Genomic DNA, 57,671 nt, shown 5'->3' on the forward strand with positions numbered 1-57,671 from the left:
ACCGTCTATGCCCTCCCCGCGTGACCTGTACAGACTCTCGCAAGCGGTAATTCCCCCTCGTTGAAGCGAGAACAATCGTTCAAATTCATCGGCTTCCTCATAACAAACGCGCCGCAGGTTGTCCTCGGGGATGCTTTCCAGGTAGCTCTTCAATTTCTTTCCGCTGCGGCACACCGGGATCGTATTCCGATGCTCGATCCTGCCGCGCCACTCCGCAATCAGCGACATCCGCGGCGGCCGGCTCAGAAAATCCGCTATCAGTTGGTATACCCAGCCTCTTAGCTCAAGCCAGCGCGCTTCATCCTCCGGAATTTGAACAGGCTCCTTGAACAGCATGGTCATATCGGTCATCTCCCTAACGTTAAGTAACACACGGCTGATTCCGCACAACAATTGTATTCCACGGTTAAAAAAAGATGACTTCCTTAATACCATCGGAAATCATCCTGTAGCATATTGGATACATGATTAAGGGGGATCATGCATCTTACAACTCTATTATAATGCATGGTGTAAGCGCTTTATGTTATATATTTTGACAAATTATTAACAAGTTATGGTTATTGTTCCAACCATTCTTGCGCCCGCCGATAATCCTCCGGTCGGTTCATATTGAACGGAAGATCCTCCTCGCGAACTCCCGCCGCCCCGGCCAGAACTGCTCCGTCAACGATCTCGGCCCGGAGTCCCTCCGCCCAGCGGGTCAGCTTAAAATTCCCTTCCCGCAGCTCATTTTCCAGACCCGGCAGGACACTTCGCCGGTAGGCCGCAAGCAGCGGTTGTCTCCGCCCCTCCACCGTCGGGATGACGGCTTCGAATCTCTTCCCGGGGCCCGCTTCCGTCCCGTTCCATCCGTCTTGTTCCGCCTTCAGCGCCCGCTCCGCCAGCTGTGCGAAGACAGCCTGGCCCGCAAACGGCATGTCGCAGGCCACGGCCAGACTCCATGCGGTTTTGGCTTCCGTTAATCCGGCATGAAGTCCGGCCATCGGACCCGTTTCAGGAAACAAATCGCCTATAACATTTTTTTCCAAGTATCGGTACGCTTCAGGCTGACCGCCTCCGGCAATGATCACCTCGCCGGCGACACTCTCCATCTCCCGAATCAGTCTTTCGATAACCGGCACGCCGTTCAGCGGCAGCAGCGCTTTATTGCGCCCCATCCGGCTGGAGCGGCCCCCGGCAAGAACGATTGCGGTAATGTCGAACATAATTCTCATCCTTTCAGATACAAATCCTGGAAAATTCAAAAGAAGATGGTTTGTATCCCCTTTCAGCAATGTGTTACATTGAGAACATGATCACCGAAAAGAAAGGAATGGCTCGCTTGCGGGATAATGCTAAGCCCTCTTTCTCATCGCAGCTGCCTCTTGGGCCGCTTAACTTTTTTATTTACGGGACCATGGTTATTTTTGCCGCCTTCTTCCAGCTCTATTTGCAGGAGATCGGCATGGACAAGCTGGAGATCGGCAGCCTGATGGCCCTTAGCCCGCTCATCTCCCTGCTGGCGCATCCCTTCTGGAGACATTTAAGCGATCGCGGCCAAAATCTTCGCGTCGTATTGTTAATCATGATGGTAGGCTTATTGGTCATGGGCCATCTCGTTTTTAAGGTAAACACCTACCACATGCTGTATCTTTCGATGATTATGCTCTTTTTCTTCCAGAGCCCTTTGCTGGCGCAGACCAACAGTCTGACGCTGGGCTACATGGACAATAACGGAAAAAGATTCGGCACGTACCGGATTTGGGGTTCGATGGGCTGGACGTTCATCGCCCTTACGGCAGGCCCTATTATCGATCATGTCGGCCAGAACGGAATTTCCCTGCTCTTCAGCATCACGCTGATGCTGGCGATCGGATCCGCCCTGCTGCTGCCGTCGATTTCCTTGACGGCGAACACGCCGCGGATCGCTCCTGTCGAAATCCGGCGGACGCTGCAAAACAAATATTTCGTCGCCTTTATCCTGCTCGGGTCGCTGGTTGCGATACCCAACGCGATCAACAACATTTTTATGCCCCTGTTTATCAACGATTTAGGGGGATCGCGCTTTCAAGTCGGCAGCGCGGTATTTTTGTCGACCCTGTTTGAGATGTTGGCCTTTATACTGCTGCATCGTTTCCTGAAAAAGAAAATCACGTATTTAATGGGCTGCCTGACCTTCGTCAGCCTGCTCTTTGCGCTGCGTTGGGATCTGATGGCCGCGGCGACGGAACCCATCCAGATTATTGTGATTCAGGTGCTTCATGCGGTCACGTTCGGCGGATTCTTCTATGTCGGCACCCGGCTGACCGCCCTGTTTCTGCCGCGACCGTTTCGTTCCGCCGGACAAGCCGTTTATACTTTCGCGCTGAGCGGCGTAGCCGGCGTCATCGCCGGGCTGTTCGGCGGCTGGGTATTTCAGAATTTCGGTCCCGTCGTATTGTACAAAATGGGCGTTGCCCTGACGTTTATCGGAGCCTTAGGCTTCGGCCTGATGTGGCGACAGTTCCACAAACACGGATACTCCCCGGTCATCAAGGTGAAAGAGGAGCCTTGACCTAAATAAAATAACAAGACCCGGGCCTGTTGTCACGCCCGCCCGCATTTGCCCGGCGGTAACGCCGCTATCGCCCGCGGTCTTGTTGCCTTGCACAATCAGTGTATACTATGAAATGCATTTCAGAGCAAGCTTTTAAATCACCCCCAAAAAAAAGAACCTCAACCCCCGCGTTCATGCGCAGGTTTTGAGGTTCTTATCGTTTTATTTCGGCAATTGGAACGAGCTTTTCAGCGATACGATCAGGTTAAACACCGGGTTCCCCGGCTTCGAATACTTGGGATCGACATTGAAATAGCCGTGGCGGAAAAACTGGAACTTATCCTGCGGCTCGGCATCCTTCATTCCCGGCTCGACGAAGCCGTGCTTGATCGTCAGGGAATTCGGGTTGATCTTGTCGAGGAACGTCTTTTCCACCGCGCCTTCCTCTTCCTCCGGCTCATTCTCTTCATCCAGAATCAGCGGCTCGTACAGCCGGAATTCGGCCGGTACCGCCTGGCTCGCTTCGACCCAGTGAATCGTCCCTTTGACTTTGCGGCCGGTAAAGCCGCTGCCGCTCTTCGTCTCGGGGTCGTAGGTGCAGTGGATCTCAACCACATTGCCGTTCTCGTCTTTAATTACTTCATTGCACTTGATAAAGTACGCATGCTTGAGCCGGACTTCGTTGCCGGGGAACAACCGGAAATATTTGCTCGGCGGATTCTCCATAAAGTCGTCGCGCTCGATATAAATTTCCCGGGAGAACGGAATTTGGCGGCTGCCCATTTCCTCGTTCTCGCTGTTGTTTTCGGCTTCCAGCAGCTCGGTTTGGCCTTCCGGATAATTCGTGATAACCACCTTCAGCGGATCGACGACCGCCATCGTCCGCGGCGCCTTCAGCTTCAGGTCTTCCCGGATGAAATGCTCCAGCATCTTCAGGTCGATCGAACCGAAGGCCTTCGAGATCCCGGTCTCGAACACGAACGCCTTGATCGCCTCCGGCGTATATCCCCGGCGGCGAAGCCCGGAAACCGTCGGCATGCGCGGATCGTCCCAGCCGTCCACGATTCCTTCGTCCACGAGCATTTTCAGCTTCCGTTTGCTCGTTACGGTTTGCTCCAGGTTCAGCCGGCCGAACTCATATTGATGCGGCACGCTCGGCATCTCGGTCTCGGCGACAACCCAATCATAGAACGGGCGTTGATCCTCGAACTCGGTGGAGCAAAGGGAGTGCGTCACGCCCTCAATCGCGTCCTCCAGCGGGTGCGCGAACGTATACATCGGATAAATGCACCATTTGTCGCCGGTATTATGATGCGAAGCGTGTACGATCCGGTAAATGACCGGATCCCGCAGATTGATATTCGGCGAAGCCATATCGATCTTGGCGCGGAGCACCTTCTCCCCGTCCTTGAACTCGCCGGCCCGCATCCGCGCGAACAGGTCAAGGTTCTCTTCGACCGAGCGGTCCCGGTACGGGCTGTTTTGCCCCGGCTCGGTCAGCGTTCCGCGCGTTTCGCGGATTTGATCGGCGCTGAGATCGTCGACATACGCCAGTCCCTTCTTAATCAGGATGACGGCGCGGTTGTACATTTCCTCGAAATAATCCGAAGCGAAATGCAGCTCCTCCCAGTCGAATCCGAGCCATTTCACGTCTTCCTTGATGGAGTTGACGTATTCGGTATCCTCTTTGACCGGGTTGGTATCGTCGAAGCGCAAATTCGTCCGGCCTCCGAATTCGTCGGCCAGAGTGAAGTTAATCCAGATCGCCTTGGCGTGACCGATATGCAGATAACCGTTCGGCTCCGGCGGAAAGCGGGTGATGACCTTGTCCACTTTGCCGTTTTTCAAATCTTCGGTAATGATATTTTTGATGAAATTAGGAGGGGTACAGTTGTTGTTCTCCACGGTGATCAACCTTTCCGTTCATGGAATTCTCTGACTTCTCTTTAATTTGCTCCGAATTTTCTTCTTCTAAATATACCGATAACTTCAGGATTGTTCAACCGGACACCACATCAAAATATCATCGATATATTGACCGTCCAGATAAAACTCTCCAACGAGCCGCCCCTGCTCCACAAATCCGCAGCTGCGGTAAAACGCGACCGCCCCCGGATTGCTGGCCAAGACGCGCAGGGACAGTTTGCGGATCCCCCGCTCGGCGGCAAGCCGCTTCATCGCCTCCATCAGCACGCGCCCGACGCCCCGACGCTGGTAGCCCGGATGAATCGCGATATTGATATCGTAGACGTGGCGGTTGCTTTCCAGCGGCGTCGGGAAATCGAACCCCAGATATCCGCAGATGTCCTCCCCGATTCCGGCGACGATCTGGCTCCCCGGCGGGCATTTCTGCAAGTACTGCTCCTTGGTGTTCCAGACTATTTGCGCCGGCGTGGAATGGTTGTCCCACACGAGCGAATCAAGTTCCATCAGCGCCCCCGCGTCCCGCATTTGCGACAGCCGGGTCCAGATTGCATCGGACATGTATTCGACTCCCTTTCTCCTTTGGTTCTATAACAAAATCTTCCGGTTTGATAAAATAGTTTAACTTTGATTATACACCAAACAAGTTCCCGTATTACAGGCTGTCCGCGAGCTTGTTCCTGGCCTCCCGGTTCATATAGGCATGAACGAGGAAGGCCCCTACCGCCAGTACGGATATGGCAACCGCCAGCCAGGCGACCGGGACGAGCCCGTTCCAGTCGAATAGCACGCCCATGGTATAAGGCCCGACCACTTTGCCTGCGGCGCCCATCCCGCCGACCACGCCCAAATAGAACGGCGCGGCTTTGCCGGTCCGGTCCGAAATAAAGGAGGGGATCGCCGGAGAGATCAGCATCTCCCCGAATGTGGTCAGGATCATGGCCAGCACCATGCTCGGGTACGTATGGAAGCTCAGAATGGCGATGTAGCCCAGCATATAGAACAAGGCGCTGGCCGTTAACTGCGCTTCCGCCGATCCGGCAAACGTCCGTTTGATCCACAGAATGAACGGCTGCCCGACAAAAATCAGCACCCCGTTCAGCGTCCATAAAATGCTATAGTTCCATTCCGGCATGCCTTTGGAAATCGTAAAAGGGGATACCCCGTTGTTCCAGATGCAATTGCCGAGCCACAGGAAGAACGAACCGATACCCATAAACAAATACACGCGGTATTGCCAAAGCAGCTTCCAGTTGTTCTGATCCTGCTGCGTTTTTTGTTGTTTCTCCAGATGCACTTCGCCGGAGCTTTTTTGAACTCTGTTCAAATAAAACCAGAAGAAAAGCGCAAACGCCGCCGAGGTGATTCCGTTGGCGATAAAGCTCATATGATAGGAGATTTGGGCCAGGAAGCCGCTGAGCGCCGTCCCCAGCGCCACCCCAATATTGTTGGCCACATAGATGACGTTGAACAATTCCCCGCGGCGCTCCGCGAAGCGGAAGCCGATGAACGCTTGAATGGCCGGCATCGCCATGGCGTTGAAGAAGCCGATCAAGCCCATCAGGAGTATGAACAAGCTCCAATTCCCGCTCCCGTAGGGGAGCAGAAGAAGGAACAGCGCGTTCAGCCCGATGCCGCCGACGATCAGCTTCTTCACGCCCAATTTGTGATATAAAGAGCCGCCGAGCACTTGTCCCGCGATCCCCCCGAGCGACATGACCAGGATGGCGAACCCGGCGTCGGTAACGGTACGGCCGAGCACTTTGAACACGAACATGGTGATCAAAGGCCACATCAAAGACCCTCCGGCCGAGTTGATTAAGCTGGCGACGAGAAAAATTTTGACCTCCCGCGGATAGGACTGCAACCATTTCATCTTCTATCTCTCCCCCTCTGCTAACTGCCCATGATCTATGTAAATTCCGTGATTCCCCGCAAAACGGCAAAGGGAGCCCTGGGGCTCCCTTGTCACAGTTTATTTATAACAGTAAATGTAACAATCCGCTGCCCGGATTATCATAGTATCGCTCAAAAGGGCAGCCTAGGCAAGCACATTTATTGCCGCTTTACTTCGACAACGGTGGAGAAAAAGACGGCTCCGCCGCCCATGTCGGCCAGCCTGTCCGGGGTCAGCGCATTGGCGCGCCGGCGCTCGCCGCCTTGCTCCCACCATAACCCCTGGCTTACCACCGTGCCCGGCAGCATTTTCTCGGTCACGGCCGCCTTGACCCGGTAGCTGCCCCGGTCGTTTTGGACGACGACCATGTCGCCGTCCTCGATGCCGCGCGGAGCCGCATCCTGCGGATGGATTTGCAATAGCGGGTTCTTTTCGAGCGCCGTCAGCTTTTCCACGTTGCCGAAGGTCGAATTCAGGAAGCTGTGGTTCGGCGGCGAAACGAACATCAGCGGATAAGCCTCATCCGCCCCCGGCCGGCGCTCCCCGTCATATCCCTCGGCGAGCGGCACATAGGTCGGCAGCGGCGGAAGGCCGGCTTCGGCCATGGCGGACGAATACAGCTCGATCTTCCCGGAGGGTGTCTGGAGCTGATCCAGGTACTGTTCCTTGGGCGCCATATTCAGCTTCACCATCCGCTGCTCCCGAAGGCCCTCCAAAGTAACGCCTTCCATATACGGGTTGCCCGTATTTTGAAGCGCCTGGCGGATCATATCCTCTTCCGTATCAAGGAAGGCCTCATCCTCAAAGCCCATCGCGGCCGCCAGCAGCTTGAATACCTCCACATTGCTCTTGCTCTCGCCGCGGGCGGGGATCACCGGCTCCTGAATCTGGATGTAATGATGCCAATACGAGGCATAGAGATCGGTATTTTCAAAAGAGGAAGTAGCCGGGAGCACGATGTCCGCAAATTTGGCCGTATCGGTCAGGAACAGATCATGCACAACGGTAAACAGATCCTCCCGGCTAAACCCGCGCTCCACCTTGTTCGTATCCGGCGCGACCACCACCGGGTTCGAGCAGTAAACGAACATCGCCCGGATCGGCGGATCCAGGGTCAGCAAGGCTTCTCCGATTCGATTCATGTTGATCGTCCGGGCATCGTGATCATGTCTCAATTCCGGACGTTCCAGCGCGTCCGTATTCATATCGGCATAGGCGCTGTTCATCTTGTACGCGCCGCCGCCCGGAACGAGCCACTGGCCGGTTAAGGCCGGGAGGCAGCTGATCGCGCGGACGTTCATCCCGCCGTTGTCGTGGTGCTGGAGCCCGTTGCCCATATGAATATAGGCCGGCGAGGTTTCCCCGTACATCACGGCCAGCGCCTCGATGTCCCCGGCGGGAATACCGGTAATCGCCGATACCCGTTCCGGGGTATAAGCCTTCACATGCTCGCGAAGCTGTTCGTGTCCGACCGTATAACGCGCAAGAAACGGCTCATTCACAAGCCCGCGCGCAAACAGCACATGCATCATCCCGAGGGCGAGCGCCGTGTCCGTTCCCGGATGGAGCGGAATGAACCAATCGGCCCGCTGGCCCGTACGGTTCTTGTGGACATCGATCACGACCAGCTTCGCCCCCTGCTTCCTCGCCTTCTCGATCAGCGCGATCTGATGCATGTTCGTGCTGACCAGATTGCCGCCCCACACGATAATCAGCTTGGCCTTGACCGTATCCTCGGGGCTTACCCCGCCGCCGAAGCCCATCGTATATTTCCAGCCGGCGTTGCCCGCGGCGGTGCAGATGCTCCGCTGCAGCTTGGACGCCCCCAGCCGGTTGAAAAAGCGCCGGTCCATGCCTTCGACGCTGAGAATCCCCATATTGCCGTAAAAATTATAAGGCAGTATACTTTCCGGCCCATGTTCTTCAATCAGCGCCTTAAAGCGTCCGGCGATCTCCGCGATCGCTTCGTCCCAGCCAATCCGTTCAAACTTTCCTTCTCCCTTGGCCCCGACGCGTCTCATCGGATACAGCACCCGCTCCGGATGATAGACCCGCTCGGCCATATTCCGCACCTTGTTGCAGATGGCGCCCTGCGTGATCGGATGCGCGGGGTTCCCCGTCACTTTGACGATCTTACCGTTCTCTTTATGCAGCAGCAAACCGCAGGTGTCCGGGCAGTCCAGCGGGCACACTGCGGGAAAGATTCCGTTCTCCTCATGGATCATATGGTCATCCCCTCTCTCCTGTCTAAATTATTGTAGAAAAAAAGTCCGCTCCGTGTCTACTGGCGATGTTTGCTTTTAGCTTGGCACTAATTCTGCCGGACGGACAGCAAGTCTTCTCCGGTACATAAAAAAAGCCGCCTCCCAAAGCGGGAAGCGGCCGGTACTTGATTCAAGCGAATCCGTCGGTTATGCGGATTTGTTCACGGTTGCCGGGTTAGCGGCGGAAGCGGCCTGATGCTTCACTGCACCCGGCTTCAAATAAGCCGTCCAGTAGGCCCCGGCGACGAACAGCGCGCCGCCCGTCAGATTGCCGAGCCAAACGGGTATAAAATTCATGAAGTATTCTCCCCAGGAAAAATAGCCTTCAAAAATGGCCGCCGGGATCAGGAACATGTTGGCAACAACGTGCTGGAATCCGATCGCGACGAACGCCATGGTCGGGAACCAGATGCCGAGGATTTTCCCGCTCATATTATCCGCGCCGTAGGACAGCCAGACGGCAAGCGCGACGAGCCAGTTACAGCCGATCCCCGAGACAAAAGCCTGCAAGAATCCGTCTTCCAATTTATGCCCCGCCATATCCACGAGCTTGTCGAGATACACCCCGCTGGAGGTCAGTCCGACAATATGCCCAAAAAAATAAGCGACAAACAGCGCGCCCACGAAGTTGCTGACGGTAATCAGGATAATATTTTTAAATACTTCGCCGGTCGAAATCCGCCCCGCCATCCGCGCCAGCGGCACGGCCATCATATTGCCTGTCAGCAATTCGCCGCCTGCAAGCAGCACCAGAATCAGACCGATCGGAAACACCGCCGCGCCGATAAAGTTGGCGATCGAGCCCCATTCTTTCGGAGCGCCCGCAATGACGCGTATATCCAGCAAAAAGCCGAGGGCGATAAAAGCGCCGCCCAAAAATCCGAGAATCAAAACCGTCAGCAAGGGATTGTGCGCTTTCTTGACGCCCATTTCGACCGTTACGCTCGCGATTTGATCCGGTTTATTGTAAGCCATGGTTCATTCTCCTCCGGGACTTTGATGATATGAGTCAATTGTATCTTGGACCGGTTCCGGGATAAGTAACATTCGTCACGAAATGACCCTTTATAGTGAAAAACTTCACAAAAAAATAAGAAAAAACGGCTGCCTGCAAGGGTAAACCCTGCGGCAGCCGTTTGGTGTCCCGCTCAAGCGTTATCCGTTCAAGCGCGCACCGTTTCGCGCGCCGGCACTTCCGGCAAAGCTCCAAGGCCTGCGCTGTTCAGGAAGTTCCACGGTTTGTTGTAATGCGGCTGGAAGAAGAAATCGACGAAGGCCAACTCTTCCATCTTCATCCCGTTCTGAATGCAGACCGAGATCGTGTTGATCGATTGCGTCAAATCGGCTTTGGACATGATTTGCGCCCCGAGAATGCGCCGGGTCGCTTTTTCATAGACCACCTTCAGCATGACTTGCTCGTGCGTCGGCATGAATTCCGGGCGGTAGCTGTCGTTGATCAACACCGCTTCCGCTTCGATTCCGGCTTCCTTTGCAGCCGCTTCCGTCATCCCGGTCCCGGCGATGTTGTCCTCGTAGATTTTGATGCCCGATGTTCCTTGCGTCCCCATATATTTCACTGTAGGCGCCACCAGATTGCGGGCGACCAGCGTTCCCATCCGTACGGCGTTCGTCGCGAGCGGAATATAGGCGTGTTTTCCCGTCGGGTTGTAGAAGATCGCGCAGCTGTCGCCTGCCGCATATACGTCCGCCGCGCTGGTCCGCATATATTCGTCCACGATGATCGCGCCGTTCCCCAGCATATCGACCTGCCCTTTCAAGAGTTCCGTGTTCGGGCGGAAGCCGATGCACATGATGACGAGGTCGGCATCATATTGGCCTTTGTCGGTGACTACTTGGCTCACCTTGCCGTTGTCTCCTGTGAATTTGGTCACTTTCTCGCCTAAAGCAAGCTTGATTCCGTGTTCGCGGAGCGAAGCCTCGATCTTATCCGTATATTCGGCATCCAGGTACTTGCTCAAAATGCGGTCCTCCGCATCGATCAGCGTCACTTGCTTGCCGTTCAATTGAAACGCCTCGACCAGCTCGACTCCGATATAACCCGCGCCGACCACGACGATGTTATTCGCTTGCTGCGATTTTTCGATGATGGTATTCGAATGATTGAAGTTTTTCGAGAGCAAAATGTTGTCCAGCTCAATGCCTTCAAATTTCGGTACGATCGGCCACGAGCCGGTTGTCACGATCAGCTTGTCGAACGTATCGTCGAACTCCGCTCCGGTTTCCAGGTTGCGTGCGCGCAGTGTTTTCCCGGCCGTGTCCACCGAGATCACTTCATGCCGCATCTTCGTGTTGACCCCAAGCTCGGCCAGTTGCTGCGGCGACGAATAGAACAAGCCTTGCGGATCTTTAACCATGCCCCCCACATAAAGGGCGATCCCGCACGACAGGAATGAAATATTGTCATTGCGCTCGTACACCGTAATTTCCGCATCCGGGTACAGGTTCGCCGTATTTACAATCGCCGCCGTCCCTGCGTGAGTACATCCGATAACCGCTACTTTCATGATTTCTTCCTCCTCATATCCCCATTTTCTAATATCTGTAACATATCGGGGCATTATTTGTGAAATATGTCACTTATAAATCTGCTCATTTGTGAATTTGTTCACCTGATAACTCTATTATAGTGTGACATTTTTCACATTGCAAGGGGAAAGATGACGATTCGCAAAATATTCACAATTTTAAATATCTCGGTAGCGGACAGAAACGCCCGTTATACCCGGAAATTCGGGGTTTTGAATTTCTAACGGTCGTGGACGACCGTTAGAGGCAAATATTTCTACGGGAAACGGATTGTTTTACGCTCTAACGGGCGAAGACGTCCGTTACAAGTCAAATGGCTCGCTCAGACCGGCTCTAACGGTCATGGATGACCGCCAAATGACGAACCGGGCGCAACAGATCCGTCATGCGCCGGGCCAGCCGGGAATGAGGCTAAGCCGGACGATTCGACGCAAAAAGGGCCGGGCCAACAGGTTGGCCCAGCCCGGTTATTATGAATTGGCTTGCTCTTTAGCCACAGCGGCAGCCGCGGCGGTAATCTCGCGGTACATGGCTTCCCTATCCGCCTTGGTCAGCTTCGGGCAGCCGTAGCAATACCCGGAGCTCTCGGTCCGGTAAGCCAGACAGCAGGTCGGCTTCATCCGCGTCGCTTCGCCGGGGTGGTAAGGATCGTCAAGCCAGGTCTCCTTCAGATCATAAGGATTCCGCTTCAACCCAAACCACTCCGCCTCGAGTCCTTTGGTCAAAAAAGCATAACTCTCCATGAGTTGTGCTTGGCCTGCCGGGTCTCCGATCTGCTTGCCGATATAGTCTAGATAGTATTCCACGCCCAGCGGCATTTGTCCCCACAGCTGCATCACCGGCAGCTTGGATACCGCGGCGGCCGTCTCCATGACGGGCCGGAGCGTCTCCCGAACATAATGCCCCAAGGTCTCCCGACGCCAGGAGTCTTCCCGATCAACCGGCCAGGATCGCACCGAAGCGTTCTTCAGGACAAAAAAGACATACGGATAGTTGTTTACCATCTCAATTTGAAGCGTGAGATTGGCGAGCGACAAATCCGGGCTTCCGTCACAAACCGTCATCAAATAGAGCGCGGCGGTAAGCATGACGCGCCAGCTTGCCGCGTAATAGGTCGCCGCGACCTGGAGGTCTTGGCCTTTGATCAGCTCCTGATACCGCTTCAGCAGCCGCTCCGCCTCCTGCCGGTCGGTCAATAAATCCGCCGGAATCGTGACGAGGGCGTTCTCTCTTTCCCGGGTTACAACATAGAGCGCTTGCTCCAGCAGTCCAAAATCGATGTTCATCTTCTTGCCTCCGAACTTTGCACGCGGCTATTTCCTACAGGATCGAGGCGATTTTGGCGGCCGGTTCCGAATTTTTGCCGGCCCCGGTCCGCAGCGTTTTCCCTCCCGCAGCTGCGCGATACAGCTCATACGGTAGACAAAGCGGCACGCCGCTGCGGGGATCGGTCACGATATCCGCTTCAATTCCGAACACTTCGCGCAGTACTTCGGAAGTAACCACCTCTTCCGGAGCGCCTACGGCGACCGCCTCGCCTTTTTTAATCGCGATCATATGATGGGCATATCTGGCGGCATGGTTCAAATCATGAACGACCATGACGATGGTCCGCGAAGACTCCGCGTTCAATTCCTCAAGCAGCTGCAGCACCTCGAGCTGGTGCGCCATATCCAGGAAGGTCGTCGGTTCGTCCAGGAACAGGATATCCGTCTCCTGGGCCAGAGCCATGGCGATCCAGGCCCGCTGCCGCTGGCCCCCGGACAAATGCTCGAGCGCGCGGTCGCTGAATTCCTGCATACGGGTCGCTTCGATCGCCCATTCGATAATTTTGCGGTCTTCCGTTTTCAGTCCGCCGAATCCTTTCTGATGCGGAAACCGTCCGTATGAAACCAGCTCATACACCGTCAGTCCCTCGGGAGCGGTCGGATTCTGCGGTAAAATCGCCAGTTGTTTGGCCACATCCCGGGTCGATTGCTTATGAATCGATTTGCCGTCGAGCAGTACGCTCCCGTTCTTGGGCTGCAAAATCCGGGCCATCGTCTTCAAAATCGTCGATTTCCCCGAGCCGTTGGCGCCGACAAGCGCCGTAATTTTCCCTTGCGGAATCGATATGTTCAGGTCCTGAACAATCATCCGATCCTCATATGCGATATCCAAATGCGCGGTCTTCAATGAGGCCATGACCATCTTCCTTTCCCTTTTTGACCATAAAGCTGCAAAAATTTACGGCCAATGCGCTTCTTTCGCGAAATTTGAACCCACCATATTCCAACAAGCGAACAACGAAGCTGAATCTTCGCTCATTCTTCGCCTAATCTTCACTTGATCTTCATTTTATGATCTTCTACTCTTAAAGATACTGATAATCATTATCAAATGTCAACTAGAACTTCCGTCCTATCGGAAGCAAAAAAGAAACTTTCGAAAATTCCTGCGAAAATGCAGATTTTCCGGAGTTAAGTCCATATACAAAAAAAAATTCCTGCAATAATGCAGGAATTTTCCTTATACCCGCCGATTGGCGGGATAAACTAGACAATACAAGCACTTTTGCAGGAATTTCCGTTGAAAACGGCGCTATATCCGAAAAAAGGTGTATTTTTGCAGGAATCCTCTACGGGTTTGCCGAAACCGGCACAGCGTCATAATACTCTTCCAGCGTGATACCGCGGCTTGCGATTTCCCCCGCGATTTCCTTGCCTACATAACGAAGATGCCATGGTTCGTATTTATAACCGGTGATATCCTCTTGACCTTCCGGATAACGGATAATGAAGCCGTAGTCCGTGGCATGCTCGGCCAGCCAGGCCGCTTCCTTCGTCTCTCCGAAGCAATCCTCCGCGGCGCATTTCCCATCGCTGGCCGACACGTCGATCGCCAGCCCCGTTTCATGCTCACTGTGTCCCGGCACGGCGCTGTAGGTTTTGGCTTTCTCCAGGCCGTCTTTCTCGACATAGCGGTTAAACAGCGAGGTCTGCGTGCTATGGGAACGGTAGGCGGATACGCCCGCCAAATAGATGCCGTCCTCTTCCGCGCCGGCGAACAGCTCCTCCAAAGCGGAAGCCGCTTCGCTGCGCATCATGCGTTTTTCGATCTTATCTTTGAATGTGAAGCGGACGTCCGGATAAACGAGATCGTCCGGCTCATAATCGTCGGGTAAGGCGAACTCCTTGTTTACAAGCACAGCCACGCTTTCCGGGTCGGCCATGGCGGCCTTGCTGTCCGAACCCGAGCCCGTCGTATTCCCGCCGTCGCCGTCTTCGGACCCGCCTTGGGCCGTGCCGTCGCCGGCTGCCCCGTTCCCGGGCGACGCCGCGTTTCCGTCGGTTCCGGAACCCCCGTTATTCACAGCGGCATTCGATCCGCCATTCGTACCGTTATCGGTTCCGCCTTCGTTTCCGGCATTCGCCCCGTTGCCTGCCCCTTCATTGTCCGTGTCGGAAATTTCCGTACCGGCCGACTGGTCGGCCGGCGTATCGTTGCAAGCCGTAAACAAGACGGCGGTTAAGCCAAGAACGATAGCGGCGGCGATGGTTCTCCATCCCTTGCCCTTGCTATGCTTCATGATGAGTTCCTCCCGTGTATTTCTGCAGTTGCTTTTTCTATTTACAAGACGTGCCGACAATGAAAATAGTTTCTGACAATAATTGTGTAATAACTAGCCTCGAAGCGTGAAGAACCCCGTGGCGAGCACGAGGCAGGCCGCGGTTCTATCAACGGCCGCGCCGTCCCCGCCCGCTGTCGCTGCGGCCGCGCTTGCCTCCGGCCCGCTGGTCGCGGCCGCTGCCGTTGCGCCCGCTTCCGCTAGGGCCGCGTCCATGGCCGGAGCCGCGCCCCGCGCCGCCTTGCCCGCGCGAGCCGCCGCCCGCCTTGGCGCCTGCCGCTTGCCCCCGGCGCTGCCCGCCGCCAGGCCGGGCCTCGCCTTGCTGCGGCCGGCCGCTCCGGCCCGGCGCACCGTCCGCGGCGGGACGGCCTTTCCCGCCAGCGGCCTTGGCCTTGCCGGCCGTGCCTCCGACGGCGGCGACGCCGTCCTTCTCGTAGCGCTGCCGCTCCAGGCGGCGCCCGATGCCGCGCTCGATAGTCCGCAGCGCTTCCGCATCCTTCGGCGCTGCAAACGTCACGGCGACGCCCTTCTCCCCGGCCCGGCCCGTACGGCCGATCCGGTGGATATAACTATCGACATCATGCGGAATATCGTAGTTGAACACATGCGTCACGCCCTCGACGTCGATGCCGCGGGCGGCCACATCGGTCGCCACCAGCAGCTCCAGCTTGGCGTCGCGGAAGGCCCGCATCACCTGCTCGCGCTTCGCCTGCGACAAATCGCCGTGCAGTTCGTCCGAAGCGAAGCCCGCCTCCCGCAGCGCTTCGTTCAGCGTGCTGGCCCGGCGCTTGGTCCGGCAGAAGATGACCGCCAAATACGGGCGGTGCTGGCGGATCATCGTTTTCAGCGCATCCTGTTTGGTCCGGTCGGTGCATTCCACTGCGATCTGGCGGATGCTGTCCAGCGTCACCCGCGACGTTTCCGCGATCCGGATATCGCGGGGCTGCTGCATGTAAGCCTTGGCCAGACGTTTGACATTATCCGGCATCGTCGCCGAGAACAGCATCGTCTGACGACTACGCGGCACAAGGCGGATAATCTCCTCCACCTCCGCCAAAAAGCCCATATGCAGCATCTGGTCCGCTTCGTCCAGCACCAGCAGGCGGACAGCGCCGAGCGTAAGCGAGCCGCGGCGCAAATGATCGAGCAGCCGGCCCGGCGTGCCGATCACGAGCTGGGCCCCGTTCTTCAGTTTGCGGAGCTGACGCTCCACGTCCTGTCCGCCGTAAGCGGCGAGGACGGACAGCCCCTCGCGTGCAGCTGCCAGCTTGCGGGCCTCCGCCGTAATCTGGATCGCCAGCTCGCGCGTCGGAGTAATAATCAGCGCCTGCGCGTCGGGGCGGTCCGGGCGAATCTTCTCCATGATCGGCAGCAGGAACGCCAGCGTCTTACCGGTGCCGGTTTGCGCCTGGACGATCACATCCTCGCCCGCAAGCAGTTCGGGAATCGCCTTTTCCTGTACCGGGGTAGGATTCGTAATCCCTTGGCCCCGCAATATTTGTAAAACGGCCTTCGACAGGCCCATTTGCTCAAAAGTCGTCAAAAGGTTCACCTCATTAATTATTAACCCACTTTTTATAGACGCATTCTATCCGGATTCCCGGCCATTCCGGTTTTAACCCGGGTCTAACCACATGCATCCGGTCCATAAAGCGGGCTCTCTTATTGTACCAGAGATTGCCCCGAAAAACCGTCCGGCATAAAAATTGCTCCATGTTCCTGTATTCCTGTCACGGTCAATATTCTACCGGACATATAGGACCTTATGCACCTTAAAATCGGATCTGCGGATTTCTCACGGACACATCGGCCCTTATTCGCGATAAAGCAAAGAAAAAAGTCAATATTCACTAGTTTAACGGCCCCCGTGTCCACAATTCCCTGAAAACGATAAACTTATCGCATATAGCGTCCCTCATGTCCGTTCAAAACACTCCAAACGCCGCAAAATATCATATCGTCAAAACGCAGCTATTATTGTAATTTACCGATCGACCCGGCCGAACGAAAAAACCGGCAAGCCCTCGAGGCTCACCGGCGAACTCATACTCAGGAACTAAACCGCAGAACAATCTCCACCCCGTTCCAAATCCTAAAACCGACCGGACTTGAAAATAGAATAAAGCAGCCAGATGACCATCAACCCGGCGACAATAAAGCCGATTTCGATCGCGGGGACGTCCCAGAGCAAGGTCGGCCTGCTGGTCAAGGACGAACCGATAATCAGCCCGACCATAATAATGCTGAATGCAAGAAGTACGAGGCTGAAAGACAGCCGGTTCCCGATCTGATCGAGCTTCCTCAGGATATGCTCCGTTTCCGGGACGCTCATCTCCAGCCTGACCTTGCCCTTTCCGACCAGGGTGGCCAAACGGCTCACCTGCCGGGGCAGGCTCGTAAAAGCGTCCGCCAGATCGATGGCCCCGTCGACCAGGTGTTTGCCGAGGTTGCGGGTGCCGAACTTCTCCCGCAGCAGCTTCTTGCCGAAAGGCTCCGCCAAATCTAGGATTGAAAGCTGCGGATCGAGCGTGAGCGCCACCCCCTCCAGGGTGAGCAGCGCCTTGCCGAGCAGCAGCAGGTCCGGCGGGAGGATAATATGATGGCGCTGGGCGGTGGCAAACAGATCCCGCAGCGCTTCTCCGATGCTGATCTCCGTAAACGGGATATCATAATACCGGGTATGAAGACGTTCGAGATCGGCCCGCAATTTATCAAGGTCGGCGTCGTCCTCCAGCAGCCCCATCCGCAATACCGCCCGCAGCATGCCCTCGTTGCTCCGGCGCATCAGCGCGATCACGAGCGAAGACAGATGGTCCCGCATTTCGGGGCTTAGTCTGCCGATCATCCCGAAATCGATAAACGCCAGTTTGCCGTCCGGGGTGGCAAGCAGGTTGCCGGGATGCGGGTCGGCATGGAAGAACCCGCCCGTAAAAATCTGCTCGAGCATCGCATTCACCAACCGTTCGGCAAGCTCGCCGGTGCCGAAGCCGCTTCGCTTCAGCTCGGCGGTCCGGTTCAGATGAATGCCTTCCACGAAATCCATCGTCAACACCTTGGGCGTCGAGCAGAGCCAATGAACGGACGGAATATAAATCTCTCCGCTGTCCGCAAACTGCCGGCGGATTTTCTCCATATTCCGGGCCTCGATGCCGTAATCGAGTTCGGCCAGGATCGAGCGCGCAAACTCCTCCACCAGTTGCGGGAGCTGATACCGGGTGACCCACGGAAACCGCTTCTTCATAACGGCCGTCAGGTTTTTGAGGATGTCCAGATCGCGCTCCACCTGAGGAACCACGCCGGGCCGTTGAATTTTGATCGCCACGGCCTCTCCGGTGACCAGTCGTCCTTTATGGACTTGTCCGATCGATGCAGCGGCGATCGGCACCTCGTCGAACGAGGCCAGCACCTCGGATACGGGCATCGCAAGCTCGCGCTCCATGATCCCAAGAGCTTCCTCGCCCGGAAACGGCGGAACCTGATCCTGGAGCTTGACGAGCTCGGCGATAATCGCCTCCGGAAGCAGGTCCGAGCGGGTGCTGGCAAGCTGGCCGAGCTTGACGAAGGTCGGGCCAAGCTCCTCCAGCACCAGACGGATTCGTTCGCCGAGCGTCAGGCTGCCGGGCTCGGGCTTGTGAAGCCAGCGAAGCGGTACGGCGAACAGCTTGGTGAGGCCGATCTCCTCGGCCAAATAACCGAAGCCCTGGCGGCCGAGCGCCAGGGCGATTTCACGGTAACGGCTGGAATGCCGGACGCGAATGGCCATGGCTTACGGCTGCTCGATCTCGGCCAGCTTGATTTCCAGTTCCGCCACCCGCCGCGTCAATTCCTCCACTTCCTTGGCGGAAGCGAGCCCCATGGATTGAAGCGCGGATTTCACTTGTTCGTTCACCAGCTCCTTGAAGCGGGCTTGCTCTTCCGCTCCCTTATCGATCAGACGTTCCACAAGCTGCTTTGATTCCGAAGGGGCGAGCTCGCCGCGTTTTACCAATTCGTCGACAAGGCTTTCCACCTTCTCTTTGCTGACGATCGTCAGCCCCCATCCCAGGGAGATGGCCTTCTTTAACAAATCGCTCATGTGTATCATCCTTTCTATATTCATCCAGGGATCGAATAGCTTAATCCTTTACTTTAGTAATACCCATGGTTCCGCTTATTCCTACCTATTACCGCCGATTGTCCGTTGAAGCCGCGCTCGACGGGCCCGTCAGCGGCTCCGCCTCTCCGGCGTAATAACGGGCCAGCTCGATCATCATACTGCCCATTCGTTCCTCCCGGGGCGCGACGACCCGCGGCACGCCCGCTTCAAACAAGCCTTGCGCCGTAACCTTGCCGACGGCCACCGCGATCACCGGTCCGCTCAGCGCTTCCATCAGGTCTTCGTACTTCCCTTGCGAGGCCGCATGCTCCATCAGGAACCGGACCTGCGGGCCGCTCGTAAAGGTAACCGCATCGACACTGCCGCCGACGATATCCCTGAGCAGCCGGTCCAGATCTTCCCGGGGCGGAGCAATATGCCGGTAAGGGAGAATTTGCCGGCATGTCGCGCCCTGCCCCTCCAGCCATGCCGCCAGCCGGGGAGCCGGATCGCCGTGGAGCTGCAGGATGACGTCCTTCCCTCGAAGATCGTGCTCGGCCAAGCCGCGAATCAGCCCTTCCGTGCTGCCGTCGTCATCGCGAACGACGGGGACGAGCTGGCGCTTTTTCAGCGTATTCGCCGTCTTATATCCCCTTGCCGCAATGCGGCCTTCGCGGAGGATATCCCAAAATTGCCCGGCCACCCCCATATCCTCGGCAAGGTCGAACAGCGCGTCGAGGCCCATCCCCGTCGTGAAAATCGCCCAGTCCGGCGGCTGCTTAACCCAGGAGACAAGACCGCTTTGCAAATCGGCGTCATTCAGCAGCACGGTTCCTTGCGCCGGTCTGTTTAACGGGATACCCCCCAAATTGCCGACCAGCTTGCCGAGTTCCTCGGCCCGGCGCGGTCCGGTGATGGCGATTCTTTTTCCTTCCAGTCTGCGTGCCATATGGTTCCTCCCTGTTCCCAGCCATGACGGCTTCTATGCTCTTTCTTATATTTCCAGATTAAACGACGAAAGGGAGGAAGTAAATCATTTCAAAAAAAACAAAAAAAAGGCCGCCCCTATGCATTATCCGCATATAGGACAGCCTCTGTGATCAATCGGCCAGCCGGTAACCGACGCCTCTTACGGTTGCGATGTACGTCGAGTTTACCGCCCGATCGCCCAGCTTCTTGCGCAGGCTCTTGATGTGAACATCCACGATGTTGCTGCCGCCGAGGAACGAGGTTCCCCACACTTCGGCCAGCAAATCCTCCCGGGACAGCACCGTGCCTTCCCGTTCAAGGATTTTGACGAGCAGCTCGTATTCCGTCTTGGTCAGCTCGATCTTCGTTCCGTTGCGATAAACCGACATCTTCTTGCGGTCGATCCACAAATCCTTGAAGATCGCCGGGGAAGTTCCGGTCAACAGCCGGGATGCCGGAGCTCGCTTCGGTCCCGTGCGGATGATCCGCTGAGCGTGATAGACGATTTCTCCGGGACGGGACGGCCATACCAGCAGCTCTTGATCCCTCATCCCCTGATCCAGGCGGGGAAGGATCTCCTCATTGACCAGCAGCAGGGACGGGATATCCCCGACCTCTTGCACCAGCGATTTGATCGGGGCGACCTCCTCCATACTGCGGAACGGTGTCAGATCGAACACCAGCAAATCCGCCGCCTGGGCGTTGCGGATGCCTTGGTCCCAGTGATGGAATACAAGAACGTCGAAACAGCCTTCCGACAAATCGCGGACCAGTTCATGGATTCCGCTCGGGTAAGGGCTGACCAGAATGACGCGCTGCGTTACCGGACACATCTCTATGCCGTCATAAGGATGAGACGGCGCCGGTTGGCTCGCCTCCTCCGGACGCCGGATCGGCGTTACCGTTGCTCCCTGCATGCGTCCATGGCTCTTTACTTCTTCTGCCGACACGATGGACACACCCCCCCGAATACGACGTGGGCATGATGCACATCATACCCCGTCTCTTTCGCTACAGCCAAGCTCCATTCCTCGGGCACCTGCGTCATGACTTCATCCACCCGGCCGCATACCTCGCACAGAATATGCTGATGATCGTCGAGTTTGGCGTCGTACCGGCTGGCGGTCTCGCCCAGCTTCAGTTCCCGGATCAGCTCCTTGTCGGCCAAATACCGCAGCGAGTTGTATACCGTACCATAGGCGAAATTATAGCCTTGTTCAACAAGCCGGTTCATGACCTCCGCCGCCGTGGGGTGATCATGGGAATTGCGGACGACATCGTACACCGCTTTCCGTTGAGTCGTCAAATTTAGTGATTTCATATATATGCGCATCCTTTAAATACTATTTTAGACTTAGTATAAGTCTTAATTCACGATACGTCAATTTTTCTATCCAAATCATTCCCGGCTCCCTCGTTTCTTATCTCCTTGCGGTGGTAATAATGAAAAAATAAACCATCAAGGAGGAAACCTCTATGAACAGCAGCTCGTTCACTTCTCCCGGATTGCCCAAATTTCCGCAATCGCTATGGAGAGAAACGGCGACTTCCCCTTCTTTCCCCGCGCTGGAACGCGATATTCAAACCGACGTTCTCATCGCGGGGGCCGGAATTACCGGAATCACCACCGCCTATCTGCTGGTCAAGGCAGGGCTTAAGGTAGCCGTCGTGGACGCCGGCAGCATTCTCGACGGAACCACCGGCTATACGACCGCGAAAATCACATCCCAGCACGGGTTGATCTACGATCAACTGATCGCCCATTTCGGCGAGGAAGCGGCCAGGCTGTATTTTGAAGCGAACGAGGAAGGACATCGCTTCATCGAAGAAACGGTCCGCGAGCATTCAATCGACTGCGATCTCAAACCGGAAGACGCCTATATTTATGCCGATTCCGACGAACAGCTCGGGAAATTGGAAAAAGAATGGGACGCTTACCAGAGGCTGGACCTGCCCGCGGAGTGGTGCGACACGATCCCCCTGCCCATTGAGGTCAAGGGAGCGATCAAACTGCGGGATCAAGCCAGATTCCACCCGCTGAAATATTTGCATGTGCTGGTCGATTACGTGGCTAAGCACGGGGGCGATTTTTACGAATATACGACGATGGGCGATTCCGCCGAGGAAACCGGGGATGGCAAGCTTATGCTGAAAACGGAAAACGGGATTACTATTACGTGCCGGTACGCGGTATCCGCTTCGCATTATCCTTTTTACGACGGGGGCGGGTTATACTTCACCAGGCTGCATGCCGACCGTTCCTATGTCGTGGCGATTGAGCCGGAAACCCCGTTCGCGGGCGGCATGTACATTAACTGCGGCAATCCGAAGCGGTCGCTTAGAGCAGCCGAAATGGACGGCAAGGAAGTAATCCTGGTCGGCGGCGAATCGCATAAAACCGGACAAAGCGACTGTACCATCAAGCATTATGAAGAACTGGAGAAATTCGGAGGCATGACGTTCGGCGCCAAAAGCATTCCTTACCGCTGGTCCGCCCAGGATCTCGTCACCATCGACCAGGTGCCTTATATCGGCCCGGTCACCTCGGGCCATCCGCATATTCTTATCGCCACGGGCTTCCGAAAGTGGGGAATGACGAGCGGGACGCTCGCCGCGCTGCTGATCTCCGATCTGATTCAGGGCAAAGACAACCGGTATGCGGAGCTATTTACCCCTTCCCGCTTTAAAGCGGATCCCGGCCTGAAGAACCTGGCGGTGCAGAACGCCAATGTCGCTAAGGAGTTGATCTCCGGAAAGGTCGAGCTCGTGCACCGCAAGCTTGAGGACCTGATGCCCGATCAGGGCGGCGTGGTCAAGCATCTCGGCAAAAGAGCCGGAGCCTATCGGGACCCCGAGGGAAATATCCACCTGGTGGATACGACCTGTACGCATATGGGCTGCGAAACGAAATGGAATGCGGGCGAGCGCACCTGGGATTGCCCCTGCCACGGATCGCGGTTCGGTTATGACGGTCATGTGATCGAGGGTCCGGCTACGGAAGACCTTCCCAAGCTCACTCCACAGTACGGAAACCGTGAATAACGGCATTTCCGGTGCTCAAGCAAATACTAAAAAGGCGGTTGGAATATGGGAATTCTCCCTTGTCCAACCGCTTTCTTTTGGGCTTTAACATAAATATGAAAAATATGGTTCCACTATGTTGCATTAATCAGTACTGTATGATACTATCTATTCCGTGGTACTAATCAATATTCAATACTGATGAATTTTTAACAGCAAAACTTGAGATGAGGCGATATTGTCATGGATATTAGCGTCCAATTTAAAAAAGGCGCCCTGGAGTTATGCGTGCTGGTGCTTATCCATGAGCATGACCGCTACGGATATGAGCTGGCCCAGTCCGTGTCCCAGCATATCGAAGTGGCGGAGGGCGCGCTTTATCCCCTGCTCCGCAGGCTTGTGAGCGAAGGCTACTGTACGACTTATCTGCGGGAGTCTTCCGAAGGGCCTCCGCGTAAATATTACAAACTAACGCCCGAGGGCGAACGTTATGTTAAAAGACTCGTCATTGAGTGGAGACAGTTTGTCACTAGCGTATCGAACTTAATCGAGAAAGGAAGCCGCTTATGAATAAAAGCGAATTTTTAGCACAGCTTCATGATCATTTGTCCGTCCTTCCCCCCGAAGAGCGAAGCGAGCTGCTGGAGGACTTTGAAGCCCATTTCGCCTTCGCGCTGCAAAACGGGAAAACCGAAGAGGAAATCGCCCACGAGCTCGGCAATCCGGCCGAGCTGGCGAGGGACGCGATCGGGGAACGTTTTGCCTCCAAGGAGCCCGTCTACTGGTTTGACCCGACCGCCAATCCGGAGATCCCGGACCCTCCCCAACAAACGAACCATCCCGTAAAGGCGCCTCGGCGAGGCGGATTTGCGACGACCATGGTGTATACCGGACTCTTTTTTCTCAATTTGGTCGCCGTTCCGTTGTTGATTTCTTTCTGGGCGGTCTGGATCAGCCTGATTGCCTCGGCCATAAGCGGAATCGCGAGCCCGGTGCTGATAGGGCTTGATTATCTTGCGGGGAACGGATTTTACCCGGCGAAAGGATTTGCGACCATTTCCCTTGTCGGGATAGGCATTCTCCTCGCGATCGCATCGCGTTACCTGTTTAAGGCGCTGACCCGGATTAGCGTATCCTACTGGTCCTGGAATGTCCGGGCCACAAAAGGAGGGGCGAAGCATGAATAGCAAAAGGTGGTCTTGGCTGGCGATCGTCCTGATCGTTATCGGTGTTGCCGGAATGGCCTATCAAAAATTCGAATTTAAGAGCGAGGATCCTTATTTTGAGCGCAAATGGAAGCTGGAGGCGCTTGAATCCCTGGCGGTAGAGAGCAGTTACAATATGGAAGTGGAATTCATCGACAGCCCGGACGGCAGCAATTATATCGAGCTCAGCGGCGACTTGCCCCAGGATACGATCGACCGGCTTGAGTCGGCTTCCATAACCGGCCCGGATGTAGATCTGGACCTCACCGAGAAGTTTAAATTCAGCTTTCTGACCATAGACTTCCAGTCCCATAAGCAGCATCTGACCGTAGCGCTGGCCGATCGCGGCTTACTGGAGCAAATCAGCTTCAAACTTGGTTCCAATAACGGCAATCTTACCGGTCTGCGGGCGAAAAACATCGAACTGGCGGCAAATTCCGGAAATCTGACGGTCTCCTCCATCAATGCCGGGCAGCTTGCCATGAAGACTACATCGGGCAATTTGACGGCTACCGATATCGTTGGAAACACGGAAATCCGCATCGGCTCCGGCACCATCAAGGTGAAGAACCTGAAAGGCGACCTGGCGGCACACGGTTCATCAGGCAGCATTAGCGTGGACGAGGCCGAAGGCAACATGGAGGCGTCGCTAAACTCGGGGAGCATCAAGGTCAATGGTTTTACCGGAAACGGCATGTTCAAAACCACCTCCGGCAACGTCACCCTTAACGGCCAGCGTTCGGACTCGCTCGATATTTCCGTTTCCTCCGGCAATGTCACTTTGGATCCCGATCCCGGTTTTAAAGGAATCTATGATTTGAAGACCTCGTCCGGTACTGTGAAAAGTCCCGAATCGCCTATGGAGACGAAAGATATCATCAAGATTAGAACAACCTCGGGAAATATTAAAGTGCAATAAAATAAACAAGGGTTGAGCCCGGCCGTGTAAGGCCGGAGTTCAACCCTTGTCTCTCTATTAAGCGATTTCCCGCGCCGTTTCCTCCGCGATCGCATCGCGGTAAGCCTGCAGGGAATAATAAATGACCGTGTCCAACATTTCTATGTCTGCATCCGGCACCAAGCTTCTCGCATAGTCCCAGGCGTTTTCTTCGATCCGGAGGGCAATCCTCTTCCGCTCCAGCTCGCTTTCGCACGTATCGTACCGATCGGACAGTTCCGACAGCGCGGAGTCCTCCGCATGGCCTAGCTCGTGGGCAAATACGATCCGCAGCAGCCGCTCATAGTCTTCCAGCGAACCGAACAGCGTTATGCACTGCTTCTTGATTTCGTCCAGATACATCGTGACCGAATGGTCCGAGGGACGGTATTTCCCGCCGACGTTGCGGCCGCCCGGAAACCGGGACTTGATCTTTACGGAGGCCTTGCTGCCTGACATATTCAGCAATTCGTCGAAGATTTGCTTCGCTGTTGTTCTTTCCAATTAGGCTCCCCTTACTTTACTCAAAATTGACACTTCGCTGCAACCGTAAAGGAGCCGCGTTTTTGGTCTAGTGCTGATTATAAAGGAATCAAAGCGGGAAATAAACAACCAACCTATCTTATTACCCGCTAAAACCAAGCGTTAAACAGTTACGTTTATGTGAACTTTTTCTTTTTCTTTTCTTTCTTGATTTTTCCATACTCAGCGCTTATACTTTCAATATCTGTTTACGACAAGGAGGTGGGTAAAGTGGATCGCAAATTTGCGTGGAGTCGAGTTAGCCAACTGCCGATGGCAATGTCTGGCATTTTTTACGCTGTATCCTTCAACGGGATCAGTCTGCCCATTTTTCATAACTCGATATCCAAACCAAATTGCGAGATGCCGCTCCTACCCTAACCTCACGGACTAATTTATTTAGCGTGTGTGAAGAAGGCTGCAGGTTTTCCTGCAGCCTTTTTGCGTATCTTTCGGAGCAAGGGGCGGCCGAAGGAGAGAATAAATCATGATGATTCAATGTGCTCATATTCAAAAATACTACGGTGCCGAACTGGTGCTGAGCGATGTAACGTTCGAAATCAAGGAAGGCGAAATTGTCGGGTTGATCGGCAGGAACGGAACGGGTAAGACGACGCTGATGTCCCTGCTGACAGGAGCGGATGTCCCCGATCAGGGCCAGTTGATGATCCGGAAAGACGCTTCCGTCGGCTCTTTGGCGCAAATCCCGGATTACGGCAGTGAAAAGTCGGTCTACGATGTGCTCCAGTCGGCCTTCCGGCCGCTGTTGGAGGCGAAGGAGGAAATGCGGAGGCTGGAGCAAGAGATGTCCGCCGCTTCCTCCGCTGGGCAGGAGTCCCGGCTTGAGCTGCTGCTCAAGCAGTACGGTGCGCTACAGGAGGCTTTCGAGCGCGGAGGAGGCTATGGAATCGAAGCCGACATCGACCGGGTGGCGGGCGGAATCGGCATTCCGCCAGAGCAGTATGACCGCCCTTTTTCCACGCTGTCCGGCGGGGAGAAAACCAAAGTCGGCCTTGCCGTCATTTTGCTGCAAAATCCGGACATTTTGCTGCTTGACGAGCCGACCAACCATCTCGACATGGCCGCGATCGAATGGCTCGAAGGCTTCCTGCGCGGATTCGGCGGGACCGTGGTGGTCATTTCCCATGACCGTTATTTTCTCGATGCCGTGGCGGAGAAGATCATCGAGCTCGAGGATGGAGAAGCATTCACTTACCACTGCAATTACAGCAAGTACAAAGAAGAAAAAGAAGCGCGGCTGCTGCAGCAGTTCGCCGATTATCAGGAACAGCAGAAAAAGATCAAAAAAATGCAGGAGACGATCAAACAGCTCATCGAATGGGGCAACCGCTCCAACCCGCCGAATCCGGGCTTCCACCGGCGCGCCGCTTCGATGCAAAAGGCGCTCGACCGCATGGTTAAGCTGAAGAAGCCGATTCTGGAGCGCAAGCGGATCGATCTGCAGCTTGAACAGAATGACCGCTCCGGCAAGGACGCGCTCATTCTCTCGGAGGTGGGCCAGTCCGCCGGAGGGCGGGTGCTCTACCGCGGCGTGAGCCATACGCTCCGTTACGGGGAGGCCGCGGCGCTCATCGGCGGCAACGGAGCCGGAAAGAGCACGCTGCTCAAGAGCATCCTCGGCTTCGCCGGACCGGACGAAGGCGAAATCCGCATCGGCGCCCGCGTCGAGGTCGGGTATCTGGCCCAGGAATCCGCGCCTGCGGACGAGGAAGGCACGGTGCTCCAATATTTCCGCGACGAGCTCGGCATGGAGACGGGGGAAGCCCGGAACCAGCTCGCCCGCTTCCTGTTCTACGGCAGCGACGTGTTCAAAAAGGTGTGCAGCTTGTCGGGCGGCGAATGGACGCGGCTGCGGCTGGCGATTCTGATGTACAGGAAGCCGAATCTGCTGCTGCTCGACGAGCCGACGAACCATCTCGACATCGACTCGCGGGAAGCGCTGGAGGAGGCATTGGAAGAGTACCCCGGCACGCTGCTGACCGTCTCGCACGACCGCTACTTCATCAACAAAATCGCCAGCCAGGTCTGGCTGTTGGAGGACGGGCGTCTGTCCGTCACGCCGGGCGATTTTGACGATTTCCGCGCGGAGCGGCTGAAGTCCGCAGCCGCACCGGGCGGGGCCGGCGGCGCGAAGGCAGCGTCCGGCGGCACTGCGGCGCAGGCGCCGCTTGAGCGGCCTGCCGCGGGTGCGCGCTCGGGCGCGGACACCGCGCCGGGGCGCAAGCCGAAGGCGGCGAACCCGGCGGGGGTCGCCAAGCTTGAGCGCGACATCGCCGCCGCCGAGGCGGAGCTGGCGGCGCTGGATGCAGCCATGCTGGAGCCGGAGGCGGCCTGCGACGCTGCACGGCTGGCCGAGCTGCTGGCCGCGCGGGAGGAGCTCCAGCATACAGTCGACGACATGCTGGAGCGGTATTTCGGCATGCTGGAGGAAGAATGATTTGACGCCAATCCACCTCGTATAGGAGGCTGTGTATTCATGGATGACAACAATCGCCATGCCGTATTTCACTTGCATCCCGAAGAGCCCCGGGTCAAACGGCTGGCCGCCGCTGATCCCCGGATGGGCATGCTGATCGCGCTGACCGGCGAGCTGCGGACGAAGCCGCGCGGACCGCATTTCGCCGAGCTGGCCCGCTCGATCATCGGCCAGCAAATTTCCGTCAAGGCCGCGGCGGCGATCCGCGGCCGGGTGCTGGAGCTGGCCGGGGATCTCTCCCCGGCCGCGCTGGCGGCCCAAAGCGACGAGGCTTTGCGGGCCGCCGGCCTGTCGGCTTCCAAGCTCGCCTACCTGCGCGATTTATGCGCCAAGGTGCTGTCCGGGGAAGTCGACCTGGACGGGCTCGGTTCGCGGAGCGACGAAGAAGCGGTCGAGGCCCTGCTCTCCATCAAGGGCATCGGACGCTGGACGGCCGAGATGTTCCTGATCTTCGCGCTGGGACGGGAGGATATTTTGTCCCTCGGAGACGCGGGACTGCAGCGCGCCGCGAAATGGGTATACGGCATGGAGGAGCGGGCGGACCGCAAATACCTGCAGCAGGTTGGGCATCTATGGGCGCCCTACCGCTCGGTCGCTTCCCTGTATTTATGGGATGCGATCAATGCAGGCCATGTCGACTCCGGCGAAACGCTGGAGGAAAGATGCGCCCGGACGGGTAAAACTTTTTGACCATTTTGCCCGCGACGCGATTGAGCAAGCTTTTTTATGGATATAAACAGATATATCTGGGTTTAAATGAACATTGAAAATCCATAAAAACGCAAAAGGGGCTGATCGCGTTGTTCTCGCCAACGGAAATCGGACGCAGGGGCAAGGTGCTGCTGATCGGGCTGATTGCTTTTGTCGGCATTCTTTCGTGCACGATCGTCCTCGTTTACAACGATTATTTTCTGCTGGGGGATCCGGTAAAACCGAACAATGACGACGTCAAATACATTCAAAGCGCCAGGCTCCTGCTGAACGAAGGCGTCCTGGCCTACAACTCGAAAGACCAACCGTCCGCCTTCATTATGCCCGGCATGCCGTTGTTATTAAGCGGCTTTATGGCCGTATTCGGCCAGGGTCAAGGGGGCGTTGTCGCCTTCCGGATCTTTCAGTGTCTGGAACAGGCTTTTTCGGTCTATCTGATTTACTGGATCGGCAAACGAATTTTTAACGCGCGGGTCGGCTTGATCGCCGCCGTTGTCAGCGCGCTGTACCTACCCGACTACTTCTCCTCCGGGGTCATCTTGTCGGAAACCACCTTCCGCATGCTGCTGCTTCTGCTCGTATGCCTGACGATTCTGGCCCGGGAGAAGGGGCGGACCGGGATCTACATATGGATCGGGGTGGTGACGGCGGCCGCGGCTTATTTTAAACCGCATGCTTCGCTCTATCCCGCCGTTTTTCTGCTACTCTGGTGGAAGGATAAGCTGCCTTGGCGGCTCGCGGTGAAATACGGGCTGCTGATGGCCATCGCCTACGCATTACTGCTTGCGCCTTGGTGGATCCGCAACTGGGTCACCTTTCATGAGTTCATCCTTTTCACCAATTCTGCGGGCAGCCCGTTTTTGCTCGGGACGCGGATTCGCGGGCAACTGCCCCCGCCGGGATTTTTCGAGGCGTATCCGCAGTATGAACCCGAAACCTTGTTCAAGGGCTCGGACCGCAATGCGGTCCAAAAAGGACTGGATATTATTTCATACGGGTTCAAGCATGAACCGCTCAAATATTTGTACTGGTATACGCTGGGGAGATGGGTCGAGCTGTATTTCCATCCCTTTTATTCCCGCCCGATCTGGCCGATTACCCGCCCTGTCATGAACGGGCTGCAAATCGTTCTCATGCTGCTAAATATGGCCGGCCTACTATGGGCGCTGGCGAAATGCCGGTTCTCCCGCCTGCTCCCCTTGCTGCTGGCCTTGGGATATTTCACGGTCATTTATTTGCCGTTTGTCGCATTTAACCGTTACGGCTATCCCAATATGGCGCTGTTGATCCTGTTCGGTTCTTTTGCCGTCGACCGGGTCGCATCGCGGTTTATCCGCCCTGCCTTGACCGGCGAAAGGAGGCCGTCAGCCATATGAAGACGCTGGTCATCATTCCCGCATACAATGAAGAGGGCAGCATCGCGGCCGTCATCCGCGACATCCGCCTTCATGCGCCGGAAGCCGACATTATCGTCGTCAACGACGGTTCGACCGACCGGACGCAAACGCTGGCCGAAGAAGCCGGGGCCCGGGTGCTGACGCTTCCCTACAATGTAGGGATCGGCGGCGGCATGCAAACGGGGTACTTGTACGCCCAGCGCATGGGCTACGATGTCGCGGTGCAAATGGACGCCGACGGACAGCATCCGGCCCGGGAACTGCCCAAGCTGATCGCCAAGGCGAAGGATTACGATCTGGTTATCGGTTCCCGGTACGCCGGAGCGACCTCTTACCGTTCCCCGCATATGCGGCGGATAGGGATGGTCTTCTTCTCGGGCCTGGTCACGCTGGTGACCGGTCAGCGCTTCACCGATACGACGAGCGGCTTCCGGGCGGCCGGGCGCAAAGTGATCGACTTGTACGCCCGATATTATCCGATTGACTATCCCGAAGTGGAATCGATTGTGTATTTGAAGCGGAAAGGCTGCCGGATCGCCGAGGTGCCGACGGAGATGCACGGCCGAACGGCGGGAAAATCGTCGATCACCCCGTGGAAATCGGTCTATTATATGTTCAAAGTAACATTGGCCGTCCTGATGAGCGCGATCCGGCGCAACAAACCGGCGGTGTTCAAGCCATGACGATCTATGTGTTGTCGGTGGCGCTGGCGGTTCTGTTCTTGCTGTTGGTGCTGGAGCTGGTACGCAGACAGAAGCTCAAGGAACAATATTCCCTGCTGTGGATTCTATTCAGCGCAGTCCTGCTCATCGTTTCACTCAACGTGCCGCTCATGGAATGGATCGCGACGCGCCTGGGCGTCAAATACGCCCCTGCCCTCCTCTTTCTGTTCGGGCTGCTGTTCTGCTTCGCCGTCATCCTCCACCTGACGATCGTCGTGACGAAGCTCACCGCCCAAGTGCTGCGCCTGACGCAGGAGCTGGCGATTTTAAAGGAACGGGGGGCTTCCCATGGACAAAACGATTAGCTATCTTCTCTTATTCGGCAATATCGTATTATTGGTTACCGGCCAGATTCTGTTCAAAATCGGGCTGAACCGCTCGGGGGGGCTGCACTTGGCCAAGCTGGTCACCTCTCCCGCCGTGATCGGCGGCATCACGCTGTACGCCATCGCCACTTTGCTGTGGTTCGCAGTGCTGACGCGGCTGCCCCTCAGTGTCGCCTATCCGATGCAGGCCTTCGCCTACGTGTTGACACTGTTTCCCGCTTACTTCCTGTTCCATGAATCGATTACGCCGATGAAACTTGCGGGCATCGCGGTGATCTTGTTCGGGGTTTTTCTGCTGGCAAGAGCTTGAGACGATCGAAAGTTAAGGTGAACGCGAACGACAGAGGTCGATCGACGAATGAGGAATGACGAAGGGTAGAGGTCGATTGACGAATGACGCATGACGAATACTGAAGGCGCAATTGACGAAGGGCGAATGAGGGAACATCAGAGTGGAATGCGGCTTATAGAAGCGCCCGGATAGACGGCTTCCCATCCAGGTAATTAGCTGGAAAACCTACAGCTATTTTTCGGATAAATCACGAAATTACAATATTAACTGGAAAACCTACAGCTAATTCCAGCCCAATCCTTGCAAACGCTAAAGATCGGTCCAAATAGATGGAGGTATTCCATTTATTTATTAGCAACAAGCGAATTTCACCAAAATAACTGGAAGTTATCCATCTAATTAAAACAGAACCGCCCGGACATCTCGTCCGGGCGGTTGTTCGTTTGCAGGGCAGCTACTTATTACCGCTCCAATTCAATCAGCTTCTTGACGGCCAGATCCGTCTCCTCGATCCGCCGCACCATCGGCTCGTTCTGGGCGGTCAGCGTATCCACCGTCGCCAGCAGCTCCTCCAGAGTCGCCGAGGATTGCTCGATGACGGCGACGAAATCGTTGACGGCATGCTCGATCCCCTCGCTCGTGCCCCTTACGGCAGTCGCCATGTCCGAAATGCCGGTCGCGCCTTCCGACAGCTCTCCGACATTTCTGTCGATCGTGCCGAAAGCCTCCTTCGTTTGCTCCACGAGCTCCAGGCTGCGCTTCATGTTGTCCACATTCTCGCTAAGGCGGACATGGGTGAGATCGGCCTGACGCGTCGCTTGGCCGACATTCTCCGTAATCTGCTTGGCCGATTCGTTCGTCAAATCCGACAGCTTGCGGATTTCATGGGCCACAACCTCAAAGCCCCGCCCCTGTTCGCCGGCCCGGGCCGCTTCAATGCTGGCGTTCAGCGACAACAGGCTCGTCTGGCTGGCAATCTCCTGAATCGAGAAGGAGAACTCCGAAATCTGATGAATATTGGTGATCAGGGCGCTAATGTCGTTTTTCATCGCATCCATGTTGAGGTTGAATTGATCGATTGTCCGGGTCAGTTGTCCGATGACCTCGGAGCCTTCCGTGGAAGCATCCTTGGTTTCCATTACGGATTTGACCAAGCTGTTGATGGAATTTTGCATCTCCATGATTTTTTGATTGGAATTATAAACATGCTCGGAGATGCCGCCGATCGTTTCCGTCTGGACGGCCGACCCCGTGGCCATTTCCTGAAACGCCGTGTTCATTTCCCGGAAAGCCTGCCGGTTGTCTGCACTGGCGGTCCGGATTTCGCCGATGCTTTGCGAGATCGTGCGGGTCGAAGCGGATACGATCTTCTCGCGTTCCAGTTCCTTGGCCAGCATCTCAGAGGCATTTTTGCTCAGGATGCTGAAATTCATCAGCATTTTACGGCTTAAATAGCACTGGGACAGCAAAACCGCCGAGGACACGAAATAGTAAAATAAATTAATGGCAATATTCTCAAGCGAGCTTGCCGAGTTCCCCGCAATCATGAAATGATCCAGGAAAATAAGCAGCAAGCCGGCGCCGAAGGCCGACCAGATCACGATCGGCGCGTTAAACATAATCCCGATGCTGAGCACAAAAAAAGCGGACATGCTTACGGAAGTGCCGCCGCCGTCCTGCAGCATGGTTATGACCGTGATCACGAACATTCCGGCTATCGATATGATTGAGATCCATTTTTCGAATTTTTTCGCCAAATGACCAAACCAGATTGCCGCGACCACGATAACGCTGGGAATCAAAATCGCCGCGAAGGCCGTGGCATCCGTGTGAAGCCCAAACAGCATAAACACAACCAGACCGACTGTAATGGAAACCATCAAACAGATCATCTGGTTTCTTTTGCGCAGATCATTATAGATGAACTGTTCCTGTTCCTCTCTCTGTATATCCGACATTCCTATTTCCCCCTGCCGCATGATGTGTAGTATGTATGTACTGGATTAAATATCGGCAGAAGTTGTCGAATAATGTAGATTTTAAAATTTAAAATATCAGATAACGATCCAATTACTGGATTTCAATCCTGCCACCGCACCTCGTACTCGCAATGCTCATCGCCGCATACATTGCATTTGGTTTCCCGGACATACACCTTCCGGTTCATGATCCGCCCCAAGGCCCCTTCGATAATCGCACCCTCTAGGTCGCAAACCTTCTTCTCCTCGATCACGGGCAGACCTTTGCAGAAGCAGTCGTCCACCACGATCTTGAGCAGATGCTCCTCGCGATGCGTCACGCGGGGTAGTCCGATCCGCAGCTTCGCAAACAGATCGAGCAGTTCCTCCTCGGTAGAAACCGGCAGACTCTCCCCGATCTTCCGCCCGATCGCAGCCGTCGTTCCTTTGCCTTCCAGCGGCAGCCCCTCCCGCATCCCGATCAGCCGTATAGCCCGAAACAGCTCCAGCGGTACCTCATTCCCCAGCCGTGCCCGATCAATCCGCTGCAAATCCGCAAATGAAAATCCACTCATGTTTTACTCCTCCTGTTCGCCACATTCGCGTCTTAATAGATTGTTTTACATACTTTAAATTTGCCGCATTTTCGGGTCCTTGGCCTTGATCTATGTCAAGTTTTATCCCCAAAATTTGTGCTAATAATCACAATTACTTTTCAATCCTACTGCTAGTTTAAAGGTAGAGACCAAACGCTAAAAAGTTCGTTGGAGGTGAGAAGAATGGGCTGTGCATTGCATTCGGCGGCTGCGGGAGAAACAACGCCCCCTTCCTGCTTGTCGCGCGTCCCCGTATTCGGGCAACTGCGGGCGGAGGAAGTGGCCCTGCTTCATTCCGTCATGAGATCGCGGCGGTTCTCCAAGGGAGAGACCGTTTTTCGCGAAGGTGATTGCTCGGATTCGCTCTTCGTGCTCAGTAGAGGTGTTATTAAATTGACCAAGCTGGAGGCAAGCGGCAAGGAGCATATAATACGCTTATTGTTCCCCGGGGATTTCTTCGGCCAATTCTCCCTGCTTCAGGAAAAGCCGCATTATGCCAGCGCGGCCGCGGCGGACGATGCGGACGTCTGCGTCATCCATCGCGAAGACTTCCTGGAGGTGCTGCGCCGCAGCCCGGAAACCGCCGCAAGATTCATGACGGCGTTAAGCGGGCAGCTTGAGGAGGCGGACAGTTGGGCAGCTGTTCTTACTCTGCTGGAGACGGGCCGCAGGCTGGCCAAAATGCTGCTTTATTTCCGGCAAAAGTCCGCGCCCGGCGCAGATGAATTTACGCTGCCCATTAGCAAAAAAGAGCTTGCGGGAGTGATCGGCGCCACGCCGGAAACACTCAGCCGCAAGCTCGGGCAATTGTCCGCCGACGGCATTGCCGCCGTCAGCGGAAGAAGAATTACGATTTTGAACGAAAAGGAACTTTGCCGTTTGGCCGGGGAGGAACAATGAAGCGTGCTGTCGCTGCCTAAGCGAACGGCCTCCGGCTAAGTTACGGCCCTAAAGAGAAAGGCGGTTTAACCCGCCTCCTGGTCGAAGCCGCCGCCCTTGGAAAACTGGCTGTTGTACAGGTCGGCATAGAATCCGCCCTGCGCAAGCAGTTCTTCATGGTTGCCCTGTTCAATGACCGAACCGTGATTCATGACCAGAATGAGATCGGCATCGCGGATCGTGGACAACCGGTGCGCAATGACAAAGCTCGTTCTGCCTTTCATCAGCTCGTTCATCGCTTTCTGGATATATACCTCGGTCCGGGTATCGACGCTGCTTGTCGCCTCATCGAGGATCAGAATCGCCGGATCGGCGAGAATGGCGCGGGCGATCGTCAGCAGTTGCTTCTGACCCTGGGAAATATTCGACGCTTCTTCATTAAGAACCGTATCATAGCCGCCCGGCAGCGTGCGGATAAAGTGGTCGGCATGCGCTGTCTTCGCGGCTTGAATGACTTCCTCTTCGGTCGCTCCTTCCCGCCCGTAAGCGATATTCTCGCGGATCGTGCCGTTGAACAGCCATGTATCCTGCAGCACCATCCCGAACATGCTGCGCAGATCGCCGCGCTTCAGATCGGTAATATTGACGCCGTCGACGGTGATCGCCCCTTCGTTAACCTCATAGAACCGCATCAGCAGATTGATCAGCGTCGTTTTGCCCGCGCCGGTCGGCCCGACGATCGCGATCGTTTGGCCTTGCGAAACGCGGATATTCATATCCTCGATCAAGACCTGCTGCGGATCATACCCGAATTTCACGTGATCGAACACCACATTGCCTTTAGGCTCCGCAAGCACCGCCGGTTTCGAGGCTTCCGGCACTTCTTCTTCCTCGTCGAGGATCTCGAAGACGCGCTCCGCCGAAGCGACGGTCGATTGAATAATGTTCGCGATATTTGCCGTTTGCGTGATCGGCTGGGTAAACTGTCTGGCGTATTGGATGAACGCTTGAACGTCCCCGATTTCGATGCTTCGCTTCGTCACGAGCACCCCGCCGACGACCGACACGAGCACATAGCCGATATTGCCGATGAAGCTCATGATCGGCATGATCACGCCTGAGATGAATTGGGCTTTCCAGCCCGCTTCGTACAAGCGCCCGTTAATGTCGTCGAATTGTTCCAGAGAACGCTGCTCCCGGCCGAACACCTTGACGATTTTGTGGCCGGTATACATCTCTTCCACGTGGCCGTTCAATTGGCCCAATTCTTTCTGTTGACGCATAAATTGCTTCTGCGAGCGTTTGGCGATGGACATGATCGCAACCACGCTGACCGGTAAAGTCAGCACGGCGATCAGCGTCATGAGCGGGCTGATCGACAGCATCATGACGAGCACGCCGATAATCGTGAGCACCGACGTGATCAGCTGCGTCAAACTCTGCTGCAGCGTCGAGCTGATGTTGTCCACGTCGTTGGTCACCCGGCTCAAAATTTCCCCGTGCGTCCGGGCGTCGAAATATTTCAGCGGCAGTCTCGACAGCTTGTCGTTCACATCGCGCCGCAAATCGTAAACCGTCTTCTGCGCGACGCCGGCCATCAAATACTGCTGGAAGTAACTGAAAATGGAACTCAGTACATACAGCCCGATCAAAATCATAATGATCTGCCATACATAATGAAAATCGATTTCCGCTCCCGGGATATGCTGTATTTTGCCCATAATGCCTTCGAACAGCTTGGTCGTCGCCTTACCCATGACTTTCGGGCTGAGAATGCTGAATACGGTACTCAAAATAGCCATGATCAGCACGGCGCCCAACTGGTATTTATGAGGACGGAGATAACGGATCAAGCGCTTCAGCGTGCCCTTGAAGTCTCTGGCCTTCTCGACCGGCATGCCCATGCGCGGACCGCCGCCGTGTCCGCCGCGCCGGCCGCCGGGACGGCCCGGGCCTCTTCTTGTTTGCTCCTGGCTCATGCGATCTCCTCCTCCGAAAGCTGCGAATACACGATTTCCCGGTATACGTCGCAGGTTTCCATCAATTCACGGTGCGTGCCGATTCCGGCGATCCTGCTTTCGTTCATGACGATAATCCGGTCCGCATCAAGCACCGTGCTGACCCGCTGGGCCACGATCAGTACGGTCGATTCGGAAGTTTCGCCCTTCAACGCGGCGCGCAACTTGGCATCGGTCTTGAAATCTAGCGCCGAGAAGCTGTCGTCGAAAATATAGATTTCCGCTCCCCGGACGAGCGCTCTGGCGATGGACAGGCGCTGCTTCTGCCCGCCGGAGACGTTGGTGCCGCCCTGGGCGATTTCGGATTCATACCCTTGCTCCATCTCGCCGATAAAATCGGCCGCCTGGGCGATGGCGGCGGCGTGCCGCACCTCCTCATCGGTGGCGTCCTCTTTGCCGTAGCGGATATTATCCGCGATAGTTCCGGTAAACAGCACCGCCTTCTGCGGCACAAAGCCGATCTTGGCGCGCAGCTCTTCCTGCGTCATGTCTCTGACATCGACGCCGTCGACCAGTACGCTGCCTTCGTCCACGTCATAGAAACGCGGGATCAGGCTGATGAGCGTCGATTTGCCCGAGCCCGTGCCGCCGATAATCGCCGTCACCTCGCCCGGCTTGGCGCTGAACGAGATGTCCTGGATCGCCGGCTGCTCCGCGCCGGGATAGCTGAACGATACATTGCGGAATTCAACGAATCCTCTCTGTTGTGAAGCGGTGCCGTTATCCCCGCCCGTCTCCTTATCCTTGATGACGGGAATCATATCCAGCACTTCATTGATCCGCACCGCCGAAGCCGAAGCGCGGGGGATCATCACGAACATCATCGAGACCATGATCAGGGAGAACATGATCTGCATCGCGTACTGCAAAAACGCCATCAGGTCGCCGACCTGCATATGACCGGCGTCTATCCGCAGGCCGCCGTACCAGATAATCGCTACGGACGAAATATTCATTACCAGCATCATGATCGGCATCATGAACGCCATGATTTTGTTGACCCGGATCGAGGTATCGGTCAGATCGAAGTTGGCCGCGTCGAAGCGCTTCTTCTCGTGACCGATCCGGTTGAACGCGCGGATGACCCGGATGCCGGTCAATTCTTCGCGCATCACGAGGTTCAGCTTGTCGATCTTCTTCTGAATCGCTTTGAACAGCGGAATCCCCTTCCGCGCAATCAGGAAGATCGCCAGCGCCAGGACCGGCATAATGACGACCAGGATCAGCGATAGGGTGGCGTCCTTCGAGACCGCCATAATGATCCCGCCGATACACATCATCGGCGCCATCACCATCATCCGCAGCATCATAATCAGAACCTGCTGCATTTGGGTGATGTCATTGGTCGTCCGGGTAATCAGCGAGGCGGTGCCGATTTTGTCGAATTCTTCGAGCGAGAAGTTCGACACATGCCCGAACACCTTTGCTCTCAATGTTTTGCCGAAGCCCGCCGCCGCCCGCGACGAGAAATAGCTGGCCGCGATCGAGCAGATCATTCCGCCGAGCGCCACCAGCAGCATGAACAGGCCGATTCGCCAAATGTACGGCGTATCCCCTTTGACGACACCGGTATCCACGATATCCGCCATCAGCGTCGGCAGATACAGCTCGGAGAGGGTCTGGAAAAACACCAGGACCAAAACGGCGGCAACCAGCCAGCGGTATGGCTTCAAATGCCGGAATAGCTTCATCATTCCCCATCATCTCCACTTTCTCTTTTTGACGATGCTCCCGCATCCTGTTTGCGCTTCTCTTCCATGAATCGAAACACCATTTCAAGCAAGTCGGCCAACTGGTCGATTCGCTCCGGACCCAAATATTCCATTAATTCCTTAAAAGACTGCTGTTGAGAGGCTCTGAGATCCCTGCATAACTTCTCCCCCTCTTCCGTCAGTTTGACGCGTACGACCCGCCTGTCCTCCTGATCGTGATTGCGGACCACCAGCCCCTGTGACTCCAAGCTTTTTACGAGCGGAGTTACCGTTGGCGAAGTTACATGCATCTTGCTGCTGATCTTCGAGACGGGAATACCGCGTTCTTCCTTGAGGCAGCCCATTTGTATAAAGAATAACACCCTGATTTCACTTGGCTTAAATCCTACTATTTCGTCGTGATGCCATCTCAGCTTTCTGAAGCGGCTAAACACCTCAAGCAATCGCCGGGCTTTGGGTTCTTCGCCCACATTCACGCCATCCCCTCCATTATTTAAATAATTTAATAATTAGGTATACTATTTATTCGTAAACCTAATTATAGGAGCCGGAATATCCAAAGTCAAGCGGAGCGGATACCGATTTTGTGACATAAAAAAAGACCGCCCTACCGGTTATCAACCGATTAAAGGCGGTCTTAAACTATGGTGCTTTTTTCGGAGCGGATTCCGGCTTGGCCTGATCCCTAGGTCTTTCCGGACCCTTGCGTCCCAGCTCATCCAGGCTTCTGAATTCGTAGCCTTGACGCCGGGCTTCGTCGATGATCGCGCCCAAAGCGGCGGCGTTGTCTTTGGAAACGGAATGGAGCAGGATCACCGCGCCGGGATGAAGCTGCGAAACGACCTTCCGGTACGCATAGTCCGATCCCTTCTGGTCGTTCACATCCCAGTCCTTATAAGCAATGGACCAGAATACGTTCGTATATCCCAACTCCTTGGTCACCATCAAGACCCGTTCGCTGAAAATTCCCCGCGGCGGACGCAAATAACGCATTCTGTCGGTCCCCGTCAGGGGAGCGGCCGCTTGCTTGACCCGTTCCAGTTCTTCCTTGATGCGGGCGTCGGAAATCGTCGTCATATCCGGGTGGCTCCAGGAATGGTTGCCGATCAGGTGCCCTTCCGCGGCCATCCGCTTCACGAGCTCGGGCTGATCCTTTACGTAATGTCCGGTAAGAAAAAAGATCGCCGGAACCTTCTTAGCCTTAAGCGTGTCCAGAATCGGCGCGGTGTACCCGTTCTCGTACCCGTTATCAAAGGTCAGAAAAAGCTCCTTGCGGGTCGTATCCCCGAGAAAAATCGCGCCGTGCCTGTCCACGATGTCCTTAAATCCTTCTTCATTAATGGAGGCAAGCTGCCCGTTCACGCTTTTCTTAAAACCGAAATGGAAGGGCGTATCGGCGGAAGCGGTCTCGGCCGGTGCAGCCGTCTCCACGGCCGCCCCTGCGGCAGCCCCGACGCTTCCCGCCGGTACGGATCCCAGGAGGAAACAAGCTAGCAGCCCAGGAATCAAGGCAAACTTCATGAGAAAAGTTCTCTCCTTCTTCTTGGATTATATGGTCATGCTCAGCTTAATTTCGGCCTTTTTTTCCGGGAATATGCATGATTACGACAAATGGCTATGCTTGTGGCTGTAAGTAAAGTAAACGATCAAGCCGATTGCCATCCACACCAGAAAAGCGATCCAGGTGATTCCCGGCAAACTGATCAGAAGGTAGCCGCAGGTCAGCACCGCAATCAGCGGGATCCACGGAACGAGCGGCACTTTGAAGGACCGCTGCAAATCCGGACGGGTCTTCCGCAGAATAATGATCCCGATGGATACGGAGATAAACGCGAACAGCGTGCCGATGCTCACCAGGTCGGCCAGCCTGTCCAGCGGGATGAGGCCCGCAAATACGGCGACCACACTTCCGGTCACCCACGTGCTTACCGAAGGAGCGCCCGTTTTCGGGTGCAGCCGGGACAGCTTCTCCGGGAGCAACCCGTCGCGGCCGATCGCGTAAAACAGCCGGGTTTGTCCGAACAACAGGACAAACAGGACCGTGGTAATCCCGACGATCGCGCCCAGCGAGATAAAGCCGGCCACCCAGTCCTGATGGATAAATTGCAGGGCGAAGGCGACCGGGTTTTTGACGTTGAGCAAATAGTAAGGCACGATACCGGTCAGAACGGCGGTCACCAAAACATACAGCAAGGAGCACACGACAAGCGACCAGATGATCCCTCTGGGGAGATCCTTCTGCGGATTTTTGACTTCTTCCGCCGCCGTGGCGACGACATCAAAGCCGATATAAGCCAAAAACGCCGTGGCGGCGCCGGTGACAACGCCGCTGAAGCCGAACGGCATGAACGGCGTCCAGTTGGACGGTTTAACGTAAAATACCCCGACCACGATGAACAACAGGATCACGGCAACCTTGAGAATCACCATGATCGAATTCAGCCGGGTCGATTCCTTGGCTCCGCGCGAGACGATAAACGTGAGCAGCAGCACGATCAGAACCGCGGGCACATCCAAATAGGTACCCTCCGCCGGGTTAAAGGCGCTGCTTAACGCCTTGGGAAGATCTAGCCCGAAGCCGGACAGCAGGCCCTGAAAATATCCGGACCAGCCGCTCGCCACCATCGACGCGGCGAAGCCGTATTCCAGGATCAGGTCCCAGCCGAGCACCCAGGCGACAATTTCTCCGAAAGTCGCGTAGCTGTAGGTGTAAGCGCTGCCCGATACGGGGACCATCGAGGCGAATTCCGCATAACATAGCGCGCAAAACGCGCAGACGATGCCGGCCAGCACGAAGGATAATATCAGACCCGGGCCGGCATGCTGGGCGGCGGCCACCCCGGTCAACACAAAAATCCCGGTGCCGACCACGCAGCCGACGCCGAGCATCGTCAAATCGAATGCGGTAAGCTCTTTCTTCAACCCCCCCTCGCCAGCGGCCGTTTTTTCCTCAAGCATGGATGTAATCGATTTTTTTCTGAAAAAACTCATGTAGACACTATCTCCCAGCGTAAAAGTATTTAAGCCACATCATGATATTATATGAAAACTGGAGACACCTGCCTAGAAGCGAATGTATGGTTAGTTTACCCATTATGTGAATTATTGATGGCTTTTTTTGCCATGAGATCCATGAGCCGGATTATCGGTACCTTCGGACGGAGTAAATACTTCCCGGGTAAACCGGATCCATTCGCGGGTCGCAAATGATAAATAGCGGTCCTCGCGCCAGATGATGCCCAGCTTCCAAGGAATCACCGGGTTGACCAGGGGCATGATCCGCACCCGCTTATCGCTGATCTCGCGGCAGATCGATTCCGGCAGCAAGGTGATGCCGAGCCCGACCGCAACCATTTCGCTGATCAGGTCCCACTGCGAGCTCTCGTAAATGATATGCGGTTGAAAGCCCGCTTTGGCGCATTCGGCGATGATCCGGTCATGCAGCGTAAAGTCCTGGCGAAACAGGACAAAATCATCCCGCGCCAGCTCGGGCAGCTCGACCTGCTCCCTTTCCGCAAGCGGGTGGGACGGATGTACCACGAGGTTCAGCTTCTCCTCCACGAATGGAAAACTGCTCAGCCCCTCCTGAAGAGTGGGTAGCACGGCGACGCCGACTTCGAGGAGCCCGTCCACCACGTCGGCTTCCACCTTCTTGGCTCCGTCCTCGAACAATTGAATTGTAATTTCGGGATAGCGTTGATGGAATTGCCCGATAACTTTCGGAAAAAAGCTTGAGCCAACCATCGGCGGCAAACCGATCCGGATGTGGCCCTTTTTGAGGTTGCGCAGATCGTCCAGCTCCGCCGTCAGATTTTGAAAGGAAGCTACGATTTGCTGGGCCTGAGCCACGATGAGAAGCCCCGCATCGGTGAGCTCCACCTTTTTGCCGATCCGGTCGAACAGGATTACCCCCAGCTCTTCTTCCATACTCTTGATCGTCTTGCTGATCGTCGGCTGCGTGATAAACAGAGCGTCGGCGGCTTTGGTAAAGCTTTTGAGGCGGGCGACTTCGATAAGATATTGCATCTGGCGAATGTCCACTTCTATCCAGTTCCTTTCTAATGATCTTTCCATAGATAAACGGAATGTTATTCATTCAGTATATTCATTTTACCCATGAAAGCAAATGATGTAATATTTTCAGTAACAAGATTGCGGAAAGGAGCTGGTTGCAGATGGGAAGCGTCAAACTTATCGGAAAAATCATTCTGCAGGTCGGAATCCTGATTCTGATCTCCCTGGCTATGAACTTCCTGGCGCAGCGGCTTCATCTGCCGATACCGGGCTCGATTTTAGGCATTATCGTCCTGTTTGCTTTACTGAAGCTGAATGTCATCCAATTGAAATGGATTGAGCAGGGAGCCAATTGGCTGCTCGCGGAATTGCTGTTGTTCTTCATTCCCGCCGCTGTCGGCGTGATGAAATATATCCCTCTGCTGGAGCAGGAAGGCGTGCAAATTTTGATCGTCGTCATCGCCAGCACGGTCATCGTCATGGTCAGCTCGGGGCTTGTCGCCTCGCGCATCGCCAAAAGAAGGGAGCGTAAGGCATCATGATTAAGGGTCTAATCGCACTTATTGTTACGCTCGTTATATATTGCCTGGCCAAACAGCTGTACCGTATCCGGCCGCGCGTCTATTTATCGCCGCTCCTGATCACGCCGCTGGTGCTGATTTTCGGCTTGATATGGATCGGTGTCCCTTATGAATCCTACGAACCCGGGGGCAAATGGCTCAGCGCCATGCTGCAGCCGGCCACGATCGCCTTCGCGGTTCCTTTATACAAGTATTACGATGTGCTGAAAAAACACGCCGTAGAGATCTTTGTCAGCGTACTGACCGGCTCGGTTGTAGCCATGTTATCCTCGGCCATTTTGGCGGAATGGATGCATTTGGATGCCAAGCTGGTTACCAGCTTGATCCCCCGTTCCGTCACGACCCCGATCGCCATGAGCGTATCCCAGGTGATCGGCGGAGTGCCGAATATTACCGCCGTGTTTGTCATATTGACCGGCCTCTTGGGCGCAACGCTCGGGCCGCTCGTGATGAAGCTGTTCCGCATTGACGGCGAGGTCGCGCGCGGCGTCCTGTTCGGTACAAGCGCGCACGGCACCGGAACCTCCAAAGCGTTTGAACTCAGTTCGCTGACCGGAACGATTTCCAGCATCTCGATGATTCTGGCCGCTCTGTTTACCCTGGGTGTCGCGCCGATGCTCATTTCGGTGCTGATTCAATAAAACTAAGCATTTTACGCTATGTTTCCTCCTAATATTCATATAGATGTTTTCTCTCTTGGGCCCTGCTGGAAGGCAGGGCTTATTTTTTGATGTAATCCGAAACTTTTCTAGCTTTGGGAAATTTTACGATAGTTTTACTTCAAGTTGACGCCGGGTTAATCCCCCTTCCTTAAACTGGGGGAGACATGTGAAACGAGCCAAAAGGAGGAGAATCCCTTTGAATACCACGGTTCGAAACGCCCCGTCTTCCGGAATTTCCGCTTCGCCTTACGGGGCGGCCCGCAAAACAGGCCGCAGCCTCTCCCGTCTCAAGGAACCGGCGTTAGCCTATCTTTTTCTCGCACCTTCAATCCTACTTTTCGGCTTGTTTCTACTTTACCCGCTTCTTCGCTCCTTCTACCTCAGCCTTTATCTGACCGACCCCCGGGGACAGATCGCCGCCTACGTCGGATTGGACAATTTCCGCCAGCTGCTGGCCTCTCCGCAATTCTGGAGCAGCCTTGCCGTAAGCGGCAAATTCGCCTTGATCACCGTGCCCGGCGGGCTGCTACTCGGCCTGGTCATGTCCGCGCTCGCGAATTCCCGGCTAAAAGGGATGCGCATCTTTCAATTTATTTTCTCGCTGCCGCTGGCACTCTCTGTCAGCACCTCATCCGTCATCTGGATGATGCTGTTCCATCCCACCCTCGGCATGTTCAACTATTTCCTCGACCTCGCCGGCTTGCCCGCGATCCAGTGGCTCACCGATCCGAAATGGGCGCTCCTGTCGCTTTCCGTCATGACGATCTGGATGAACTCCGGCTTTAATTTCATTGTACTGCTGAGCGGGCTGCAGGGGATTTCCGACGAGATGTACGACAGTGCCAAGATCGACGGCGCTGGTCCGATCCGCACCTTCGTTCGCATCATCCTGCCGCTGCTGTCCCCGGTCGTTTTCTTTCTGACCGTCGTTTCGCTCATCGGGTCCTTTCAGGCGTTCGGACAAATGCATATTTTGACCAAAGGCGGCCCAGCGGGCTCGACCGAAGTGCTTGTCTATTCCATATATAAGGAAGCGTTCGTCAACTACCAATTCGGCACCGGCAGCGCGATGGCCATCGTCCTGTTCTTGCTCATCCTGATATTGACGCTGATCCAATTCATATTCGTGGAAAAGAAGGTGCATTATCAATGACGCTCTCCCTGCCGCTGCGGAAAAGCGCCGTATACTTTATCCTGTGCCTGCTCGCACTGTTTATCCTGTATCCGCTGCTGTATACTTTCCTGTCCGTCTTTATGACGCCGGAAGAGACCAATATGTATCCTCCAAGGCTATTTCCTTCCAGCCTTTATCTCGGCAGCCTTGAGGCGGTCGTCTCCCTCATTCCGGTCGGCCGCTTCATTCTGAACAGCTTCCTCGTCTCGACGCTTGTGATGGCCGGACAGCTCGTCACGGCCAGCTTGGCCGCATACGCCTTCGCCTTCATCACGTTTCGCGGCAAAGCGCTCTGGTTCGCGATCGTCCTGTCGACGATGATGATCCCTTGGGAGGTCACCATGATCCCGAATTTTCTGCTGATCAAATCGTGGAACTGGCTGGATACCTATCCCGGCCTCGTGTTCCCTTTCCTCGCCTCGGCCTTCGGCATCTTCCTGCTGCGCCAGTTCTTCCTTCAGCTTCCCAGGGAGCTGTTCGAGGCCGCCCGGATCGACGGCTGCGGGCATCTGCGCTATTTCCTCCACATCGCCCTGCCGCTCGCCCGGCCGGGCCTGGCGACCCTGGCCGTGTACGTATTTCTGAATACCTGGAATATGTACTTATGGCCGCTGCTCATCACCAATACCGCGCAAATGCGCACCGTCCAAATCGGCATCAGCATGCTGCAGTTTGAAGAATTCACCGCTTGGAATATCGTCCTGGCCGGTGTCGCGCTGGTGCTACTGCCGTCGCTGCTGCTGATCGTTCTCGGCCTCAAGCAGCTTGTTCGCGGTCTGACCGCAGGTGCCGTCAAGGGTTAGGCGTTTCTCCCTTCTTAAGCCTTCACTGTTTTCGCTGCTAAGAGTCCCCGTCCTCCGGGGCGGTTTTAAATATATATTCAAGCTATTTCAAGGGAGAGAAGAATCCGAAATGAAAAATTGGAAGCGAAGAGAATCATTTTTGCCCGTGGCCGTATTGCTTCTGCTCGTTTCATTGATTGCGTCCGCCTGTGGGAGCGGAGCCAATACAAACACCGCCGGCGGCGCTGAGGCGGCAAACGGCAGCCCGTCGGCGGCGGCCGGAAGTTCGACAAGCGGCGCCGACGGAAAGAAAGAAGAAAAGACAGAGAAAACGAAGGTGATTTGGTGGCATTCCATGGGCGGAGAGCTCGGCAAAGCCGCGGATCAGCTTGTCGCCGACTTCAACGCTTCGCAAGACGGTATCGAGGTGGAAGCCGTCTACCAGGGGACATACGACGAAAGCTTGAATAAAATGAAGGCCTCCATGGATTCCAAGAGCGGCCCGTCCCTGATTCAAGTGTACGAAATCGGGTCGCGCTTCATGATCGATTCCGGCGCCATCACGCCGGTACAGGATTTTATCGACCAGGAAGGCTATGATGTCAGCCAGCTCGAAGAAAATATCGCCAGCTATTATACTTTCGACGGCAAACAGTATTCCATGCCGTTCAACACTTCCAATCCGATCCTTTATTACAATAAGGATCTGTTTAAAGCCGCCGGGCTCGACCCGGACAAGGCTCCGGCAACCTACGGGGAAGTGAAGCAGGCCGCGCAAACACTGGCGGCCAAAGGCACCCCGGCCTCGTTCGCCATCTACGGCTGGTTCATGGAGCAGTTCTTCGCCAATCAAGGGGCGGAATACGTAAATAACGGCAACGGGCGCTCTGCCCCGGCCGATGCTTCGCTGGTGAACGGCGATGCCGGGATTCAGACGCTGGAGTGGTGGAAAGAGATGGTTGACAGCAAGGCCGCCATCAACCTGGGGCGGAAGACCGACGACACCAAAAAGGCGTTCCTGGCTGGGCAGATCAGCATGACGCTGGACTCCACGGCGAGCCTGCGCGGCATTGTCGACGGCGCGGCCGGCAAATTCGAGGTCGGCACCGCTTTTCTGCCGAAGCCGGACGGAGCGGAAGGCGGCGTAGTGGTTGGCGGGGCAAGCTTGTGGATTTTGAACAACAAGCCGGAAGCCGAGCAAAAAGCCGCCTGGGAATTCATCAAATTTCTCGCGCAGCCGGAAACTCAAGCGAAATGGCATATTTCGACCGGATATTTCCCGATTACCAAGCAGGCTTATGACGAGCAAATCGTAAAGGAGAACCTCGACAAGTATCCGCAGTTCCAAACGGCAATCGACCAGCTTCACGCCAGCAAACCGAGCCAGGCCACCCAGGGCGCCGTGATGGGCGTATTCCCCGAAGCCCGGCAGATCGTCGAAGGCGCGATCGAAGAAGTGCTCGGCGGCTCCAAACCGGTAAAGCAGGCGCTGGACGCCGCCGCCGAAGCGATTACCGGCAAGATCAGTAACTATAACAAGACCGTAAACGTAAAATAATAGAGTGGCATGAACCGACGATAGAGGCCGCTTCCCGCACCGGAAGAACGGCCTCTATTTGTTGCGTTTTCTCCGCCTTGAAGCTGAACGCATTTTAGCATTGTCGATTATTGCCATCTGGGTTATGATCATATTATTTGGATACTATTTTTATTCTAAACAAAAGCGGGGTACAAAGGTTGCTGTTTAACTCTTACGAATTCATTTTTGCTTTCTGGCCCGTCACATTTGTCGTCTACTTTCTGCTGAACCGCTTCACCAAGCCCGTTGCCGGCAAATTATGGCTGGCTTTGGCCTCTCTGTTCTTCTATTCCTGGTGGAGCATCAAATCGCTGCCGCTCATTCTTGCTTCGATCGCCTTCAACTATATTATGGGGCGGGCGATCAGCCATGCCGATAAATCCCGATCTACCCGTAAGCTGCTGCTCGCCGCGGCGATCGTCGGGGATGTGGCTCTGCTCGGCTACTATAAATATGCCGATTTCTTTATCACGAACGTTAATGAACTGTTTTCCGCCCAGTTGCAATTGCTGCATCTCGCTCTGCCGCTGGGGATCAGCTTCTTTACGTTTACGCAAATCGCCTATCTGGTCGACGCCTACCGCGGTTCGGCCAAAGAGTACAGCATCGTCAATTATGTGCTGTTCGTTACCTTTTATCCTCACCTGATCGCCGGTCCGATTCTCCATCACAAAGAGATGATGCCGCAATTCGACCGGACCCGCAGTAAGCGGATCATCCCGGGCAATGTCGCCAGAGGGCTGTTCATTTTTTGCATCGGTCTGTTCAAAAAGGTGGTCATCGCCGACACGCTGGCCCCGATCGCCACGCAAGGCTTCGATGTCTCGACCCATTTAGGCTTCGTGGAAGCCTGGAGCACTTCGCTGGCCTACACGATGCAGTTGTATTTCGATTTCAGCGGTTATTCCGACATGGCTATCGGGATCGCCCTGCTGTTCAATATCAAGCTGCCGGTCAACTTTAACTCTCCTTACAAAGCGGTCAGCATCAAGGACTTCTGGGCCCGCTGGCATATGACGCTGAGCCGGTTTCTGAAGGATTATATCTACATCCCGCTGGGCGGGAACCGCAAAGGCCAGTTCCGCACTTATTTCAATCTCGTGGCTACGTTTGTTATCGGCGGATTTTGGCACGGCGCCGGCTGGACCTTTATTATCTGGGGCCTGATGCACGGAGCCGCCCAGGTCATTCAGCGGTTATGGCAAAAGACCGGGGTTAAGCTGCCGCGCTGGTTCGCCTGGTTCATCACTTTCATGTTCATCAATTTCACCTGGATTTTCTTCCGCGCCAAAACCTTCGAGGACGCCGTCAAAGTGCTGCGCGGCATGTTCAATATCGGCGAGATCCATGTGTCGATGACGCTGCTGGGACAGGTGCTGCTCATTGCCGCCTCGTTCTTCGTCGCGGTATTCGCACGCAACTCGATGGAAATGAAGCAGCGGTTCCGCCCGAATCTCAAATACGCCGCGTTTATCGCGTTCCTGTTTGTATTCTCGGTGCTCTATTTCAACCAAGTCAGCGAATTCTTGTACTTTACCTTCTAAAGCATGTAAAGAAGTTATACTACTATCAAGAAAGTAAGAAAGAGAGGTCTCCTCTTGAAGAACATACGATTTGTGATCTCGTTCCTCGTTTTTATCGTGCTGTTCGGCGCGATCGTCGGAACGTTCGTCTATGCCGTCGACCCTCTTCAGCAATACCGTAAAGCGTCTTATACGCCTCTGTTTTCGGGGCAGCAGCGCTATCAAAACCCGGGGCTGGCCAAGAATTACAGCTATGACATGGTGATTATCGGCAGTTCCATGACGGAAAACTTTCTTCCCTCGGAGGTCGGAGAAATCTTCGGCGGCCATGTGCTGAAGCTGTCCACGGAAGGCTCCACGGCGCTGGAACAGCGGATGATCGCCGATGTCGCCGTCGGTACCGAGCAGGTCAAGAAGGTGCTCTGGGGGCTCGATTACTTCTCCCTCCGCGAGAACAGCGTAAGGGACGAGGCGTCTTTTCCGTTTTACTTATACGATAACAACAAGCTTAACGACTATAAATACATTTTCAATGTCTCGAATGTGAAGCAGGCTTTCGGCGCCATGCTTCTGCCGAAGGACAAGTACCCCCAATTCCGCGATTTGGAGAAGCTGAACAATTGGGGAGATTCCGCCGTTTACGGCGCGGAGCCGGTGCTGATGAAATGGAAGGAAGCCTGGCTGTCGGAACAAACCACAGCGGAAAACGAGCCGTCGCTCGATGTGGTCAAGCAGCGCTTCCAGGATAATATTCTAAGTCTGGTCAAGGCCCACCCGGAAATCGAATTTATTTTCTATTATCCACCTTACTCCGTTATCCGCCAGCAGGTCTGGTACAGCCTTAATCCGGAGCGGTTCGCCAACCAGCTCGCCATGAAAACGTACATGTACGAGCAATTCAGCGCTTTCGACAATGTCAGCGTCTACGACTTCCAAAGCGACAGCTCCATTACCTACGATCTCGGCGTGTACAAAGATCTGTCGCACCATTCGGCGGAGGTCAATTCGCTGATCGCGCAGGAAATCGCCGCAGGAACGAATAAGGTGACCGGGGATAATGTGGAGCAATTCAACAGCGAGTTACAGCAGCAGGTGCAAAGCCTCGTCATCAACGAGAACGGCCCCGTCTTCTCGCTCTCGTTGACGGTTGACGGACAGCCGGCGCCATTCAGTCAAATCCCGACCACGGCCAAGGATCAGGTGCGCGTACCGCTTAAGGATTTCGCGCTCGGCATCGGCGCGGAATTCAGCTACGACGCCGCCGCCAAAAAAGCCGTTCTGACCCGGGGCGACAAGGAGCTCGTCATTAACGTCAACGACCCGCTGGCCAGTCTGAACGGCGAAGCGGTCGAACTGGACACGCAGGCCGTTATCGTGAAGGACCGATTGGTCGGACCGGTGGTTCAGATGACCCGGCTGTTGGGCGGGGAAGTTACGATCACGGAGCCGAATGGAGACCCTCATTTCGTGAATTACGATCTGTCATTTCATTAAATGAAACGCCGCATTGCGTTGAAATTGTGCGTAATGCGTATATAAGCAGAAGCAGCGCCCGGTTGGGCGCTGCTTTTTTTGCATGGAGCTTGGAATGAGACTGTGTGTATGAAGCGGGCAAATAGGTATGGAGAGAGATAGACTACAGGTGGGCATCAGTCCCATGGCGGCTAGAGCAACTAATGCCGGATAGCGAGCTAGTTGGGTGCGGATAGCGTAACTCATATAGGATAGCGAACTGTTGGCGCATGAAGTAACTGATGCCTGATAGCGAACGAAAGTTGGATGTGGATAGAGTAACTTATATACGATAGCGCAACTAACAGATGTGCAAGGAGTAACGGAAGCGGTTTGGCCGGAGCTCCGCAATCGGCGAGGCGCGCCGATCCGTGAGTCGGACGGCGGTCCGGACCAAAACTGCAAAAGTGCAGTTATTTCCCCGCCAGAACCGTGTAATAAGCGAAATTCCTGCGAATGTGCAGGTTTTTCGCGCAATTTCCCCGGGTCACCGGGGAAAGGCGAAAAATAACTGCACAATTGCAGGAATCGCTTTACTCCCATATTCACTTGGCTGAAAAACTGCACTTTTGCAGGAATATACCGGCATAAGGTGCCGTGAGAGGAGCGCTTAAGTCAGAACCGGGCCGGGACGCCCAATTCCGCCTCCCGGCGCATCAGCTCGCGGCAATGCGGGCAGTTCTCTTTCACGCAAACCTTCGCTTTCAAAGCCAGCAGATCTTTGACGATAAAGCCTTTGCGGCTGAACATGAGGATGCCTTCCTTGCGCAAGCCGGTCAGCAGGCGGCTGACCGATTCCCGCGTAAAGCCGATCGTGCTTGCCAGCTCCTGATGGGTCATGGGGACCGGAATCCATACCTCGCCTTCGCGCTCGACGCCGAAATGTTCAGCCAGCTGAATCAGGTAAGCGATGCCCCGGTCCTCCACGCTCCGCTGGTTGAAACGCAGCAGCTTATCCTGCAGTTCGCGAATTTTCCCGCTCATTAGGCCCATCATTTTATAGGCGAATCCCGATGAAGACAGAAACATCCCCTCCAGAAATTTGACCGGCACCGACAGAAGCTGGGTCTCCACTACGGTCACGGCAGTGGCGGGATGGACGTCCTCGTCGAACCGGCAGGTGAGCGGGAACACTTCCCCGGACTTGAGGATCGAGAAGATTTGCTCATTGCCTTTTTCGTCGGTCCGAAACGTCTTCACCAGACCCTGGAGGATGAAGTAGACGGCCTCCACTTCCTCCCCCTCCCGGATCACCGCCGTCCGCTTCGGCAATAAGCGCGTTATCGCCGCACCGCACAGCTTCTCCGCCTCTCCGTCGTCCAATTCGCGGAATAAAGGAATGAAACGGCGGAGCGTCTCAACGGACATTTCCATGCAAACACTCCCTTTCAGGCTTAAGCCTGTTATTCAAACACTTCTTCCTCTTTCACATTCGGCTTGCGCAGGTGGAACATCGAACGGATGGCTACATAGACGAGCGGGAAAATGCCGAGCACGATGAAGACCGTATCCGGAATCATCCGCAGCCACAGCAGCAGGTTGACTGTCCCGTCCTGATAGAACGAGTAATCCCGCGCCGACCAGAACCCGAAATCAAAAGATTGCTTAAGCTGCATGAAACCGACGGGAAGCAGCGTAACGACGATCATCCCGACCAAGCCGATATTCAAGCCCCAACAAGAGAGGCGCAGCAGCTTGTCGTTCCATGCCTCCGGTTTGACGATATTTCTCAGCGTGTAAAGGAGTACGGCGATCGCGAACATCCCGTAAACGCCCATCATCGAACCGTGCGCATGCGCCGTCGTCAGCGTCGAGCCGTGTTCAAAATAGCTGACCGCCGGAAGGTTGATCAGGTAACCGAGTACGCCCGCACCGACCAAATTCCAAATTGCCGTGGAAATCAGGAACCGGAAGGAAGAAGCGTAAGGGAAGTCATGCCCCCCGTCCCTCATTACTTTGTATTGATCATAGGCTTCCAGGATCAACAGCGTGAGCGGAATAACCTCCAGGGCCGAGAAGACGGCGCCAAGAGCGATCCAGATTTCCGCCGAACCGTTGTAATAGTAATGGTGTCCAATCCCGATAACCCCGCTGCCGAGCAGCAAAATCAATTGGAACAACAGCGAGCGTACGGTGGAATCCTTGGTCACCAGCTTCATGCGGACCATCAGGAAGCCGATGACAACGACCGCGAATACTTCAAAGATCCCCTCCACCCACAGATGGATAATCCACCAGCGCCAGTAGTCCGCATAGGTGAACGAAGTCGACGGACTAAAGAAGAAGGCGAAAATGTAAAAGAACGGAACGGCAATAGCCGAGTAAAACAACAGGTGCGTCAGGCCGCCCCGGTCGGTTTCCTTTCGCAACGCGGAACGGATCGCCCGGAATACGATATAGAGCCAGATCGCCATCCCGATGACGAGCAGTACCTGCCAGAAGCGGCCGAGCTCCAGGTATTCCCAGCCTTGGTGTCCGAGCCAGAACCACAGGTTGCCGAGATAGCCTTTGACGCCAAGCCATTGGCCGACTGTGCTGCCCACGGTAAGGAACACGAGCGCCCAAAACAGGATGTCGACCAGGAGACCCTGACGCTTCGGTTCTTTGCCGCCGACGAGCGGAGCGACATAAATCCCCATCCCGAGCCAGGCCGTCGCAATCCAGAGAATGGCTAACTGTAGGTGGTACGATTTGGCAATATTAAACGGTATCAGGTCTACGACCCAATCCAGTCCGAAGAAGCTGTTCGGCTCCGTGTAATAGTGGGCCAACAGCCCGCCGATGACCGCCTGAACCAGGAAGAGCAAAATTACGATCAGGAAGAATTTGCCCGCTTTCACCTGGCTGATCGTCACCGGCATTTTATGCAAATCCAGCACCGGGAATTTCCCCGGCTCATAGGCTTCGTGCATATGCAATTTGTAGCGGTTGTAAACATACAGAATCAGGCCGAGGATAAGAATCAACAGCGTCATGCTGACCCCGCTCCACAGCATCGCGGAATAAGACATCGTATTGCCCGCGTCTTCGAAATAAGGCCAGTTGTTGGTATAGGTGATCGTATCGCCCGGGCGCTGGGTCCCGGACAGCCAGGCCGTCCAGAAGAAGAAGTCGGCGATCTGCTCGCGCATATCCCCCGGCGCCACGTAGGCCCGGTTATTTTCCGGCATCGAGTCGTCGCGGATCAAATTCGGCCTGATGCCGAGCCCGTCGCCTTCGGTGAATACTTTATCGTAAAAGGCGCGCACCCGTTTCAAGCCCTCCGCCTGACCATCGGTCAGCACCAGGGTCTTGGTCCCTTTCTCGTAACGGTTCTGCTTCATCTCCTGTTTGACCTGCTCAAAAATGACGGTCCGCTGCTCTTCGCTCAACTCGGCGTAAGGTTTGCCGTAGCTTGCCTGAGCGTTTACGTCGTGCATCGCGTCGGTCACGATTTTGAGCGATTGCGCCGTGTAGTCGGGCCCAAGATAAGAGCCGTGCCCCAGCACGGTGGCATAGTCCATCAGACCGTATTTCTGGAATACCGCCTGCCCTCCGGTAATCCGCTCCTGCGTCGTCAGCACGTTCCCTTGGCCGTCTACGACTTCAAGCGGTGTCGGCGCCTTTGTCTTAAAGATCCAGAAGCCGCCGGCGATCAATATCGTGAAGCTAATTAAAAGGGTGAATATAAGCACACCCTTCAAAAATGAGTTCTGAGCCTTGTTCCCTTTCATTAAGGAACCTCCCCCTTCCTTTCAATAAGTCAAGGATAAGATTCCTGCCGAAAGAGAATTGTGATTGCAATTACAAATCTAAAATTCGGTACAATTCACTTCAAAAATCATCACAATTTATTCAAATTTTTAATTTTCAATTTGGACGGGCTTGCCGGAAGCGGCCGACTCCAGCGCCGCACAAGTAACGCGCTGCGTTCTTACGGCATCCGCATAGCTGGAGAGAATCCCGGAGCTGTCGCCCGTCCGGAGCGCATGGATAAAGGCTTCGCTTTCCTTCATATAGGGATTGTCGTTCATAGTATAAGTATTCTTCTCTTCCGCCCCGGTGATTTCCAGACGATCCGGGTTCCAGCCAAGTATCCCCTTGTCGGTGTACAGGCTAAGCCCCACTTCGCCGACGCCGCCCGGCAATACGCAAGTATTGGAGATATTGGCGATAGCTCCGCTTTTCAGCTTGAGAGTAACGGTGCCCACGTCGGGGACGGAGACATTTTCAAACCGGTTGTGCACCACGCGGTTGGCATAAGACGCATATACTTCCTCCACCTCGCCCGCGGTATAGCGAAGCAGGTCGACGATATGGGTCGTTTGCTCGATAAACTGTCCGCCCGAGCCCTCCTGTCTTCTCCACCAGGAAACCTGCGGCATGTCGCCCATCCAGGCGCCGAGCGCCATTCCGATAACCCGCCCTTCCAAGGCTTCCTTCAGCTTTTGAATCGAAGCTTTATAGCGGAAATGATAACCGACCGAGTGAATCAGCGGCTTTTGTTCCAGGCGGTTCAAAATTTCAAGCGGCGTGCTCAGCTCCGCGGCCAGCGGCTTTTCCACCAGAAACGGGACTCCCCGCTCGATGAGCTCGGCCTCGATTTCGCCGTGAGCCATCGGCGGAACGCAGAGATAAACGGCATCCAGTTTCGTTCCGTCCAGCATGTCCTTCAGTGTGGCAAAGCCGCGGGCACCGGGATAACGCTCCGCGAGCGACTCCGCTTTCGCCAGGCTTGTCCCGCTGACGGCCGCGACCCGCACTCCGTCCATCCCCGCCAAAATGTCGCCGTGCACCTTGCTGAACCAGCCTGTGCCTACAATTCCGATGTTCAAATCCATTTGAATTCGCCTCCTGAAGTTTTAATTGTATTGTATTTACCCGTTCCTCTATATCCGCATTTCGTGTTGATTGTTCTCCTTAAGCCTAGCGGTTATTTACCCCGATCTCAAGGGACAACTAACGCAAAAAACTGTAGTTGAAATACGTACAGTTAGATAATATACTGTGTTTACCAAAATATGATCATTAAATAAAGAGGAGGAGTTGGATTTATGAGTGTGAATGAGACCGCAACTCTGAATTTGAACGATTTCTATACTGTGCTGCGCGAACGGCATTCCGTGCGCGCCTATGACCCGGACGTTAAAATTTCCAAAGAGGAACTCGGCGAGATGCTGGAGTTGGCCACTTCCGCGCCGTCTTCTTCCAATCTGCAGCCGTGGCGCTTTCTCGTGATCGATGACCAAAAGTTAAAGGAAGAGCTGTATCCGATCGCCAATAACCAGCAGCAAGTCCTCGACGCCTCCGCCGTTATCGCCGTACTGGGCGACCTGAAATCGTTCGAGCAAGCCGAGAACATATACTCCAGCACCGTAAAGGCGGGCTTTATGGACGAAGCGACGAAGACCGCCTTTGTCGAGCGGCTGAATAAAGGATACGGCGGCATGGGACCGGAGAAGCTGCATCAAGTCAATCTGCTGGACGCCGGTTTGGTGTCCATGCAATTTATGCTGGTCGCCAAAGCCAAAGGCTATGACACCGTACCGATGGGCGGCTTTAACCCCGATAAATTCTCGGAAGCTTATAACCTGCCCGATACATTGAAGCCGCTTCTGCTGATCGCTGTCGGCAAAGCCGCCAAGCCGGCTCGCAGTACGGTTCGTTTGCCGCTGGAGCAAATTACGTATTGGAATAAAGTCGAGAAGAAATAACTCTCGCTTCCCGCGGGAATAATCGAATGAAAGAAGCGCATACTTAAAGACGCCGTGAGGCGTCTTTTTATATTTATACGGGTCATAGCAAATTTTTATCAACTTCATCACAATAAAGCGTTGAATAAATATTACATCAATATTACAATGTAAGTTAGAAAAATCGTGAAAGAGACAAAAATCATATTGTTGCATTTATGAAAGGTGGAGAAACCATGGCAATTACAACTCAAACCAGCGAGCTTCAGGCAGCACAGCAATACGTGAATGAGGTTTATGAAACCGTCAAAAAACGCAATCCCGGAGAAACCGAATTTCACCAAGCGGTCAAAGAAATTCTCGACTCGCTTATCCCTGTTTTCGCCAAGGAGCCGAAGTACCGGAAACAAGCGATTCTGGAAAGAATCGTAGAGCCGGAAAGATTGATCACCTTCCGCGTGCCATGGCTCGACGATCAAGGAAACGTACAAGTCAACCGCGGCTTCCGCGTCCAATTCAACAGCGCGATCGGTCCTTATAAAGGCGGCCTTCGCTTCCACCCTTCCGTCAATGCCAGCATCATCAAATTCCTCGGATTTGAACAAATCTTCAAAAATTCCTTGACCGGACTTCCGATCGGCGGCGGCAAGGGCGGCTCCGATTTCGATCCCAAAGGAAAATCCGATAACGAAGTGATGAGATTTACGCAAAGCTTCATGAGCGAGCTCTACAAATACATCGGTCCCGACACCGACGTGCCTGCCGGCGATATCGGCGTGGGCGCCAGAGAAATCGGCTACATGTTCGGCCAGTACAAGCGCCTGCGCGGCGGAAACGAAGCCGGGGTATTGACCGGTAAAGGGCTTACCTATGGCGGTAGCTTGACTCGTACCGAAGCCACCGGTTACGGACTGGTTTATTTTGTCGACGAAATGCTGAAAACGAAGGGCGAAAGCTTTGCGGGCAAAACGGTCGTCGTCTCCGGCTCGGGCAATGTGGCGATTTACGCGATCGAAAAGGCCCAGCAGCTTGGCGCCAAAGTGGTGGCCTGCAGCGATTCGGGCGGCTATATCTACGATAAGAACGGCATAGATTTGGCAACCGTAAAACGTCTGAAAGAAGAGGAAAGAAAACGGATCAAGGAGTACGTCAGCGAGCATCCTTCCGCCGAATATCATGAAGGCTGCGACGATATTTGGAGCATTCCTTGCGATATCGCGCTCCCTTGCGCCACGCAAAATGAAATCGACGAAGCGTCGGCCAAGAAGCTCGTGGCCAACGGCGTAAAATTCGTCGCCGAAGGCGCCAACATGCCTTCCACTTTGGAAGCCATTGAAGTGTACCTGCAAAATGACGTGTATTTCGGACCGGCCAAGGCCGCCAATGCCGGCGGAGTCGCCGTATCGGCCCTGGAAATGGCGCAAAACAGCGCAAGATTGGCCTGGTCCTTCGAAGAAGTTGACGCCAAGCTGAAGAATATTATGCAGAACATTTACAATAACAGCGTCAATGCCGCCGAGGAGTACGGCCATGCCGGAAACCTCGTCGTCGGCTCCAACATCGCCGGCTTCCTGAAAGT

Annotated in this window: 51 protein-coding genes (2 of these 51 cut by a window edge); 22 read left to right on the forward strand and 29 right to left on the reverse strand. The window is 55.1% G+C overall.

The features are described 5' to 3' along the window. Together V3851_RS20565 and mobA are read right to left on the reverse strand one after the other, a co-directional pair. Positions 1-342, reverse strand: the start of a protein-coding gene (locus V3851_RS20565) for a TorD/DmsD family molecular chaperone (RefSeq protein ID WP_331848439.1). The gene continues 345 nt to the left of window position 1, outside the view; 342 of the gene's 687 nt are visible here — the first part of the coding sequence; it begins with the start codon at positions 340-342; its stop codon lies beyond the left edge, outside the window. Positions 343-560: 218 nt separating this feature from the next. Further along, entirely contained in the window at positions 561-1,208 is a 648-nt protein-coding gene (gene mobA / locus V3851_RS20570) for a molybdenum cofactor guanylyltransferase (RefSeq protein WP_331848440.1), read from the reverse strand. 107 nt (positions 1,209-1,315) lie between these two features. Between mobA and V3851_RS20575 the strand changes: the two genes are divergently transcribed. Further along, positions 1,316-2,536, forward strand: a complete 1,221-nt coding sequence (locus V3851_RS20575) for an MFS transporter (protein WP_331848506.1) — start codon at positions 1,316-1,318, stop codon at positions 2,534-2,536. 204 nt (positions 2,537-2,740) lie between these two features. On the opposite strand, the gene V3851_RS20580 is transcribed toward V3851_RS20575, so the two are convergent. From V3851_RS20580 to V3851_RS20650, 15 genes are all read right to left on the reverse strand, one after another. Beyond that, on the reverse strand, positions 2,741-4,432 hold the full coding sequence (locus V3851_RS20580; protein ID WP_331848441.1) for a glutamine--tRNA ligase/YqeY domain fusion protein: 1,692 nt from the start codon (positions 4,430-4,432) through the stop codon (positions 2,741-2,743). 75 nt (positions 4,433-4,507) lie between these two features. Continuing rightward, a complete protein-coding gene (locus V3851_RS20585) occupies positions 4,508-5,002 on the reverse strand; it encodes a GNAT family N-acetyltransferase (protein WP_331848442.1) in 495 nt (164 codons plus the stop codon). A gap of 94 nt (positions 5,003-5,096) precedes the next feature. Continuing rightward, positions 5,097-6,317, reverse strand: coding sequence for an MFS transporter (locus V3851_RS20590; RefSeq protein WP_331848443.1), 1,221 nt, complete (start codon positions 6,315-6,317; stop codon positions 5,097-5,099). A gap of 179 nt (positions 6,318-6,496) precedes the next feature. After that, positions 6,497-8,563, reverse strand: coding sequence for a molybdopterin-containing oxidoreductase family protein (locus V3851_RS20595; protein WP_331848444.1), 2,067 nt, complete (start codon positions 8,561-8,563; stop codon positions 6,497-6,499). 186 nt (positions 8,564-8,749) lie between these two features. Continuing rightward, complete coding sequence (locus tag V3851_RS20600) at positions 8,750-9,577, reverse strand: formate/nitrite transporter family protein (protein WP_331848445.1); 828 nt, start codon at positions 9,575-9,577, stop codon at positions 8,750-8,752. A 188-nt stretch (positions 9,578-9,765) separates the two neighbouring features. Next, entirely contained in the window at positions 9,766-11,127 is a 1,362-nt protein-coding gene (locus V3851_RS20605) for an FAD-dependent oxidoreductase (protein ID WP_331848446.1), read from the reverse strand. Positions 11,128-11,619: 492 nt separating this feature from the next. After that, positions 11,620-12,435, reverse strand: a complete 816-nt coding sequence (locus tag V3851_RS20610) for a (2Fe-2S)-binding protein (protein ID WP_331848447.1) — start codon at positions 12,433-12,435, stop codon at positions 11,620-11,622. A 34-nt stretch (positions 12,436-12,469) separates the two neighbouring features. Then, a complete protein-coding gene (locus V3851_RS20615) occupies positions 12,470-13,333 on the reverse strand; it encodes an ABC transporter ATP-binding protein (RefSeq protein ID WP_331848448.1) in 864 nt (287 codons plus the stop codon). Positions 13,334-13,766: 433 nt separating this feature from the next. Further along, a complete protein-coding gene (locus V3851_RS20620; RefSeq protein ID WP_331848449.1) occupies positions 13,767-14,717 on the reverse strand; it encodes a M15 family metallopeptidase in 951 nt (316 codons plus the stop codon). 148 nt (positions 14,718-14,865) lie between these two features. Further along, on the reverse strand, positions 14,866-16,299 hold the full coding sequence (locus V3851_RS20625) for a DEAD/DEAH box helicase (RefSeq protein WP_331848450.1): 1,434 nt from the start codon (positions 16,297-16,299) through the stop codon (positions 14,866-14,868). A 549-nt stretch (positions 16,300-16,848) separates the two neighbouring features. Then, entirely contained in the window at positions 16,849-18,519 is a 1,671-nt protein-coding gene (locus V3851_RS20630; protein WP_331848451.1) for an ABC1 kinase family protein, read from the reverse strand. Positions 18,520-18,522: 3 nt separating this feature from the next. Next, positions 18,523-18,831 carry a phasin family protein gene (locus V3851_RS20635; RefSeq protein WP_331848452.1) on the reverse strand — a complete coding sequence of 103 codons (309 nt, stop codon included), beginning with the start codon at positions 18,829-18,831 and terminating at the stop codon, positions 18,523-18,525. A gap of 88 nt (positions 18,832-18,919) precedes the next feature. Then, positions 18,920-19,780, reverse strand: coding sequence for a uroporphyrinogen-III synthase (locus tag V3851_RS20640; RefSeq protein WP_331848453.1), 861 nt, complete (start codon positions 19,778-19,780; stop codon positions 18,920-18,922). A 151-nt stretch (positions 19,781-19,931) separates the two neighbouring features. Further along, positions 19,932-20,750 carry a winged helix-turn-helix transcriptional regulator gene (locus V3851_RS20645; protein ID WP_331848454.1) on the reverse strand — a complete coding sequence of 273 codons (819 nt, stop codon included), beginning with the start codon at positions 20,748-20,750 and terminating at the stop codon, positions 19,932-19,934. Then, complete coding sequence (locus tag V3851_RS20650; protein WP_331848455.1) at positions 20,732-21,121, reverse strand: Fur family transcriptional regulator; 390 nt, start codon at positions 21,119-21,121, stop codon at positions 20,732-20,734. The genes V3851_RS20645 and V3851_RS20650 overlap by 19 nt, the downstream gene beginning before the upstream one ends. A 155-nt stretch (positions 21,122-21,276) precedes the next feature. Here V3851_RS20650 and V3851_RS20655 point away from each other — a divergent pair, with 155 nt between their 5' ends. The 4 genes from V3851_RS20655 to V3851_RS20670 all read left to right on the forward strand — a co-directional run bounded on the left by V3851_RS20655 (position 21,277) and on the right by V3851_RS20670 (position 24,945). Continuing rightward, positions 21,277-22,842: an FAD-dependent oxidoreductase gene (locus V3851_RS20655; RefSeq protein WP_331848456.1), complete on the forward strand. Its 1,566-nt coding sequence runs from the start codon at positions 21,277-21,279 to the stop codon at positions 22,840-22,842. A gap of 222 nt (positions 22,843-23,064) precedes the next feature. Continuing rightward, entirely contained in the window at positions 23,065-23,391 is a 327-nt protein-coding gene (locus V3851_RS20660; protein ID WP_331848457.1) for a PadR family transcriptional regulator, read from the forward strand. Further along, entirely contained in the window at positions 23,388-24,008 is a 621-nt protein-coding gene (locus tag V3851_RS20665) for a DUF1700 domain-containing protein (protein ID WP_331848458.1), read from the forward strand. The genes V3851_RS20660 and V3851_RS20665 overlap by 4 nt, the downstream gene beginning before the upstream one ends. Next, complete coding sequence (locus V3851_RS20670) at positions 24,001-24,945, forward strand: DUF4097 family beta strand repeat-containing protein (RefSeq protein ID WP_331848459.1); 945 nt, start codon at positions 24,001-24,003, stop codon at positions 24,943-24,945. The genes V3851_RS20665 and V3851_RS20670 overlap by 8 nt, the downstream gene beginning before the upstream one ends. 57 nt (positions 24,946-25,002) lie before the next feature. Here the strand turns inward: V3851_RS20670 and V3851_RS20675 are convergent, their stop codons facing one another. Further along, on the reverse strand, positions 25,003-25,467 hold the full coding sequence (locus V3851_RS20675) for a hypothetical protein (RefSeq protein WP_331848460.1): 465 nt from the start codon (positions 25,465-25,467) through the stop codon (positions 25,003-25,005). 249 nt (positions 25,468-25,716) lie between these two features. Between V3851_RS20675 and V3851_RS20680 the strand changes: the two genes are divergently transcribed. The 7 genes from V3851_RS20680 (at position 25,717) to V3851_RS20710 (ending at position 31,448) form a co-directional block, all read left to right on the forward strand. Next, positions 25,717-25,866, forward strand: a complete 150-nt coding sequence (locus V3851_RS20680) for an RAxF-45 family protein (RefSeq protein WP_331848461.1) — start codon at positions 25,717-25,719, stop codon at positions 25,864-25,866. Between the two features lie 106 nt (positions 25,867-25,972). After that, positions 25,973-27,943 (forward strand): ribosomal protection-like ABC-F family protein, encoded by a 1,971-nt coding sequence (gene abc-f, locus V3851_RS20685; protein ID WP_331848462.1) that lies wholly within the window; start codon positions 25,973-25,975, stop codon positions 27,941-27,943. 39 nt (positions 27,944-27,982) lie between these two features. Next, positions 27,983-28,672: a DNA-3-methyladenine glycosylase family protein gene (locus V3851_RS20690; RefSeq protein ID WP_331848463.1), complete on the forward strand. Its 690-nt coding sequence runs from the start codon at positions 27,983-27,985 to the stop codon at positions 28,670-28,672. Between the two features lie 110 nt (positions 28,673-28,782). Next, positions 28,783-30,069 carry an ArnT family glycosyltransferase gene (locus V3851_RS20695; RefSeq protein ID WP_331848464.1) on the forward strand — a complete coding sequence of 429 codons (1,287 nt, stop codon included), beginning with the start codon at positions 28,783-28,785 and terminating at the stop codon, positions 30,067-30,069. After that, positions 30,066-30,773 carry a glycosyltransferase family 2 protein gene (locus tag V3851_RS20700; protein WP_331848465.1) on the forward strand — a complete coding sequence of 236 codons (708 nt, stop codon included), beginning with the start codon at positions 30,066-30,068 and terminating at the stop codon, positions 30,771-30,773. Before V3851_RS20695 ends, V3851_RS20700 begins: the two co-directional genes overlap by 4 nt. Continuing rightward, positions 30,770-31,117, forward strand: a complete 348-nt coding sequence (locus V3851_RS20705; RefSeq protein ID WP_331848466.1) for a DUF2304 domain-containing protein — start codon at positions 30,770-30,772, stop codon at positions 31,115-31,117. The genes V3851_RS20700 and V3851_RS20705 overlap by 4 nt, the downstream gene beginning before the upstream one ends. Next, positions 31,101-31,448 carry an EamA family transporter gene (locus V3851_RS20710; RefSeq protein WP_331848467.1) on the forward strand — a complete coding sequence of 116 codons (348 nt, stop codon included), beginning with the start codon at positions 31,101-31,103 and terminating at the stop codon, positions 31,446-31,448. The genes V3851_RS20705 and V3851_RS20710 overlap by 17 nt, the downstream gene beginning before the upstream one ends. Before the next feature lie 443 nt (positions 31,449-31,891). Here the strand turns inward: V3851_RS20710 and V3851_RS20715 are convergent, their stop codons facing one another. Both V3851_RS20715 and V3851_RS20720 read right to left on the reverse strand, forming a co-directional pair. Continuing rightward, positions 31,892-33,388: a methyl-accepting chemotaxis protein gene (locus tag V3851_RS20715; protein ID WP_331848468.1), complete on the reverse strand. Its 1,497-nt coding sequence runs from the start codon at positions 33,386-33,388 to the stop codon at positions 31,892-31,894. 122 nt (positions 33,389-33,510) lie between these two features. Further along, on the reverse strand, positions 33,511-33,963 hold the full coding sequence (locus tag V3851_RS20720) for a V4R domain-containing protein (protein ID WP_331848469.1): 453 nt from the start codon (positions 33,961-33,963) through the stop codon (positions 33,511-33,513). Between the two features lie 204 nt (positions 33,964-34,167). Between V3851_RS20720 and V3851_RS20725 the strand changes: the two genes are divergently transcribed. Beyond that, positions 34,168-34,884 carry a Crp/Fnr family transcriptional regulator gene (locus tag V3851_RS20725; RefSeq protein ID WP_331848470.1) on the forward strand — a complete coding sequence of 239 codons (717 nt, stop codon included), beginning with the start codon at positions 34,168-34,170 and terminating at the stop codon, positions 34,882-34,884. Positions 34,885-34,949: 65 nt separating this feature from the next. On the opposite strand, the gene V3851_RS20730 is transcribed toward V3851_RS20725, so the two are convergent. The 6 genes from V3851_RS20730 to cidR form a co-directional block, all read right to left on the reverse strand. Beyond that, positions 34,950-36,842 (reverse strand): ABC transporter ATP-binding protein, encoded by a 1,893-nt coding sequence (locus tag V3851_RS20730; protein WP_331848471.1) that lies wholly within the window; start codon positions 36,840-36,842, stop codon positions 34,950-34,952. Then, on the reverse strand, positions 36,839-38,575 hold the full coding sequence (locus tag V3851_RS20735) for an ABC transporter ATP-binding protein (protein WP_331848472.1): 1,737 nt from the start codon (positions 38,573-38,575) through the stop codon (positions 36,839-36,841). The genes V3851_RS20730 and V3851_RS20735 overlap by 4 nt, the downstream gene beginning before the upstream one ends. Further along, positions 38,572-39,069 (reverse strand): MarR family winged helix-turn-helix transcriptional regulator, encoded by a 498-nt coding sequence (locus V3851_RS20740; protein ID WP_331848473.1) that lies wholly within the window; start codon positions 39,067-39,069, stop codon positions 38,572-38,574. The genes V3851_RS20735 and V3851_RS20740 overlap by 4 nt, the downstream gene beginning before the upstream one ends. 166 nt (positions 39,070-39,235) lie before the next feature. After that, positions 39,236-40,114 (reverse strand): delta-lactam-biosynthetic de-N-acetylase, encoded by an 879-nt coding sequence (pdaA, locus tag V3851_RS20745; RefSeq protein ID WP_331848474.1) that lies wholly within the window; start codon positions 40,112-40,114, stop codon positions 39,236-39,238. Between the two features lie 81 nt (positions 40,115-40,195). Further along, positions 40,196-41,584: an amino acid permease gene (locus V3851_RS20750; protein ID WP_331848475.1), complete on the reverse strand. Its 1,389-nt coding sequence runs from the start codon at positions 41,582-41,584 to the stop codon at positions 40,196-40,198. Positions 41,585-41,695: 111 nt separating this feature from the next. Next, entirely contained in the window at positions 41,696-42,634 is a 939-nt protein-coding gene (gene cidR / locus V3851_RS20755; RefSeq protein WP_331848476.1) for a cidABC operon transcriptional activator CidR, read from the reverse strand. A 134-nt stretch (positions 42,635-42,768) separates the two neighbouring features. Between cidR and V3851_RS20760 the strand changes: the two genes are divergently transcribed. The 7 genes from V3851_RS20760 (at position 42,769) to V3851_RS20790 (ending at position 50,402) form a co-directional block, all read left to right on the forward strand. After that, complete coding sequence (locus V3851_RS20760) at positions 42,769-43,149, forward strand: CidA/LrgA family protein (protein WP_331848477.1); 381 nt, start codon at positions 42,769-42,771, stop codon at positions 43,147-43,149. Then, positions 43,149-43,829, forward strand: a complete 681-nt coding sequence (locus V3851_RS20765; RefSeq protein WP_414859339.1) for a CidB/LrgB family autolysis modulator — start codon at positions 43,149-43,151, stop codon at positions 43,827-43,829. The genes V3851_RS20760 and V3851_RS20765 overlap by 1 nt, the downstream gene beginning before the upstream one ends. A 217-nt stretch (positions 43,830-44,046) precedes the next feature. Next, a complete protein-coding gene (locus V3851_RS20770) occupies positions 44,047-45,003 on the forward strand; it encodes a carbohydrate ABC transporter permease (protein WP_414859338.1) in 957 nt (318 codons plus the stop codon). Beyond that, positions 45,000-45,827, forward strand: a complete 828-nt coding sequence (locus V3851_RS20775) for a carbohydrate ABC transporter permease (RefSeq protein ID WP_331848479.1) — start codon at positions 45,000-45,002, stop codon at positions 45,825-45,827. Before V3851_RS20770 ends, V3851_RS20775 begins: the two co-directional genes overlap by 4 nt. Before the next feature lie 109 nt (positions 45,828-45,936). Next, positions 45,937-47,364: an ABC transporter substrate-binding protein gene (locus tag V3851_RS20780; protein ID WP_331848480.1), complete on the forward strand. Its 1,428-nt coding sequence runs from the start codon at positions 45,937-45,939 to the stop codon at positions 47,362-47,364. Positions 47,365-47,543: 179 nt separating this feature from the next. Next, positions 47,544-48,929: an MBOAT family O-acyltransferase gene (locus tag V3851_RS20785; RefSeq protein WP_331848481.1), complete on the forward strand. Its 1,386-nt coding sequence runs from the start codon at positions 47,544-47,546 to the stop codon at positions 48,927-48,929. Positions 48,930-48,983: 54 nt separating this feature from the next. Then, complete coding sequence (locus V3851_RS20790; protein WP_331848482.1) at positions 48,984-50,402, forward strand: copper amine oxidase N-terminal domain-containing protein; 1,419 nt, start codon at positions 48,984-48,986, stop codon at positions 50,400-50,402. Positions 50,403-51,035: 633 nt separating this feature from the next. Here the strand turns inward: V3851_RS20790 and V3851_RS20795 are convergent. From V3851_RS20795 to V3851_RS20805, 3 genes are all read right to left on the reverse strand, one after another. Further along, complete coding sequence (locus tag V3851_RS20795; protein ID WP_331848483.1) at positions 51,036-51,794, reverse strand: Crp/Fnr family transcriptional regulator; 759 nt, start codon at positions 51,792-51,794, stop codon at positions 51,036-51,038. A gap of 29 nt (positions 51,795-51,823) precedes the next feature. Continuing rightward, positions 51,824-54,133 (reverse strand): nitric-oxide reductase large subunit, encoded by a 2,310-nt coding sequence (locus tag V3851_RS20800; RefSeq protein WP_331848484.1) that lies wholly within the window; start codon positions 54,131-54,133, stop codon positions 51,824-51,826. A gap of 129 nt (positions 54,134-54,262) precedes the next feature. Further along, positions 54,263-55,240, reverse strand: a complete 978-nt coding sequence (locus V3851_RS20805) for a Gfo/Idh/MocA family protein (RefSeq protein ID WP_331848485.1) — start codon at positions 55,238-55,240, stop codon at positions 54,263-54,265. 213 nt (positions 55,241-55,453) lie between these two features. On the opposite strand from V3851_RS20805, the gene V3851_RS20810 reads away from it, so the two are divergent. Together V3851_RS20810 and gdhA are read left to right on the forward strand one after the other, a co-directional pair. Further along, complete coding sequence (locus V3851_RS20810) at positions 55,454-56,113, forward strand: nitroreductase family protein (RefSeq protein WP_331848486.1); 660 nt, start codon at positions 55,454-55,456, stop codon at positions 56,111-56,113. A 215-nt stretch (positions 56,114-56,328) separates the two neighbouring features. After that, a protein-coding gene (gene gdhA / locus V3851_RS20815; protein WP_331848487.1) for an NADP-specific glutamate dehydrogenase crosses the window boundary here: on the forward strand, positions 56,329-57,671 show its 5' portion. The gene runs 34 nt beyond the window's last position; 1,343 of the gene's 1,377 nt are visible here — the first part of the coding sequence; the start codon lies at positions 56,329-56,331; its stop codon lies beyond the right edge, outside the window.

Origin of the sequence: Paenibacillus haidiansis (genome assembly GCF_036553665.1) — a bacterium.
GTDB classification, from domain to species: domain Bacteria; phylum Bacillota; class Bacilli; order Paenibacillales; family Paenibacillaceae; genus Fontibacillus; species Fontibacillus haidiansis.

Coding starts and splice junctions, on each gene's coding strand:
- V3851_RS20660 (WP_331848457.1), top strand. CDS start 23,065: ATGGATATTAGCGTCCAATTTAAAAAAGGCGCCCTGGAGTTATGCGTG.
- abc-f (WP_331848462.1), top strand. CDS start 25,973: ATGATGATTCAATGTGCTCATATTCAAAAATACTACGGTGCCGAACTG.
- V3851_RS20590 (WP_331848443.1), bottom strand. CDS start 6,317: ATGAAATGGTTGCAGTCCTATCCGCGGGAGGTCAAAATTTTTCTCGTC.
- V3851_RS20805 (WP_331848485.1), bottom strand. CDS start 55,240: ATGGATTTGAACATCGGAATTGTAGGCACAGGCTGGTTCAGCAAGGTG.
- V3851_RS20730 (WP_331848471.1), bottom strand. CDS start 36,842: ATGAGCCAGGAGCAAACAAGAAGAGGCCCGGGCCGTCCCGGCGGCCGG.
- mobA (WP_331848440.1), bottom strand. CDS start 1,208: ATGTTCGACATTACCGCAATCGTTCTTGCCGGGGGCCGCTCCAGCCGG.
- V3851_RS20655 (WP_331848456.1), top strand. CDS start 21,277: ATGAACAGCAGCTCGTTCACTTCTCCCGGATTGCCCAAATTTCCGCAA.
- V3851_RS20810 (WP_331848486.1), top strand. CDS start 55,454: ATGAGTGTGAATGAGACCGCAACTCTGAATTTGAACGATTTCTATACT.
- V3851_RS20575 (WP_331848506.1), top strand. CDS start 1,316: ATGGCTCGCTTGCGGGATAATGCTAAGCCCTCTTTCTCATCGCAGCTG.
- V3851_RS20720 (WP_331848469.1), bottom strand. CDS start 33,963: ATGAGTGGATTTTCATTTGCGGATTTGCAGCGGATTGATCGGGCACGG.
- V3851_RS20705 (WP_331848466.1), top strand. CDS start 30,770: ATGACGATCTATGTGTTGTCGGTGGCGCTGGCGGTTCTGTTCTTGCTG.
- V3851_RS20725 (WP_331848470.1), top strand. CDS start 34,168: ATGGGCTGTGCATTGCATTCGGCGGCTGCGGGAGAAACAACGCCCCCT.
- V3851_RS20665 (WP_331848458.1), top strand. CDS start 23,388: ATGAATAAAAGCGAATTTTTAGCACAGCTTCATGATCATTTGTCCGTC.
- V3851_RS20700 (WP_331848465.1), top strand. CDS start 30,066: ATGAAGACGCTGGTCATCATTCCCGCATACAATGAAGAGGGCAGCATC.
- V3851_RS20615 (WP_331848448.1), bottom strand. CDS start 13,333: ATGGCCTCATTGAAGACCGCGCATTTGGATATCGCATATGAGGATCGG.
- V3851_RS20780 (WP_331848480.1), top strand. CDS start 45,937: ATGAAAAATTGGAAGCGAAGAGAATCATTTTTGCCCGTGGCCGTATTG.
- V3851_RS20795 (WP_331848483.1), bottom strand. CDS start 51,794: ATGGAAATGTCCGTTGAGACGCTCCGCCGTTTCATTCCTTTATTCCGC.
- V3851_RS20670 (WP_331848459.1), top strand. CDS start 24,001: ATGAATAGCAAAAGGTGGTCTTGGCTGGCGATCGTCCTGATCGTTATC.
- V3851_RS20605 (WP_331848446.1), bottom strand. CDS start 11,127: ATGAAAGTAGCGGTTATCGGATGTACTCACGCAGGGACGGCGGCGATT.
- V3851_RS20635 (WP_331848452.1), bottom strand. CDS start 18,831: ATGAGCGATTTGTTAAAGAAGGCCATCTCCCTGGGATGGGGGCTGACG.
- V3851_RS20610 (WP_331848447.1), bottom strand. CDS start 12,435: ATGAACATCGATTTTGGACTGCTGGAGCAAGCGCTCTATGTTGTAACC.
- V3851_RS20710 (WP_331848467.1), top strand. CDS start 31,101: ATGGACAAAACGATTAGCTATCTTCTCTTATTCGGCAATATCGTATTA.
- V3851_RS20715 (WP_331848468.1), bottom strand. CDS start 33,388: ATGTCGGATATACAGAGAGAGGAACAGGAACAGTTCATCTATAATGAT.
- V3851_RS20775 (WP_331848479.1), top strand. CDS start 45,000: ATGACGCTCTCCCTGCCGCTGCGGAAAAGCGCCGTATACTTTATCCTG.
- V3851_RS20690 (WP_331848463.1), top strand. CDS start 27,983: ATGGATGACAACAATCGCCATGCCGTATTTCACTTGCATCCCGAAGAG.
- V3851_RS20760 (WP_331848477.1), top strand. CDS start 42,769: ATGGGAAGCGTCAAACTTATCGGAAAAATCATTCTGCAGGTCGGAATC.
- V3851_RS20640 (WP_331848453.1), bottom strand. CDS start 19,780: ATGGCACGCAGACTGGAAGGAAAAAGAATCGCCATCACCGGACCGCGC.
- V3851_RS20585 (WP_331848442.1), bottom strand. CDS start 5,002: ATGTCCGATGCAATCTGGACCCGGCTGTCGCAAATGCGGGACGCGGGG.
- V3851_RS20600 (WP_331848445.1), bottom strand. CDS start 9,577: ATGGCTTACAATAAACCGGATCAAATCGCGAGCGTAACGGTCGAAATG.
- pdaA (WP_331848474.1), bottom strand. CDS start 40,114: ATGAAGTTTGCCTTGATTCCTGGGCTGCTAGCTTGTTTCCTCCTGGGA.
- V3851_RS20620 (WP_331848449.1), bottom strand. CDS start 14,717: ATGAAGCATAGCAAGGGCAAGGGATGGAGAACCATCGCCGCCGCTATC.
- V3851_RS20750 (WP_331848475.1), bottom strand. CDS start 41,584: ATGAGTTTTTTCAGAAAAAAATCGATTACATCCATGCTTGAGGAAAAA.
- V3851_RS20735 (WP_331848472.1), bottom strand. CDS start 38,575: ATGATGAAGCTATTCCGGCATTTGAAGCCATACCGCTGGCTGGTTGCC.
- V3851_RS20595 (WP_331848444.1), bottom strand. CDS start 8,563: ATGATCCATGAGGAGAACGGAATCTTTCCCGCAGTGTGCCCGCTGGAC.
- V3851_RS20650 (WP_331848455.1), bottom strand. CDS start 21,121: ATGAAATCACTAAATTTGACGACTCAACGGAAAGCGGTGTACGATGTC.
- V3851_RS20800 (WP_331848484.1), bottom strand. CDS start 54,133: ATGAAAGGGAACAAGGCTCAGAACTCATTTTTGAAGGGTGTGCTTATA.
- V3851_RS20630 (WP_331848451.1), bottom strand. CDS start 18,519: ATGGCCATTCGCGTCCGGCATTCCAGCCGTTACCGTGAAATCGCCCTG.